Genomic DNA, 52,554 nt, shown 5'->3' on the forward strand with positions numbered 1-52,554 from the left:
CGGCGAGCAGGTGATCATCGGCAACACCTGCCTGTATGGCGCCACCGGAGGTGAGGTGTTCGTGCATGGTCGCGCCGGGGAGCGCTTCGCTGTGCGCAACAGCGGCGCCCACACTGTGGTGGAGGGCGCTGGAGATCACTGCTGCGAATACATGACCGGTGGCATTGTGGTGGTGCTCGGCAGCACCGGTCGGAACGTCGCCGCGGGCATGACCGGTGGGGTGGCTTTCCTGCTGGATGAGAACGGTGGAGTCGCTGACCGGGTGAATCCCGAGATCGTCGAGATCTGCAGCCTCGAGACCGCAGAGCAGGAGGCCGTGCTCAAACCTCTGCTCGAAGCCCATCAAGCCGCAACCGGCAGCGAGATGGCCGCGGCGATCCTGTCGGACTGGACGCGGTGGAGGTCACGCTTCAAGGTGCTGGTTCCCCCCAGCGAGAGAGCGGCCATGGGTCTGGTGGATCGCGCTGCCGTCACGGCCTGATCGGCCAGGCCCCAGGCGTGCCCCTCTTCATCAAGCACGAGACGTTCACGCCTGCCACGGCCGCCTTATCCGTGGCTCAGCGTCGTCGTCATCTGGAGGCCCATCGCGATTGGGTGGAGCAGCAGCGGACCTCAGGATCGATTCTCTCCAGTGGCTTCCTTGTTGATGGCGAGGGCCAACCCGGCGGCGGCGGGCTGCTGGTGCTGGAGGCCGAAAGTTATGCCCAGGCCCTGGCGCTGGTGCAACAGGATCCGATGGTGGCTCGCGGCCTGGTGGACTGGACGTTGCAACAGTGGCGGCCGGTGGCGGGGCTGCCGCTCATTGACGCCCCGTCTCCAGCTCCAGGCCGGCCCGACTGAGATTCCATTGCTGGATCGCCGTGGCTTCAGCGCTGCGGGCCGCTTGCAGATCGCGTTGGGCCAGCAGCAGTTCGGTGACCGGCGCAATGCCGGCGCGATAGCGCAGCTGGGCATCCCGCACCGCTTCTTCGGTGGCGATCACGGCCTCCCGGCTTGAGACCATGGCGGCCTTGGCGCTGCGGTGGGTGTGCCAGAAGGTCTCCACCGCCTGGATGATCGTCTGTTTGCGTTGTTCCAGCAGCAGGCGTTGTTGGTCGACCTGACTGCGCGCCAGGGCTGCACTCTGGGCTGACAGCCCGCCGTCGAACAGGGGTTGGCGCAGGGTGAGCAGCACGCCGTAGTCGTAAAAGCTGCCGCTGGCACTGCCGCTGCTGGTCAACGTTGGCAACTCCAGTTCACCGGCGACGGGCACATTGCTGACGCGACCACTGCTGTTGAGCACCGGCACATTCAGGTTGTCGCCACTGATGCCGCCGCCGAGCAGGAGCCCCACCCGCGGCAGCATCGTGCCCCTGGCGGCCCTCACTTTCGCTTCCGCAGCGGCCTGTGCCTGCGCGATCACCTCCAGCGCCGGGCGATTGCGGGTGGCGGCCTCGATCGAGGTCTGCAGCTCCAGCGGCCATGGCGACTGGGCCAAGAGGGGATCGGTGGCTTCCACGCTTTGATCAGCAGGAAGGTTGAGCAATCGGGCCAGGGCGCTGGCGGCGATCGCCCGGGCCGAGCGGGCGGCGCTGAGTCCGCGCTGGTCGGTGGCGAGCAGGGCACGAGCACGGAACACATCGATGCGTGCGCCCAGCCCGCCATCCCGCAGCGCTTCCGCATCCTTGAGCAGCTCGCTGGAGAGGGCGATCGATCGCTGCCATACGGGGATCAGCGCATCGCTGAGCTGCAGGTTCAGGTAGGCATTGGTGATGGCGAACCGGCTCTGTCGCCGCTGCTCGGCGATCCGTGCCGCGGCGGCCTGATCGAGGGCCTTGGCCGCCGACAGCAGCGGTCCACGTTCGAAGTCGATCAGGGGATAGGTGAGTGCGAGCCCGATGTTGCCGAAGGTGTTCTGGATCACGGCGTAGCCATCACCGCCGAGATCGAGATCGAGATCGCCGATGGTGGGCAGATTGGAAATGAAACCGATCGAGCTGCCCACCTGGGCCCAGCTGCCGAGGCCCACCACATCGAGCTTCGGCAGAAACAGGCTGCGGCTGACGCCGACACCCGCTGCCGTGGTTGCTTTTTCGGCCTCGCTCTGTTGGAGCATGAGCGAGGCTTCCATGCCCTGCGCCAGGGCCTGGTCCAGGCTCAGGCCGAGAGGATCGCTCAGCCTTTCGGGTGCGGCGTTGGCCGGCAGCCAGGATGCGGCGGCCATCAGCAGGGAAACCAGGAGCCGTCGTCGGAGCATGCCGGTGAATCCTTCAGCGGTGGCTCGGAGCCATCCAAAAACGGCGCTACCCTACGCGCGTTTTAAAAGCGCATAGGTGAAGCGCGGATGGGTGCTCTGTTGCAACGGTGCTGGCCGATCGCCCTTGTCACCGGCGCGACAGCGGTGTGGGCGGTTGTACCGGCGATCAATGTGCAAGTGTTCGGATCCGCCGTGTTGCTGTCCCCTGGCGACCGCCGGGGGCTGTACAGCCGCTCCCCCGGCCAGGTGCTCAACCTGAACGTCCCAGTCGGAACGCGTGTGGCCAAGGATCAGGTGCTCGTCCGGCTCGATCGCATCGATCAGGCCGCCCGCGGTGGTCCCGCCCCCACCGGTCAGCCCCAGGCCCTGGATCGTCAGCTCGAGGCCAACGCAGATCAACAGCGGGGATTGGTGGAGCAGTTGCGCGCCAACTCCTCTGAGGTAGAGGCCCTGCGCCAGCAGATCACCACACTGCAGGTGAGCAATCAACCGGTGGGGCAGCAGCTCACGGCGCTGGAAGACTTGCGTCAGAAGCAGGTGATCCCCACCTACAGCCCCCTCTGGGTGGCCGCCCAGGATCTTTATCTCGGCAACAAGGCGGCCATCCGTTCGCTCGAGGCGAAGATCGCTCAGCTGGAGGCCAATCGTGGTCTCCTCCAGGCCCAGCAGGCCGAGTTACGGGCGGTCCGGGCCGAGCTTGAGGCCCTGAGTCAGTCGCTGGAGCTGCGCGCTCCCGAGTCCGGCCGGTTGGTGAGCTGGGCCGTGGAGGAGGGCCAGCCCGTGCTGCCTGGCGAGCGCCTGGGCACGTTGGCTCTGGAGCGTCCCCGTGCGGCATCCAGGCAGGCGATGGCTCTGTTCACCGAGGCGGATGCCACGCGGCTTCGCGTCGGCGCACCGATCGAAATTGAGCCGATCCTGCAGAGCCGCAATCAATACGGCGGCACGGCTCAGCGCTACGGCGGCGTCGAAGGAACAATCAAGGCGATTTCGCCCACACCGCTGGATGCGGCCGCCCTCGCCAGTGTGGTGGGCGAAGCGGATCTGGCGGTGTCGCTGGTGGCGCGGGCCCGGCAGGAAGCCTTTGGGGAAGGAGGCGATCCGCTGGCGATTCTTCCTGGCAAGGCCACGGCGCCACTGATGCTCGTGCGGGTGGAGTTGGAGTCGGCGCCAACCCCCTCCGGATTGCGCTGGAGTGGGGGCCGCGGGCCTGATCTGCGTTTTGACGATGGTCAGCCCGCTGAAGCCAAGGCCTCCGTGGAACGACGGTCTCTAGTGAGTTACGCCCTGCCGTTTCTGCGCTGGATTGCCGGCTTCAATCGCTGAATCTTTGATCTCCCAGCCACCCCATGTCCCGTCATCCCCTCGCCCCATCCAGTTGGTTGAATGCCCTGCGTCAGCCGGCGCCGTGGATCGCCCTCGTGTTGCTCGCGATCACGGTGTTCAGCACGGCACCAAGGCTCTGGTTCTGGTTGGCGCTGCTGATGATTGTGCTGCTGGTGGGCTGGGTGCAGGCGCTCAAGCATGACCCGGCCGATCCCCATGGCGACTGAGGCCCAGTGGCTCGGCTTGCGGGCGGCGCTGGCGATCGGTCTCGCTGCGAGCATCACGCGGCTGATCTGCCTCACGCTCGGTCTGGGCGATATCCCCGCCGCCTATGGCGTGGTGGTGGGCGTGTTGGTAGTGCGTCCAGATTTCTGTCGCTGGCCTCCGCTCATCTACCCGGTGTTGATGCTGATCGCCGCTGTTGCGATGGGCCTGGGGCTCAGTGTGCGCATGATGTTTCCCGATGCCCCCCAGGTGTGGTGGTTCGGCATTGTTGGCGTGGTGATGCAGCTCCTGGCGGTGGCACTACCGGCCAAGCTGGCGTTGCTCACCAATGTGGTGGCCGCCGCCGGGGTGCTCCCCCTGCTGGATCCGTCGGCCGCCTGGGCTGACTGGGGACATCAGCTGGAGGCCATCGCCATCGGCTTGGCCGTTGGCACCGCCCTGCAGTGGGGATTGACGCCATCGGGCTATGGCGCCCCGGCACCGCCCAGTGGGCCGGAGGGGGAGGATCTGCCTCTGCCGGAGCGCTATCGCTTGGCCTTCGCCAGCTGGAGCTTCTGGCGCAAACTTGTGCTGGCGGCGTTCGCCCTGGCGATCGGCGTTGGCCTGGGAGCGCAGACCCCCAAATACCTCTATTTCGGTGTGGTGCTGCTGCTTAACGACAGCATTGGCGCCACCATGGCCCGCGTGCGCGACCGGATGGTGGGGGTGAGCCTGGGGGTGTTGATGCCCCTGCTGGTGTTCAACACCATCGGTCTCAACAGCGTCGGTGTGGGGTTGGCCATGGGTGGCACGGCGGCCCTGGTGGCTGCCCTGAATCTCGGCCCCTACCTGCGCACGGCCCTGATCTCCAGCGGTGTGGCGTTCGCCGGCTATGGGCCGCTCGTGGCCTGGTACATCCCGAATCGCTGGATCGACTACCTGCTGGGAAGCGGCCTGGCGCTGTTATCCGGGGTGCTCCTCTTTCCCCAGTCCTCGTTGCGCCGCTACCGACGTCTATTGGATCGGGGTGATCCGGAAAGCCTGGAGCAGCTGCGCCGGCTCTACCCGGCGGCCCGTGAAGAAGCCGCCTGGCTGGGGCAGGGGCTTGTCAGTCCAGACGCTCAGCGTGGGTGAGTGGCCATCAACCGTTGAACCTCCGCCGCGTGATAGCTGCTGCGCGTCAGCGGGCTGCTCACCACCTGCAGGAAGCCGAGCTGGTCTTCACCATGCCGGCGGAAGCTCTCGAATTGGTCCGGGGTCACGAACCGCTGCACCGGCAGATGCTTGGGCCCAGGCGAGAGGTACTGGCCGATGGTGACGATGTCGACCGCATGGCGCCGCAGGTCGGCCAGCGTCTCGTGCACCTCGGCATCGGTTTCCCCCAGCCCCACCATCAGGCCTGATTTGCTGTAAACCTTCGGCCAGCCCTCCCGAACGCGTTGCAGCAGCTCCAGGGAGCGGCTGTACACCCCCTGCGGTCGCGCCCGTTTGTAGAGGGTGGGAACGGTTTCGATGTTGTGGTTCAGCACATCGGGCCCGGCGTCCATCACGGTGGCCAGGGCGTTCCAGTCGCCACAGAAATCAGGAATCAGCAGTTCGATCGTGGTGAGGGGAGAGCGCTGCCGCACCTGTTGGATGCAGGCGACGAACTGGGAGGCGCCGCCATCGGCGAGATCGTCGCGGTTCACCGAAGTGATCACGACATGGCGCAAGCCCAGACGGGCCACCGCCTCGCCGAGTCGCTCCGGTTCGGTGGGGTCGAGCTCCCGCACGCTCTTGTCGAAATCAATGTCGCAGTAGGGGCAGGCGCGGGTGCAGCCCGGCCCCATGATCAGAAAAGTGGCGGTGCCGCCGGCGAAGCATTCGCCGATGTTGGGGCAGCTCGCTTCCTGGCAAACCGTGTTGAGCCTGAGATCGAGCAACAGATCGGCCACGGCGCCGATCCGTTCCCGCTGCGGCGCTTTGACGCGCAGCCACTCAGGTTTCAAGGCGGAGGTCATCTTCTACAGTCGGGCCATCGGGATGTAGCGCAGCTTGGTAGCGCACTTCGTTCGGGACGAAGGGGCCGCAGGTTCGAATCCTGTCATCCCGACTGCATGACGATCAGCTCAGGGCAGCGCCGGGGTACCCCCTCGGCGTCACCATCTGATCCGAGGCGACGTAGGTGCTGCTGTTGCCCACCAGTAACACCGTCAGCATGTCGACGTCGTCTGGATTGAGCGCGCCCAGGGTGGTGTGGTGCAGGCTCTCCTCCTTGCGGCCGAGCTGGCGGGCCAGCAGCACGGGCGTGGTGGCGCTCCGTTCCGCCAGCAGCAGGTCCCGGGCCCGGGCCAGTTGCCAGTCTCGATCTCGGGAGCGGGGGTTGTAGAGCGCCACGACGAAATCGCCCTTGGCGGCAGCCTCCAGCCGTCGTTCGATCACGGGCCACGGGGTGAGGCGATCACTGAGGCTGATCGTGCAGAAGTCGTGCATCAGGGGGGCTCCCACCCGGGCTGCCGCCAGCTGCAGCGCGGAGATGCCGGGGTGCACGGCAAAGGCGGGGCGCTCGCATTCCGGCAGGGCCAGCCAGAGCTCCAGGGCCAGTCCTGCCATGCCGTAGATGCCGCTGTCGCCCGAGGACACCAACGCCACCCGCACGCCCTGCCGGGCCAGGTCCAGCGCCTGGGCGCAGCGTTCCCGTTCCCGGGTGAGCTGACCATCCAGGCGCACCTGATCGCAGCGCCGCAAGGGTTCCAGCAGGTCGAGGTAGAGGCCATAGCCCACCCAGACGCTGCACTGGGCCAGGGCGCGCCGGGCCTCGGGAGTGAGAAGGTTCAGATCTCCAGGACCGCTGCCGATCAGATGGAGCTGCCCCCGCTGGGGAGCCTGGGGCAGGGCCGCCTGGGCGATCGCCACCGTGGCGGCACCCCGTTCCTCGCTGCTCTGCGGTTTTTCGATTGTTTTCGTCTGCCGTAGATGGCCCTGTTCCCCTGCAGCGAGAAGGGCTGCGGCTTCCGCCACCGATGCCGTGCCCATTTCCGCTTTCACCACGTCGGACGGGGTGGGCACCGCCACGGCCGCCAGTGCTTCAGCGCTATGCAGGCGCATGGGCCAGCCGCGTTGCTGCGCCAGGGCGATCAGGGCTGGTTCATCGCCTTTGCGATCGATGCTGCTCAGGCCGGCCACCGCTTCGATCGCCAGGCCGGCGTCTTCGAGCGACCGTTCGATCGCCCGGGAGATGAGGCTCAGGCTGGTGTCTCTTTCGCAGCCCACCCCAAGCCAGAGGCAGGCGGGATGCCAGGCACAGCCGTCGTCGCGGCGGTGCTCCGGGCCGATGGTCAGATCCGCCTCGAGCGCATCGTCCGTAGCGCAACAGTTGTGTTGAGCCCCTGGCGCCTGACGCCAGAGCGGGCTGCCGGCGGTCTGCAGGACACGGCTGCTGCGGTTCTGCGCTCGTTCAATCATCAGCGCGCTCCATCGGCTGCCACTGCCGCTGCGCTGCCAGCCCCAGCCCTCGCCGAAACCATCCAGGGCCAGGCGGTCGTGGCGGGCGCTGTCGCCCGTGATCACCGCCTGCCCGTTCAGCGCAGCGGCCAGACCATGGGCCCACAGTTCAGCGCCGGCGCGATGGCTGCCGAGGAGGGGAATCACCTGGCCACCTTCAGCATCCAGAACGAGCACGGCCGGATCTGTCTCTTTGTCGGATAACAGTGGCGCCACGAGGCGGGTGGCTGCTCCCACGGCCCCAATCAGGATCAGTCCGCCGCACCGATCCCAGTGGTTCGCAAGCAGATCAGCGGCAGCACCGATCAGCAGGTCGGCCGGTGGGCTGGGCAGGGAGGCTGACGCCTGCGGCGTGAGGGCGATCCAGTGGACTTCGCCGGCTTGTTGAAGACGCTGCAGCAGGGGAAGGGCACGGCTGGATAGCCCCAGAGCCAGGCAGGGCTTTGGGGCTCGGGTCGGTGACGGGGAAGCGGCGTTCAGAACAACACGGTCGAGGGTCAACGCTGGGTGCCGTCTGGATTCAACAGCTCCCGCGCTGATCCTCCCAGGCTGGTGGTCGGCAGCCGCGGTGGTGGCTCGGCGCGCTGGGGAGGAGGGGCGTCCTCAGGGGCCATCTTCGGCTCGAGATCCGGTTCGATCTTTGGGGGTGCTGCCGTCTCGCCATCGGTTGATGGCTCGGGTTCCATGGCCAGCGTCGGCGCCGTTTCAACGTCCGGTTCCGGTTCCGGTTCCTGTTCGGGGTCTGGCTCTGGGTCTGTGGGTGCCGGGGTCTCGCCCAGAAGGCGAGCGAGTTGGTTGTCGCTCAGGTGGTCTTGCAACCAGATGGGTGGCTGCTCTGATCCCTGCGGTGTGGCGCGCAATTGGTTGTTGAACACGGGCGTGATCGGTTCTCCGAGGCCATCCAGCAGCTCCATCTGCACGGCCTGGGTGCCGCGTCCCTTGGTCTGCAACCACAGGGCCTGCTGCTGGTCCAACAGAACGCTGTCGCCGTTGAGGGTGAGTCGCAGGCGCCAGCGCCCATCCCCCTCGCGCAGGTTCTGCAAAGGGGCATTCCACACCAGCCAGTCGAGAAGCAGGGGTTGGCCTTGGCTCAGTTCAGAGGGACTGACCAGCACCAGCCAGGGATCCTCAGGACCGGGCTGGGTGTTGGGCAGGGCCTGAATCTGGTGCAGCCGCCACTGCAGGCTGGCGCCGGGGAGCTTGACTGCCTCGCCCCATGGAGTGGCGGCGTAGGCCGTGAGCCGATGGCTGCCCGGGCTGAGCGCCGGCAACGTGACCTGGATCCGCCCATCGTTGAGATGGCTGAAGCGTTGGGGGGGGGCTCCGTCGATCTGCAGGGCGATGTGGGCGCCGGGGCCCAGGTCCGGATCGGCTGTGACCGGCCAGTCCTCGACCTGCAGGGTCAGGGTCCAGGAGGCCTCACGGAGCACTGTTCCGTCCTGCGGACTCACCAGAGAGAGTCGGGGCCGCCGGCCATCAAGGCGACGCTGCAGCTGCTGGACGCCGCCGGGTGCGGCGACCTCCTGCAGTGTGCCGCTGGCGGCCGGGATCACCGGGCTCGCCCCATCGCCGCCGGTCGTTGTGGACCAGGGGAGGGACAGGGCGGAAACCGGGCTGGTCCAGCTCAGCGTGATGCAGGCGCAGAGCAGAACCGTCATCAGGCGGCGCAGAGCCGGAGGCCCCATGGACGATGCGGCGGATAAAGGGCATTCTGAAGCTCACCGGTAGCGCCGCCCACCCGCCGCTGTTTGTGTTAGTCAGGACGAAAAGATTCTCGTCAGCACGTGCGGAAAGAGCTCAAAGTTTCCCGGGTTCGTTGTTAATCACTTGCCGTCAGACCCCCTGTCACGACTGGTTCGCGGCGGGATTGAACCTTTGTAACTCCTGGGTCGGGAGATGGATCTTCGCCTCTATGCTTCCGCCAGCGGTCCCCTCTTTGGGGCCCAATGCTCCAGTGAGAGTCAGGGATTTCTGTTCCTGGCAACCACTGGCGCCCGGGTGCGGTGACGCTCTGCTGAGCTGTGCCCGGGGCCCCGGCGAGCCATTTGGTTTGCCGGAGGGGTGGCCCACCACCTCGATCCCGTCCCTCGAGGAACGACTCGATGACCATCAGCCCACCAGAGCGTGGGAGCACCGCGAAGAGCCAGGTCGAAAAGGTCAACAATCCGGCGACCTTTGAACTGTTCGGTAAGCCCGGACATTTCGACCGAGCCCTCGCGAAAGGTCCCAAAACCACCACCTGGGTTTGGAACCTCCACGCCAACGCTCACGATTTCGACAGCCACACGAGTGACCTTGAGGAGGTCTCTCGGAAGATCTTCAGTGCTCATTTCGGCCATCTGGCCGTGATTTTCATCTGGCTGAGCGGCGCTTTCTTCCATGGCGCCCGCTTCTCCAACTTCTCCGGCTGGCTCGCCGATCCCACCCACGTGAAGCCCAGTGCTCAGGTGGTGTGGCCGGTGTTCGGCCAGGAAATCCTCAATGGCGACATGGGTGCCGGTTTCCAGGGCATCCAGATCACCTCCGGTCTCTTCCATGTCTGGCGTGCCTGGGGCATCACCAACGAGACCCAGCTGATGTCTCTGGCCATCGGCGCTCTGGTGATGGCCGGCCTGATGCTGAACGCCGGTGTCTTCCACTACCACAAAGCAGCGCCAAAGCTGGAGTGGTTCCAGAACGTTGAGTCGATGCTCAACCACCACCTGGCTGGCCTGCTGGGTCTGGGCTCCCTCTCCTGGACCGGGCACCTGCTGCACGTGTCTCTGCCCACCACCAAGTTGATGGATGCCATCGACGCCGGCCAACCGCTGGTGCTCAACGGCAAGACGATCGCTTCAGTGGCAGACATCCCCCTGCCGCACGAATTCTTCAACCAGGATCTGCTGGCGCAGCTCTATCCCGGATTCAGCGCCGGTATCGGTGCTTTCTTCCGCGGCGATTGGGCTGCCTACAGCGACTTCCTCACCTTCAAGGGTGGCGTGAACCCCGTCACCGGCAGCATGTGGATGAGCGACATCGCCCATCACCACCTGGCCATCGCGGTGTTGTTCATCGTGGCCGGTCACATGTACCGCACCAACTGGGGGATCGGTCACTCCATTAAGGAGATCCTCGAGGGTCAGAAGGGCGACCCCCTGCTGTTCCCCGCCACCAAGGGCCATGACGGCCTGTTTGAGTTCATGACCACCAGCTGGCACGCTCAGCTGGCTGTGAACCTGGCGATGCTCGGCTCCCTGAGCATCATCGTGGCCCAGCACATGTACGCGATGCCTCCCTATCCGTACATGGCGATCGATTACCCGACCCAGATCGGTCTGTTCACCCACCACATGTGGATCGGTGGCTTCCTGATTGTGGGTGCGGCCGCCCATGGCGCGATCGCGATGATCCGCGACTACGACCCCGCCAAGCACGTGGATAACGTGCTCGACCGAGTGCTCAAGGCCCGCGATGCCCTGATCAGCCACCTCAACTGGGTGTGCATCTGGCTGGGCTTCCACAGCTTCGGTCTCTATATCCACAACGACACCATGCGTGCCCTGGGTCGTCCCCAGGACATGTTCAGCGACTCGGCGATCCAGCTGAAGCCCGTCTTCGCGCAGTGGATCCAGGGTCTGCACGCTGCCGCCGCCGGCAGCACCGCACCCAACGCGCTCTCCAGCGTCAGTGAAGTCTTCAACGGCACCGTCGTCGCCGTTGGCGGCAAGGTCGCCGCTGCCCCGATTCCTCTGGGCACCGCTGATTTCATGGTGCACCACATCCACGCCTTCACGATTCACGTGACGGTGCTGATCCTGCTGAAGGGTGTGCTCTACGCCCGCAGCTCCCGCCTCATCCCCGACAAGGCCAACCTGGGCTTCCGCTTCCCCTGTGATGGCCCCGGTCGTGGTGGCACCTGTCAGGTGTCCGCCTGGGACCACGTGTTCCTGGGTCTGTTCTGGATGTACAACTCCCTCTCCATCGTGATCTTCCACTTCAGCTGGAAGATGCAGAGCGATGTGTGGGGCACGGTGAATGCCGACGGTTCCGTTCAGCACATCACCAACGGCAACTTCGCCAACAGCGCTATCACCATCAACGGTTGGTTGCGTGACTTCCTGTGGGCTCAGGCCGCACAGGTGATCAATAGCTATGGCTCCAACACCAGCGCCTATGGCCTGATGTTCCTGGGTGCCCACTTCGTCTGGGCCTTCAGCCTGATGTTCCTGTTCAGCGGCCGCGGCTACTGGCAGGAGCTGATCGAGTCCATCGTTTGGGCTCACAACAAGCTGAAAGTGGCTCCGGCCATCCAGCCCCGTGCGCTCTCCATCACCCAGGGCCGTGCCGTGGGTGTTGCCCACTACCTCCTGGGCGGTATTGCGACCACCTGGGCCTTCTTCCACGCCCACATCCTTGTGGTCGGCTGATCTCCACCTGTCTTTTCCCTAATGGCAACGAAATTCCCTTCGTTCAGCCAGGGTCTGGCACAGGACCCGACAACCCGCCGTATCTGGTACGGCATCGCCACGGCTCACGACTTCGAGAGCCATGACGGAATGACGGAGGAGAAGCTTTACCAGAAGCTCTTCTCCACCCATTTCGGTCACCTGGCCATCATCGGCCTCTGGGTTTCGGGCAACCTGTTCCACATCGCCTGGCAGGGCAACTTCGAGCAGTGGGTCGCCGACCCCCTGCACGTGCGCCCCATCGCTCACGCAATCTGGGATCCCCACTTCGGTCAGGGCGCGATTGACGCCTTCACTCAGGCGGGTGCGTCCTCCCCGGTGAACATCGCCTACTCAGGCCTGTATCACTGGTTCTACACAATCGGCATGAAGACCAACGCCGAGCTGTATCAGGGTTCCATCTTCATGATGATCCTGTCGGCCTGGGCTCTCTTCGCCGGCTGGTTGCATCTGCAGCCCAAGTTCCGTCCCTCCCTGGCCTGGTTCAAGAACGCTGAATCACGCCTCAACCACCACCTGGCCGTTCTCTTCGGCTTCAGCTCCATCGCCTGGACCGGTCACCTGGTTCACGTGGCGATTCCTGAGTCCCGCGGTCAGCACGTGGGTTGGGACAACTTCCTCAACGTGATGCCCCACCCCGCCGGTCTGGGCCCCTTCTTCACCGGCAACTGGGGTGTGTATGCCCAGAACCCCGACACCATGGGTCAGGTGTTCGGCACCGCCGAGGGTTCGGGCACGGCGATCCTGACCTTCCTGGGTGGATTCCACCCCCAGACGGAAGCCCTTTGGCTCACCGACATCGCCCATCACCATCTGGCCATCGGCGTGATCTTCGTGATCGCCGGCCACATGTACCGGACCAACTTCGGGATTGGTCACTCCATCCGCGAGATCCTCGAAGCCCACAATCCCCCTAAGGGAACCCCTGGTGACCTCGGCGCCGGCCACAAGGGTCTCTACGACACCATCAACAACAGCCTGCACTTCCAGCTCGGCCTGGCCCTCGCTTCCCTAGGCGTGGTCACCAGCCTGGTGGCGCAGCACATGTATGCGATGCCTTCGTATGCCTTCATCGCGAAGGACTACACCACCCAGGCAGCGCTTTACACCCACCACCAGTACATCGCCATCTTCCTGATGTGCGGTGCCTTCGCCCACGGTGCGATCTTCTTCATCCGTGACTACGACCCCGAGGCCAACAAGAACAACGTTCTGGCCCGGATGCTCGAGCACAAGGAAGCGATCATCAGTCACCTGAGCTGGGTCTCTCTCTTCCTCGGTTTCCACACCCTCGGCCTCTACGTCCACAACGATGTGGTCGTGGCCTTCGGGACTCCCGAGAAGCAGATCCTGGTGGAGCCCGTCTTTGCCCAGTTCGTCCAGGCCGCTTCCGGCAAGGCGATGTATGGCTTCGACGTGCTGCTCTCCAACGCCGGCGGTGTGGCCGCCAATGCCAATGCGGCCTACATGGGCGGCTGGATGGATGCCATCAACAGCGGTGGCAACGATCTGTTCCTGCCGATCGGCCCTGGTGACTTCCTGGTGCACCACGCCATCGCCCTGGGCCTGCACACCACGACCCTGATCCTGGTGAAAGGCGCACTGGATGCCCGTGGCTCCAAGCTGATGCCCGACAAAAAGGACTTCGGCTACTCCTTCCCCTGCGACGGCCCCGGCCGTGGCGGCACCTGCGACATCTCGGCCTGGGACGCCTTCTATCTGGCCGTCTTCTGGGCTCTGAACACTGTGGGTTGGGTCACCTTCTACTGGCACTGGAAGCACCTCGCCATCTGGCAGGGCAACGTGGCTCAGTTCAACGAGTCCAGCACCTATCTGATGGGTTGGTTCCGCGATTATCTGTGGCTCAACAGCTCCCAGCTGATCAACGGCTACAACCCCTTCGGCAGCAACAACCTCGCCGTCTGGGCCTGGATGTTCCTGTTCGGCCACCTGGTGTGGGCGACAGGCTTCATGTTCCTGATCTCCTGGCGTGGTTATTGGCAGGAGCTGATCGAGACCATCGTCTGGGCTCATCAGCGCACGCCTCTGGCCAACCTGGTGGGCTGGCGCGACAAGCCTGTGGCTCTGTCGATCGTTCAGGCGCGTGTGGTGGGTCTTGCCCACTTCACGATCGGCTACATCCTCACGTACGCCGCCTTCCTGATCGCTTCCACCTCTGGCAAGTTCGGCTGATTGTCAGTCGCTTGACTCGCCAACCAGTGAGTCGTTCATCCACCCCGTCCGGTTTACCGGGCGGGGTTTTTTGATGGCGGCTGTGGCTCTGGTGTGGCCATAGGATCCGGCCTCTGCTGCCGCGATCGGATGACCAGTCAGTGGGACAACTTCCTGCGCAACCTCGGCGAGTGGCACGGCACGTTTGCGTCGCTGGATTCCCAGCAGCGGGAGCAGTCACGCACCTCCTCGATTCTCACCTTGGAGCAGGGAGACGATGCCCGTCTGGTGCGCTTCGGGTTGCAGCGCTGGGAGGACGCGGCGCTTTCAGGCCCGGCGGCTGAGCGTGGCGCTCCCAGCAGCGCCATGCAGCAGGACTACCGCACCCTTGGCAAGCAGGTGGTGTTCTTTCCTTCCGGTACGTTCTGCAAGGGGTCGCAGCAGTTGGCGCCCGGAACGGCCTTTGGTGGTGAATTCGGCTTCATCGCCGGCGACCGGCGTCATCGTCTGGTGATTCTCTACAGCGAGGCCGGCCGCTTTGAGCGCTCGGTGCTGATTCGCGAGTTCCGTGCCGGCACGGCGACTGAGGAGCAGCCTTCCCTTGCGGCCGAGCAGTTGTTCGGCTCCTGGCAGGGAGAGGAGGCCACGATCAGCGCGGATTGGCCCGAGCCCAGTGTTCAGGCCATCACGATCACGATCGAACCGGCTGATCTTGCTGGCGTCCGCTGGCTGCCCGACGCCGGTGGTTTTCGCGTGCCGGAGCAGGTGAGCCATCGCCAGGCCTTCCTGGTGGAGGCCTGGTGGAAACCGGGCCCCGACCAGTTGGAGCACCTGATTCGCCGCTACGACGGCACCGGCGCCTGGCAGTCGGCCAGTCTGCAGCGCCTGCGGCGCTGAGTCAGGCGCTGAAGGTGATGTCGAGGGTGCGCAGGTAGGTGTGCAGGCCGGCATCCTGAATCGGCAGCACATAGGCATCGGCGCCCGAGTTGTTGTGGTGCGAATGCCAGTAGCCCGGAGGTGTCACAAAGGCGGCGCCCTCCACCCAGTCTTCCCGGTGGGGATTGCGGATGGTTCCATTCGTATTCAGTTCTGTGCCGATCAGGGTGTAACAGCCCGGTTGGCAGGCCACCGCGAAATCGAGGGCGATCGATTGGTGCCGGTGCGGTTTCTGCATCTGACCCGCCGGCAGAATGCCGAGCATGGCCCAGAGGGTGTGGCTCACGGTGCGCGACTGGGGAAAGGCGCTGTTGCCCATGAGGATGCTCACCCGATTGGCTTTTGCACCGCTCGGACTTGCGGCAATCTCGGCGAGGTGCCTCTGGCTGTCGTGATGGCTGTAGAAGGTGGCGGCGAAGCGGGCTTCGCTGGGGATCACGCCGAGATGGCGCAGCAGGGGGGCGTCATGCACCCAGTAGAGACCAGCGTGGCCGTCACTTGCATGCACGGCGTCACCTCCCGCCGGCAGCACGAGCATGTCGCCCTTGCTCCAGCGGAACTGGGCGCCGCAGGCTTCGGTCTCGCCCTCGCCTTCGGCCACGAAGAACAGCTGACTCGTGGCGGTCGCGCTTGTGCGCAGATCACCGTGATCGAGGCGCACGAAATTGGCACAGAGGGACGGGCCCGTAGCCGGCCCCTCGCAGCCCAACTCCTGGCTGAGGTCCAGGGGCAGGATGGCGTTGCCCGCCTCCTGGAAAAAGGCCGGCGAAAAACTGCGATAGGGAATCGCAGCGGTCAGTCCGTTGCGGATCGGGTTGGCGGCTTCGGCGTAGGAGAAGAACTGCGCCTGCTGCGATGACGGGCTGGGTCTGGTTGCGCTCCTCACCATGGCGTCGGCACTCCGTCACGAAACATTGCAGAAAGCCTAAGGATCAGGCCGTCAGCATTCGGTCGTCATGGTGGCCGTTTTGTTCAGCCATCCAGCTGCGGCGTGGGCTCGGGTCGCACACCGCGCCAGCGCTTGAGCAGCAGATACATCGCCGGCACCACAAACAGCGACAGCAGCGTCGACACCAGCAGGCCACTGAACACCACTGTGCCGATACTGATTCGGCTGGCGGAGCCGGTGCCGCTGGCCATCAACAGGGGCAGGAATCCCGCCAGGGAGGTGACGGCGGTGAGCAGGATCGGGCGCATCCGGTTGATTGCCGCCCCTTCGATCGCGTCCAGCAAGGCCATCCCCTGCTCCAGGCGCTGGTTGGCGAATTCCACGATCAGGATGCCGTTTTTGGCGGCCAGGCTCACCAGCACCAACATGCCCATCTGGCCATACACGTCGAGCGGCAGGCCCCGCAGCTTCAATCCGATCAGGGCGCCGAGCAGGGCCATGGGCACCGTGAGCAGGATGATCAGCGGGTCGAGGAAACTTTCATAGAGCCCTGCCAGCAACAGATACACCACCAGAATTCCCAGGCTGAACAGAATCCACGACACGTCTTCCGCCTTGGTTTCCTCGTTGGCCAGGCCGGTGAAGGCCAGGCCGAGGCTGCTGCCGCCGGTGCGGTCGCTGATCGCTTCCAGCAGGTCGATCGCTTGGCCGCTGCTCACGCCATCGGCCGGAATCGCCGTGATGCTGATCGAGCGGCTCTGGTTGTAATGGGTGATGCTGTTGGCTCCCTCCGCCCGTTCCAGCCGCGCCACATTGGCGACGGAGACCAGCTCCCCCTTGCGGTTGCGCACCATCAAGCCGGTGAGGTCGCCTGGATTGGCGCGTTTCTCGCCATCGAGCTGCAGGTAGATCGAGCGGATCTGGCCGCCTTCGAAGGTGTCGTCGATGTAGCGCCCCCCGATCGCCGTGCCGATGTCCCGCAGGGTCTGCCCCACCGGGAGATCCAGGGCCGCCATCTGACTGCGATCGATCTGCAGCCGCCAGCGCGGTGAGCTGGCATCAAAGCGGGTGCTCACCCGCTCGAACTGACCAGTTGCTTCGGCGGCGCGGATGAAGCGCTGAGCTTGCTCTTCAAAGTCCTTCAGGCTGAGCTGACCGGCGCTGCGATCGAGCAGTTCCAGCTGCAGACCTGCCTCGCTGCTGAAGCCGCGCACGGTGGGGGGGGTGGTCACGATTACACGGGCATCGCTGATGCGTTGGCGCAGAGCCTGATTCAGGCGGTCTTTCACCGCTTCACTGCTCTGATCCTGTCCCGGACGTTCCTTGAGCGGCACCAGCCTGAGATAAAACGATCCCTTGTCTTCGCCGCTCTGGCCGAAGGAGCGACCGGCATAGAAGTTCCCGGTGCGGATCAGAGGTTCGTCGGCCACCACTTGCCGGATCTGGTCCATCACCGCCTCGGTGCGTTCCAGGCTGGCGCCATCGGGCAGGGTGAAATAGCCACGAACTTGACCCTGGTCTTCGTCGGGGATGAAGGCGGTGGGCATGGTCGTTAGTCCGAGGCCCGTGATCACCAGCCCGGCCAGCAGCAACCCGATCACCAGCCGGCCGCGGGGAAGCCAAGTGGCCAGCACGCGGCCATACGTCTCCTGGGTGCGGCTCATCCCGTTGCGGAGGGAGGCGCTCAAACGTTTCAACGGTCCAGGCAAGCGACCGCCCCCAGGCCCCAGCACCCGGGCACAGGCCATCGGTGTGAAGGTGAGGGCGTTGAAGGTGGAAAACAGAATGGCGCCGGTGATCGCCAACGCGATTGGCTGATAGAGGCGTCCGATCGAGCCTGGAATCAGCAGCACCGGCACGAACACCGCCGCCAGCACCAGGGAGGTGGCGATCACGGCACCGGCGAGTTCGGCCATGGCATCTTCGGCGGCCCCCTGAGGTTCGGCCCCCCGTTCGATGCGTCCGGCGATGTCTTCACTCACCACAATCGCGTCATCCACCACGATCCCGGTGGCGAGCACCAGGCCGAACAGGATCAGGCTGTTGAGGTTCGAGCCGCTGACTTTCACGATCACCAGGCTGCCGATCAGGGCCACCGGCACGGCGATACCGGGGATCATCGCCAGGCGCCAACGCCCCAGAAACAGCACCAGCACCACCAGCACCAACAGCACGGCATCGCGCAGGGTGTCGGTGGTGCGATCGAGGTTGGCCTGCACGGTTTCGGCCACATCCACGATCACCTGCATGGTCAGACCGGGCGGGAAGCTTTCCTGCAGCTTCGCCAGCTCCGCCTGCACCGCACGGCTCACCTCCAGCGCATTAGCGCCATCCCGCTGGAAAATGCCCACTGCCACAGCGCTCTCACCCTGGAGGTTCATGGCGCTGCTGCCGTAGTTCTCCTTGCCGAGTTCCACCCGGCCCACATCACGGAGGCGCACCAAACCGGCGTTGTCACTGCGCTTCACCACCATCGCCTCGAACTCGGCCTTGCTCAGTAGGCGCCCCTCCGCATCCACCGGCAGGCTGAACACCTGACCTTCCGGCGCAGGCGCTTCGCCGAGGCTGCCCAGGGCGGCCAGCACGTTCTGTTCGGCCAGGGCCGTGGTGATGTCGTTGCTGGTGAGGTCGTATTGCTCCAGTTGGTCGGCATTGAGCCAGAGCCGGAAGGCCAGCTCACTGCTGCCGAACACGCGTATGTCGCCGACCCCTGGCGTGCTGCGGAGCGATTCGCGCAGACTCTGGTCGAGCCAGCCACCGATGAAGGTGGGGGCATACAGACCCTTGGGGGCGCTGAAGCCCAGGATCAACAGGATGTCATCGGAGGAGCGGCGCACGCTCAGCCCCTGACGCGTGACGGGCTGAGGCAGGCGTCGGTTCGCCAGGTTCACCTCGTTCTGCACCTTGATCGCGTTCAGCTCGGGATCGCCGCTCTCAAAGCGCAGGCTGATGCTGGCGCCCCCCTGCCGGCTGCTGGAGCTCATGCTCTCCAGGCCCTCGAGGCCGTTCAGTTGTTTCTCAAGCACCGCGGTCACGCTCTGCTCCACCACCTCCGGCCCCGCGGCCGGGAAGGTGGCGCTCACGCTCACCCGCGTCGGGGCCAGTTGGGGAAGGTCCTCCAGCCCCAGGCCCACCAGGGCCACCAACCCTGCCAGCAGCACAAGCAGGCTGCACACGATCGTGAAGACCGGTCGGCGCAGAAACGGCTGGGAAATCGACCGCAATCCGGGTCCGTCTGAAGAAGCCGCCAGATCCTGGCAGCACAAAGCCCCGGATGGACGGCGTGCCGATCATCCGGGGCGATGAGGTTGTGACGGGTTCAGTCCCAGGGTTGGCCTGGAGAATCAGCCAACGCTCCAGACACCACCAGCAATGTTCACCAGCGGGGCCACGATGGCGGTGCCGGCCAGGAACCAGGCGAAGGCGGCGCCGCCGCAGCCACCCAGCCAGAATCCGCTGGCGAATTCAGCCCAGCCAGCCTTGGTGAACAGATCGGCGGGAGGATTGTCGATCGTGGCGTCAGCGGGCTGAACGTTCGGGCCATGACCGGCTGTGCCGTAGATCGACAGGCATACGGTCAAGATCGAGACCAGGCCGATGGCAGCGAGCAAGCCAGCGGTGGCGGCGTAGTCGGTGTTGCGCAGGGGGCCGCAGACCGCAAAGGGGCCGTAGAGGAAGAAGCCATGGGCCATGCCCACTTCCAGGCCGCGACGGTTGGGGGACAGGGCCGGCCGATAGGCCGGAAGAGCGTTGAGGAAGGCCTTGGCGAAGTAGCTGCTGTTCACCGGAGTGGCCAGGTTGCCGACGGTGGGATCGGCGACGGGGGTCACGGTCATGGGAGGAATCGGAAGGACGGAGCTGGACGCAGGGAGAGCGACTCAGTCGCTGGCTTCGATCACGTTGAAGAGCAGCGCCATGGCCACGGCCGGGCCCATGATTCCCACCAGGGGCACGAACACGGAGGGCATCCAGGCGGCGACGAAATCTCCAGTCATGGCGATGGCCAAAGCCAAAAAGGTCCGCCGTTACTGTAGGGATCGCTTTTCAGAGCGCTCGCCGTCGCCTTCCACGGCGACATAAAAGTTCAATCCCACGATGTCTCAGTTCTTCGCTGGTGGCGCTGCCCTCGTTCTGGCTCTCGTGCTCTGGGGCCTCGGGCGACGCCCGCGCAAACCGTTATTGCGCAGCACGGACGCCGGCGCTGTGGCCGCTCTCAATCGTGCTCAGGTGGAGTTGGTGCAATCCGAGCGGGCCCTGGCGGAGCCCAGCGCCGAGGATCCGCTCGATGGTTGGACGGCGCCGGTGACCCCGGCTGAGCGCCGCGCCCTTGAAGAGTGTCTGCGCCATGCCATCGCCGGCGATCCCGATCAACGGCTTCTGGCGGTGCGTCTCGCTGGTGTGTGGGGACACCGTTCTGGTTTGCCCGTGCTGAGGCGTGGCTTGCGTGATGCCGATCCCCGCGTTGTGGAAGCGGCTGCAGCGGCGATCGACACACACCGCTGCGCTGGGCCGATTCGCCCGAGCGAGCGATTTCAGCCGGCGCGTCCACCTCGCAACGTGGCCCGGATGCGATAAATCGGGCGGCCCTGGCTTTCGTGGTAAGTGCGGATCAGCAGTTCCGCCAGCAATCCGAAACAGAACAGCTGCACGCCTGCGAGGCCCAGCACCACTGCCAGTGTGAGCAAAGGGCGGTTGCCGATGTCTTCACCCATCAGCTTGATCGCCAGCAGATAGGCACTGGCCACCAAACTGCCGGCGATCGCCACCAGTCCGCCGAACCCGAAGACATACATCGGGCGGGTGAGGAAGCGCTTCATGAACCACACCGTCAGCAGGTCCATCAGCACGCGGAAGGTGCGATCGATGCCGTATTTGCTGCTGCCGTATTGGCGCGCCCGGTGGTTGACCTTCACCTCCGTGATCCGCGCCCCTTCGATGAAGGCCAGGGCGGGGAGGAAGCGATGCAATTCACCGTATAACCGCATGTCGGCCAGCACCTCGCGCCGATAGGCCTTCAGGGAACAGCCGTAGTCGTGGAGGCGTACACCGGTCACGCGCCCGATCAGGCGATTGGCGATGCGGGAGGGCAGCTTGCGTTGAATCGCCGCATCCTGGCGCTGGTGACGCCAGCCACTCACGAGGTCGTAGCCCTCGCGCAGGGTGGCCAGCAGCAGTGGGATGTCGGCGGGGTCGTTCTGGAGATCGCCATCGAGGCTCACGATCACCTCGCCGCGCGCCACATCGAAACCGGCGGCCATGGCGGCGGTTTGACCGTAGTTCTTGCGCAGCAGTACGGCCACCAGTTCGGGAATGTCCTGGCTCAGCCGCTCGAGCACCGCCGCGGTGCCGTCGCGGGAGCCATCGTTCACCAGCACCAGCTCGAAGCGCTCGCCGCTGGGCCGCAACGCCTGGAGTAGTTGCTGCACCAGCTCCGGAACGCTCTCCTCTTCGTTGTAGAGGGGCACCACCACGGAGAGATCGAGAGCGGCGCCGTCCTGATCTGGGGCGATGGCTGAAACGGCGGCGCTGAGGGGCATCCCGATGTGGAGGGGTGAGGGCAACCTAGATCGGGCTGTCGCGGCCGCAGCTGTTACGGCAGGGTGCTGCCGTCATGGCAGCGCTCCACGCGCCCGGCACCGCGCAGTTCCGCTCTGTAATGACAGGCCACCGGATGCTGATCGCTCGGGTGGAGGCTGTCGCAGCCGATGCCGTTGCGGCCGTGCTCCCGGCCGGAGCTGTGCCAGTACTGCCCGCGGCCCCGATGAATCGCCACATGGGTGCAACGTTGCGGGGTGCCGAAAAAGATCAGATCACCCGGGCGCAGCAGGCGGTCGTCACCGGGACGAACCGCGACCGGCGTGCAGAAACGCTCCTGCTGATAGGCGTCGCGTGGCAGCCAGATGCCAGTGCTCGCAAACGCCGTCTGCACCAGGCCAGAACAGTCAAGATCGGGCCCCAGGGTGCCGCCCCAGAGGTAGTGATTCGGCGTCGCGGCGACGGCGGCAATCCACTCCAGCACCGCCGGCAACCGCCGGCGGATGGTGTCGGCATCCAGCAGTCGGGGCTGCCAGGCCCCAGCCGACACCGCCTGTCCAGCCAGGTCGGCGAGACTCAGCCAGCAGGGGTAGCCGTCTTCGAGCAGGGTCACCCGCACGCGTCCCCGCTGGATCGCCGCGCCGCTCCCTTGCACCCGAAACCGACGGCCAGCCGCTGCCTGGGTGGCGAGGCCATCACCGCCGTCGCGGGCGTAGCCGTTCACAGGCCGCCGCAGTTGCCAGACACTGCCCGGCAGCAGCAGTTCCGGGGCAAGCGGCGTGCCTAAGGTCGGCATGATTCAACAGCCAGTGTGATGGCGTTCTACCGTCCCGACCCGGCGATGCAGGAGCAGCTGGTTGCGCTGCTGCGCCGGCTGGAGGCGGAGGACCGGCCCGGGCTCACCGAGCAGGTGGCGATCACCTGGGTGCGATACGACCAGCGGGAGCCTGCCGCCGGCAGTGGCCGGGGGGCGGGCTGGGCCGACCAACGGCTGCTGTATCCCGCCAGCGTGGTGAAGCTGATCTATGCGGTGGCGGTTGAGCACTGGTTGCAGCGTGATCTGTTGCTGGACCACGAGGAACTGCGCCGCGCCCTGCGCGACATGATTGCCGACTCCTGCAATGACGCCACCGGTCTGATCGTGGACCTGCTGACCGGCACCACCAGCGGTCCGATGCTGCGCGGTGAGGCCTGGACCACCTGGCAGCGCCAGCGGCAGTTGGTGAATGACTGGTTGAAGACCCTGGGATGGCCGGAACTGGAGCGGATCAACTGTTGCCAGAAAACCTGGAATGAAGGGCCCTATGGCCGTGAACGTGACTTTTATGGGGCAGGGAACACCAACCGCAATGCCCTCAGTACCGCTGCTACTGCGCGCATGCTGGAAGCGGTGATGACCGATGCGGTGTTGTCGCCACCGGCCTGCCATCGCCTGCGGGATCTGCTGGATCGTTCGCTCGATTCGGCGCAGCGGGCGGCTGATCCGGAGAATCAGGTGGATGGCTTCCTCGGGGAAGGTCTGCCGGAGGGGAGTCGTCTATGGAGTAAGGCCGGCTGGATGAGCCAGGCGCGCCACGATGCGGCCTGGTGGGTCTCAGCAGAGAGGCCCCCCAGCCTGCTCGTCGTGTTCAGTGAGGGGGCGGATCGGGCACAGGATCCAAATCTGCTGCCGACCCTGGCACGGGAGCTCTCGATCGAACCAGCGATTTAATTCAACGGAGAGGGAGGGATTCGAACCCTCGACAGAAGTTGCCTCCTGTAACTCCTTAGCAGGGAGCCGCTTTCAACCACTCAGCCACCTCTCCAGCGGCGCCACCACCATATCAAGGAGTGGGCGCTGGCGGAATTCGGTTCAGATCACCAGCCGTGGTAGCCGGTGTTTGAAGCCGCAGAGCACCTCCCAGGGGATCGAATCGCACTGATCACTCCAGTCGCGGGGATGGATCGCCCGATCGCCATCCCGCCCCAGCAAGGTGACCACGGCGCCGGCCTCCAGGGTGGGGTGATCGGTGACATCCAGGATGAGCTGATCCATGGTGATCGCACCCACCTGGGGCAGGCGGTGGCCATGGTGAAGCGCGCAGATGCGGCCCGACAGGGCGCGGCTGACGCCATCGGCGTACCCGATCGCCACCACCGCCAACCGGCTGGGTCTTGAGGTGATGAAGCGATGGCCATAGCTGACACCCACTCCGGCGCCCACCTGCCGGATCAGGCTCACGCGCGCTTTCACGGTCATTGCCGGCTCCAGCTCCACGGCGTGATCGAGGTGCGGACTGGGGCTGTGGCCATACAGCGCCAGCCCCACCCTCACCAGATCGTGATGAAGCTCAGGATCGCGCAGGGTGCCGGCTGAATTGGCGAGATGGTGAACAGCGTTTCCTTTGGGCAGCAGACGCAGGGCTTCGCAGAAGCGTTGGTGCTGCTGGTGCGTCACCCGTTCGCCCTCGCCGTTTGGGTCGCCATCGGCGAGAGCGAGGTGGCTGTAGATCCCCTCGAGTCGAATCCGGTCGAGCTGCTGAATTGCTTCGACTAGCCGTGGCGCTTCCTGCCAGTCGCAGCCGAGACGGGTCATGCCCGTATCGAGTTTCAATTGCACGCCGAAGCGTCGCCCGCTGTCGCTGGCCAGGTTCTGACAGAGCAGGGCTTCGCGCATGCCACTCAGGGTGGGCATCAGCTGCCAGTGCAGGCAGCGGCGCAGATCGTCCGCCTGGGTGAGGTTGCCCAGCACCAGCACAGGCTCGCGTAGCCCGGCCTGACGCAGCTCGATGCCCTCTTGCAGGGTGGCCACGCCCAGCTGGGTGGCGCCGCCAGCGAGGGCGGCCCGTGCCACGGTGACCGCACCGTGGCCATAGCCGTCGGCCTTCACCACGGCCATCAAGGCACAGCCGGGCCGCAGCAGGTTGCGGATCGATCGAGCGTTGTGGGTGATGGCTGCCGGTGCCACCTCCAGCCAGGCCCGCTGGCGGGGGTCTGGCAGCTCAGCCCCCCGTTGTGGTGCCATCGGTTCGGTCGTGAAGGACACCTTGACGGGCGTGGAATGCCGATAGCATGCCGCTTAAACAGGCGGCTGGCATGGGCCAGGTACTCGTTCTCAATGCGTCCTACGAGCCGCTGAACATCACCACCTGGCGTCGCGCCATGGTGATGATGCTCAAGGGCAAGGCCGAGGGCCTGGAGCACGACCCCAACCACTGTGTGCGAGCCGATCTGCTGGTACCCACAGTGATCCGCTTGCGCCAGTTTGTGCGGGTGCCGTTCCGCCAGCTACCGCTCACCCGCCGCAACCTGTTTCAGCGCGACAATCACTGCTGCCAATACTGCGGCAGCCGCAGTGATCAGCTGTCGATCGACCATGTCATCCCCCGCAGTCGCGGCGGATCCGACACCTGGGAGAACGTGACGACGGCCTGTCTGCGTTGCAACGTTCGCAAAGGCAACCGCACCCCCCAGGAGGCGAACATGCCCCTGCGGCGAGTGCCGCGGCGTCCACTCAGCAGTCTCAGTTTCGAGGCCACCCGTCAGATCCATTCCGGCCGCCGGAGCGAGTGGGCCAAGTATGTGATCGGAGCCTGACGCTCAGGCGTCCGCCTCGTTGCTGAGTGCTTCCAGTTTGGCTCGTTGCTCTTCGGCGATGCAGGCGCCGATCACCTCGTCCAACTGCCCATCCAGCACGGGGTCAAGCCCGAAATTGCGACCGAGGCGGTGATCGGTGACGCGGTTGTCTTTGGCGTTGTAGGTGCGGATCTTCTCGCTGCGGTCGCCGGTTCCCACCTGGGCACGGCGGGCCGAGCTCTCGCGGGCATTGGCTTCGGCCAGCTGACGCTCGTAGAGCTTGGCGCGCAGAATCTCTAGCGCCCGCTCCCGGTTCTGCAGCTGGGAGCGCTCCTGGGTGCAGAACACCCGGATGCCGGTGGGTTTGTGGAGCAGGTCCACGGCCGTTTCCACCTTGTTGACGTTCTGGCCGCCGGCACCACCGGAGCGCGCCGTGCTGATTTCCAGCTCCGTGGGGTCGATCTGCACCTCCACCGGATCCGCTTCCGGCATTACCGCCACCGTCGCCGTGGACGTGTGCACCCGTCCCTGGGATTCGGTGGCCGGCACGCGCTGCACCCGATGCACGCCGGCCTCGAATTTCAGTTTGCTGAAGACGGCCTCACCCTTCACCGAGAGGATCAGTTCCCGATACCCCCCGAGATCAGCGGCATTGGCACTCACCGGTTGCACCGTCCAGTGTTGGCGTGTGCCGTAGCGCTCATACATGCGAGCCAGATCGCCGGCCCAGAGGCAGGCCTCATCGCCGCCGGCACCGGCTCGGATCTCGAGCATCACACTGCGCTCATCGCGGGGATCCGTGGGGAGCAGCGCCAGGGTGAGTTGCTCGAGCAGTGCGCTGCGACGCGTCTCGAGCTGGTCCAGTTCCTGCTGTGCCAGCTCCTGCATGGCGGGATCCTCCCGGCTCTCACGCAGCAGCGCTTTCGCCTGGTCTCGTTCTGATTCCACCTGTTGCAGGCTGGCGAAATCCTGAACCAGCGGTTCGAGCCGGGAGCGTTCCCGGGCGATGGTTTCCAGCCGCTTCGGATCAGCGGCCACATCGGGATCGGCCAGTTGCCGCTCGAGGTTGCGGAAGCTGGTGCTGGCCGCCTCAAGGCGGCTGATCAGGGTTGAGGTGTCCATCCCTTCCGATGGGTGGGTGGTGAAAGAAAACCCCCAACCTCAGACAGCAGTCCGGGGCCGGGGGGAAGAGTCGCGCTCAGGAGCGACGTTGGTTTGCGATGTGCTGAACGCTCAGGATTCAGCTGCAGCTTTCTTTTCGTCAGCGGCTTTGCCAGCACCACCCATGCCGTACTTGCGCATGAAGCGATCGACACGACCTTCCGTGTCGAGGATCTTCTGCGTACCAGTGAAGAACGGGTGATTGCCGCTCCACACATCGACATGAATTTCGGGCTGGGTGGAACCAGTGGTCATCACCACTTCGCCATTGCAGATCACCTTGGCGTCGGGATACCAGGTGGGATGGATGTCGGGCTTGGGCATGACAGAAATCAGCGCTTGGAGAACTGAGGAGCTTTGCGGGCTTTCTTGAGGCCGTATTTACGCCGTTCCTTGGCGCGGGGATCGCGGCTGAGATGGCCTTCCACCTTGAGGGGCTTGCGATTGTCGGCGGAGAGCTCGCAGAGGGCCCGAGCCGCACCCTGCTTGATCGCATCAGCCTGGCCGGTCAAGCCGCCGCCACGTACGTTCACCAGCACGTCGTACTCAGTGGCGAGACCCAGGGTCTGCAGGGGAGCCTTGACGGCAGCCAGGTATGCCGGGTTGTAGTTGAGGTAGTTGTCGCCAGGACGACCGTTAATGGTGATTGTGCCGTTGCCGGGCACCAGACGGACACGGGCCACAGAGGTTTTGCGGCGACCGGTGCCCCAGTAAACGACGGAGTTGGACATGCTCATTGGGCAGTGGCGGCGGGATCGAGCGCGAGGGGCTTGGGCTGCTGGGCGGCGTGCGGATGTTCGGCACCGCGGTACACCTTCAACTTGCGGAACAGCTGACGACCCAAGGCATTGTGAGGAAGCATGCCCTTGATCGCTTTCTCCACGATGCGCTCGGGGAGACGTGCCTGCAGGTGGGCGAAGGTTTCCACCTTCATGCCACCGGGACGACCGGAATGGCGGCGATAGAGCTTGTCTTGCGCTTTATTGCCACTGACCCGAATCTTGTCAGCGTTCACCACGATCACGAAATCGCCGGTGTCCAGATGGGGGGTGTAACTCGCTTTGTTCTTGCCCCGCAGCACGGAGGCAACCTCAGTGGCCAGTCGACCGAGAGTCTGATTCTCAGCATCCACCAGATACCACTGGCGGTCGATCGAATCGATGGAGGGAACGGATGTCTTGTTCATCGCGCCGGCATGCCGGTTCGGGTATGCCCCACCTGAGCGGGCGGAGCTGGTCAGATGGAATCGATCCACGTTGGTGTGAACCGATTCGAGCTCAAACAACGAGCTTACCTTGTGGTGGGTGTCCTCTTGAAGAGAGCCGAGCCTGCAAGGGGCGGAGTTAATCGATTCCTGGCAGCGGTTGTGGATCCGGAGGTGGATCTTGGCTTGCCAGAAAAAACCGCGGCTGACAATCGTACCATCCGCCTTGTGTGAATAGAGGGTCCGGATAGCCAGCGCGCAGTAGGCAGAGGCCTTGCGGCGGGGCTGCCTCCTTCACCTCCTGGCGCCGCCGCTGCCGCCAGCGTTGTTCGAAGACCTGCGGGTGGAGCCGATGCTCACCCACCGCCACCAGTTGGCCCGTCAGCAGACGCACCATGCCGTAGAGAAAGCCACTGGCCTGGATCTCCAGGATCACGACATCGCCCTGACGCTCGAGGCTCACGTCCTGAACAGTGGTGCGGGCATGGGCCCGGCGGCTGCCGGCTCGCATGAAGGCGCTGAAGTCGTGGCTGCCGATCAAGCCGTTCAGGCTTCGGCGCATGGCGTCCTCGTCGAGACGGCAGTGGTACCGGTGCCAGCTCCAGGGGGCGAGAAAGAGGTTGGGCCGACGTCCGTTGTAGATCGTGTAGCGGTAACGCCGATAGCTGGCGGAATGGCAGGCATGCCAGTGGAGCGGGCGTTCCACCGCTTCACGCACGCGGATCGTGCCGGGCAGGCGGCCATTGAGGGCTGGGGCCCAGCGTTGGGCCGGAATCGGTCCACAACAGTCGAAATGCACCACCTGCCCTGCGGCATGAACACCGGCATCGGTGCGACCAGCGGCGACAGCCTGCACCGGTCGGTGTGGATCGAGCGCGGCGATCGCCTTCTCCAGCTCACCCTGAACGCTGGAGCCCTGGTGCTGGCGTTGCCAGCCGCAAAACGACGAACCCTCGTACTGCATGCTGATGGCAATCCGTCGAATGCGGATGCCCTCAGCAGCAGACGAGGGTGGAGATGCAGTGGACTCCGTAATCTTCAGACCAATTCGATGATGGCCATCTCTGCGTTGTCACCGCGGCGGCGCACGGTGCGGGTGATGCGTGTGTAACCGCCCTGGCGATCGCCATAGCGATCCTGCGCTTTGGAGAAGAGGGCATGCACGAGCTGCTTGTCGTACATGTAGCCGATGGCCCGGCGGCGGGAGGCGAGGCTTCCTTCTTTGGCCAGGGTGATCATCCGTTCGGCTTCGTCACGCAGGGCCTTGGCACGGGCCTTGGTGGTGGTGACGCGGCCTTCGCGGATCAGCTGGGTGGTGAGGCCACGGAGCATGGCCTTGCGTTGGTCAGCCGGACGACCCAGCTGGGGAACTCGACATTGGTGACGCATGGTTCAGGCGCTGGGAGGGGAGAAAACAGGATGGGGTCAGGCGCTGGTGCGGCTCTGAGGGATGGAGATGCCGATGCGCTCCAGCGCTTCGATCACCTCATCGGCCGACTTGGAGCCGAAGTTCTTGATCTCCAGAAGGTCTTCATAACTGAAGCCCATCAAATCGTAGACGGAATTCACCTGAGCACGCTTCAGGCAGTTGTAAGCCCGAACGGAGAGGTTGAGTTCTTCAAGAGGAATCTGCGCCTCAGCCGAAGGTTCCGGCTCCAGGCCCGGCTCCTCCACCATGGTGACGGTGGCCAGGGGTTGGAACAGCTCAATCAAGAGATTGGCCGCCTGGGCGATCGCATCGTCGGGAGTGATCGACCCATCGGTGACCACTTCCATGCGGAGACGTTCCCGAGCGGAGCCTCCCTCGGCGACAGCCGTTTCGTCAATTGAGAAGTTGACCCGCTGCACCGGCATGAACACGGCGTCGATCTGAAGCAGATCGATCGCGCTGGTGTCTTCGTTGTGACGATCCACCGGGCGGTAACCGATGCCGCGCTCGACATGCACCTCTAGTTCGAGGCTGTGCCCATCGCTGACCGTGGCAATCGGCCGGTCTGGGTCTACCACCTGCACCTGGGAGGAAAACTGCAGATCGCGAGCTTTCACTTCAGCAGGGCCGGCCACCACCAGGCGGCCGATCTCCAGCTCGCTGGTGCGGCTGTTGACACTCAACTGCTTGCAATTGAGCAGAATGTCGAGGACGTCTTCACGCACACCGGGCACGGTGGCGTACTCGTGGTTGACCCCAGCAATGCGCACCGCGGTCACCGCACTGCCCTCCAGGCCACCCATCAACACACGACGCAGGGCGTTGCCCAGGGTGGTGGCCTGACCGCGTTCCAGCGGACCGATCAGGAACACACCCGTCTGAGCGCGATCATCTGAGATCTGATGCTCGATACGGTCAATCTGGTATTGCAGCACGGTCTGTAGCGGTGAAGAGCGAGAAAAGCCTGGTGGTGAAACGTCGATCAGACGCGGCGACGCTTGGGACGACGGCAGCCGTTGTGGGGCAAGGGAGTGACATCACGGATCAGCGTGATTTCCAGACCTGCCACCTGCAGGGCCCGGATGGCGGTTTCCCGACCTGAGCCAGGGCCACGCACCAGCACTTCGATCTGTCGCATGCCCTGCTCGAGAGCACGACGGGCCGCGGCTTCAGCAGCGGTCTGGGCTGCAAAAGGGGTGCCTTTACGGGCGCCTTTGAAGCCGCTGGCTCCGGCGGAGGACCAGGAGATCACCTCACCGGTGGTGTCGGTGATCGACACGATCGTGTTGTTGAAGGTGCTCTGGATGTGGGCAACACCGTTGGGGACGTTGCGCTTGGCCTTCTTGGGGCCTGATTTTTTGGCGGGTTTGGCCATGGGCTTGGGCCTGGAGACAGGTGGGAGGGGATGACAGACAGCAGAACCGAGTCGCAGGAAGACTCAGCCTTCGCGAATTACTTCTTCTTACCGGCGACGGTTTTGCGGGCACCACGGCGTGTGCGGGCGTTGGTGCGAGTGCGTTGACCGCGAACCGGAAGGCTCATGCGGTGACGACGACCGCGCAGACAGCCGATGTCCTGAAGGCGCTTCAGCGCCATGCCCTCCTGTCGTCTCAGGTCACCCTCGATGGTGTAGGCCTCGGTGGCACCGCGCAGTTTCTGCACATCTCCATCGTCGAGATCCTTGACGCGGATGTCGGGATTGACACCGGTCTTGGAGAGGATGGTGCGGGCCCGGGTGGGTCCGATTCCGTAGATGTAGGTGAGGGCGACTTCGATCCGCTTGTCGCGGGGAATGTCGACACCAGCAATCCTTGCCACTGAGCGATCAAACGAGGGGGACAGAAAGGTCCGCCCTGGGGGCGGATCCGTTGGGGCTGGGGTGGGATCTGCTGCTAATAAATAATTAGCCGGCAGACCCGCAGCTGGGCTTCAGCCCTGACGCTGCTTGTGCTTGGGGTTGGTGCAGATCACCATGACCCGGCCGTGGCGGCGAATCACACGGCACTTCTCACACATTTTCTTGACCGAGGCGCGCACCTTCATGGGGTGTGGCTCTCCAAAATTCCAAACAGCTAACCTATCACAACGACCCCATCAACCCCCTTGAAGGGTGGCTTCAATCCGCTCGGTAATCGCCTCGATGCTGCCCTGCGCTTCCACCGAGCAGAGCAGACCCTGCTGACGGTAGAAGTCGATCAGGGGTGCTGTTTTCTCCCGGTACACCTCCAGCCGATGGCGGATCACGGCTTCGGTGTCATCGGCCCGGCCGCGCGCCAGCATGCGCTCGATCAGCACCGCATCATCGAGCTCGAGGAGCACCACCGCTTCGAGGGGTTGTTGGAGCTCCGCCAGCAGCGGGGTGAGGGCTTCCGCCTGGGCCACTGTGCGAGGAAATCCGTCGAGCAGCCACCCACCTGTGCTGAGGCGGCCCAGCTGGCCTTTCACGATCGCCAAAACCAGGGCATCACTCACCAGTTCGCCACGGTTCATCACCGCTTCAGCTTCCTGCCCCAGGGCGGTTCCGGCGGCGACTTCCGACCGCAGCAGGTCGCCGGTGGAGAGATGCTGCATGCCATGGGCGGCACACAGTCGGGCCGCCTGGGTGCCCTTGCCGGCGCCGGGAGGGCCGAGGAAGAGGAGCCGTTGCTTCATGGTCGAGAACGAAAATTCTGTAAATGGATGCGGCTGCCTGGTGGCCAGGCGAGGGTTACTGGCGCACGAGGCCTTCGTAACGCTGTGAGATCACATAGGTCTGCACCTGCTTGGCGGTGTCGATCGCCACGCCCACCAAGATCAGCAAGGAGGTGGCCCCCAGGCCCTGGAAGGTGGTGACGCCCGTGGCCCTTTCGACGGCCGACGGGATGATGGCCACCGCCCCAAGAAAGAGGCCACCCAGCAGGGTGAGTCGGTTTTGCACGCCAGAGAGGTAAGCCGCCGTTGCGCTGCCGGGGCGCACGCCAGGAATGGCGACGCCTCCTTTCTTGAGGTTGCTGGCGATGTCGGTGGGATTGACGGTGAGTGAGGCGTAGAAATAGGCGAAGCCGAGGATCAGGGCGAAAAAGAGCAGGGCATAGGGCCAGGGATTGGCCGCGCTCGGATTGAGGGCACTGGCGGCTCGGATCAGGAGCGGGTTTTTGGTGACGTTGGCGATCGTGAGTGGCAGGAAGATCAGCGCGGAGGCAAAGATGATCGGCATCACGCCACCGGCATTGAGCTTCAGGGGCAGATAGCTCTGCCGACTGGGCAACAGGGCTGTACCACCCACCTGGCGTTTGGCGCTCACAATCGGCAGGCGTCGGGCTCCTTCTTGCACAAAGATGATCCCCACGATCGTGACCAGGAACACGAGCACCAGCACGATGATGCCCACCACATCGTTGCGGTCACCGGTCTGCGCTTTCTCGATCGTGGCCCCGAGGGCCTGGGGCAGGGTGGCCACAATGTTGAGGAAGATCACCAGGGAGGCGCCCTGACCGATGCCCCGTTCGGTGATCACTTCACTGAGCCACATCACCACCATCGACCCGGTCACGAGCGCCAGGGCTGTCTGCACCACGAACACGGTGTCGCTGAGACCCTCCACCGCGTATTGCCGCAGGATCATCGCGAACACGATGCTCTGGATCAGGCCCCAGCCCAGGGCCACATACCGGGTGATCTGAGCGATCTTGCGTCGGCCCGCCTCCCCTTCATTCTTCTGGAGATCCTCGAGCTGGGGCAGGGCTGCGGTGAGCAGCTGCAGGATGATCGAGGCATTGATGAAGGGCAGGATGCCCAGGGCGAAGACCCCCAGGGTCGAGATGCCGCCTCCCGTGAAGATGTCGAGGAAGCCGATCAGCTGCCCTCCCTGCTGCAGAAACTGCTGGAAGGCGACCCGGTCGATGCCCGGCATGGGGATGTAGATCCCGAGGCGCACCAGCATGAGCAGGCCAAGCGTGGTGAGTACCCGGCTGCGCAATTCCTTGTTCTGCACCAGCTGGGTGATCACCTCTCCGGCGCTGGGATTGCGTCCCCGACTGATGAACATGGATGAATGGTTGTGGAGTGGGCTGGATGCCAAAAAGCCGTCCGCAGACCGTAGTTCCGCGGACGGCTCAGACCTTAGATCTGCACTGGCGACTGCGGTGCGGCCTCAGTCGAGCAGTTCGCAGCTGCCACCGGCGGCTTCGATCTTGGCGCGGGCGGAGGCGGTGAAGGCTGCAGCCTGCACGGTGAGTTTGGCCTTGAGTTCACCGTTGCCGAGGATCTTGAGGGGATGCTTCGGGCTGGTGACGATGCCGTCTTTGACGAGGGAGTCGAGGTTGACGGTGCTGCCGGCTTTGAGCTCGTTGAGTGCGGAGACGTTCACCACCGTGAAGAACTTGGGGTTCACCAAGGGGAAGTGCTTCAGCTTCGGTACCCGGCGGTAGAGGGGCATCTGGCCACCCTCAAAACCGGGGCGGGTGGGACGACCGGAGCGGGATTTCTGGCCACGCATGCCGAAGCCGCAGCTGGCGCCCTGGCCAGCGGCAATGCCACGGCCTTTGCGCAATTTGCGGCGTCGCGCGCCTTTGTTGGCCTGGAGAGAGTCGAGTCGGAGGGTCATCGGGAATCAGGAATAGATCTGCTCGAGGGAGATCCCCCGTTCCTTGGCGGTCTCCTTATGGGTGCGGAGCGCTTCGAGGGCCACCATGGCAGCCCGGGCGTTGTTGAGGGGGGTTTTGCTGCCGAGCCGTTTGGCCAGCACGTTCTTGATGCCAGCCAGTTCCAGCACCGTGCGGATCGAGCCGCCCGCAATCACACCGGTACCGGGAGCGGCGGGACGGATCAGCACACTGGCGGCACCGTCGCGACCATTGGACAGGGTTGGGATGGAGTTGTGACGGGTGAGAGGCACCTTGACCAGATGCTTCTTGCCGTCGGCCACGCCCTTGCGCACGGCACCGATCACATCACCGGCCTTGCCGACACCGACGCCCACCTGACCGCGCTCGTTGCCGACCACGACGATGGCGCGGAAACTCATTTTCTTGCCGCCTTTCACGGTCTTGGAGACGCGGCGGATCTGCACAACGCGTTCTTGCCATTCGGAGTCACGCTCCTGGTTCCGGCGATCGCCGCGACGGCCGCCACCGCGTCGGTCGCGGTCGCCCCGGCCACCACCACGGCGCTGCTCCTGCTGGCCTTCTGCAGCTGCAGGAACATCGGACGCCGCCGGGATGTCGTTGGGGTTGGTCTGGGGGGTTGATTCGGTCATGGTGAGAGCAGGGTCAGAAGTGCAGGCCCGCTTCCCGGGCGGCGTCGGCCAGGGCTTTCACCCGACCGTGATACAGGTTGCCGCCGCGATCGAAGACCACCTGTTGGATTCCTTTGGCAAGGGCGCGCTTGGCCACCAGCTCACCGACGGCAATGGAAGCATCGCAGCTGCTGCCATCGGCCTTCAGGCTGGTGCGCAGATCCTTGTCGAGCGTTGAGGCGGAGCAGAGGGTGCTCTGGGCCTCGTCGTCGATGACCTGGGCGTAGATGTGATTGTTGGAGCGGAACACCGCCAGCCGGGGACGATCGGCGGAGCCGCTGAGGTGACGACGCAGGCGCCGGTGGCGCTTTTGCGTCTGCTGTTTGCGAGAGGAGGTTGACATGGTGAGGGTTGCGGAAGGTGATCTGGCAGGGGCTTATTTCTTGCCCGACTTGCCGGCCTTGCGCAGGATGCGCTCGCCCGCATATTTGATGCCCTTGCCCTTGTAGGGCTCAGGTGGACGGATGGCGCGAATCTTGGCGGCCTCATTGCCCACCAGCTCCTTGTCGGTGCCGGACACGGTGACGTTGGTGTTGTTCTCCACCGCAAACGTGATGCCTTCGGGCGGAACCATTTCAATGGGATGGCTGTAGCCGGCGCTGACCACGAGGGTTTTGCCTTTCACCTGGGCGCGGTTACCGACGCCGACGATTTCCAGCTTTTTTGTGAAGCCGGTGCTGACGCCCTCGACCATGTTGGCCACCAGGGTGCGACAGAGGCCATGACGTTCCCGTGACTTGCGCTTCTCGCTGCTGGGAGCCACGACCAGAGTGTTCTCCACCTGGCTGATGGTGACACCATCGGGCAGGGTGCGCTGGAGTTCGCCCTTCGGACCCTTCACGGTGACGGCGAGCCCATCGAGGCTGACGCTCACCTTGTCGGGGATGGGGATGGGAGATTTACCGATACGAGACATAGTTCTGGCTCCGGATCAATAGACGTAGCAGAGCACTTCACCGCCCACACCCTGTTTACGGGCATCGCGGTCGCTCATCACACCTTTAGAGGTGGAGATGATCGCCACCCCAAGGCCACCGAGCACCTTGGGCAGGCCTCGGGTGTTCTTGTAGATGCGCAGACCAGGTTTGCTGACCCGCTGCATGGAGCGAATCGTGGGCTGGCGGTGCTTGCCGCTGTACTTCAGTTCAAGGACGAGATGGGTTTGAACACCCTCGCCTTCCTCACTGATTTCAGCAATGAAGCCTTCCTGTTGCAGCACCTTGGCGATGCTGCGGGACATCCGGGAGGCCGGAACTTTGGTGGATTGGTGACGCTTCTCACTCGCATTGCGAATGCGAGTGAGCATGTCGGAAATAGGGTCGTGGTTGGCCATGGTGGGTCCGAGGGGGGCTCAGTTGCTGCGGAATGGCATTCCCATCTCGCGGAGGAGGGCCCGGCCCTCTTCATCCGTGCGGGCAGTGGTCACGATGGTGATGTCCATGCCCCTGATGGCGTCGATCTTGTCGAAGGAGATCTCCGGGAAAATGATCTGTTCCCTCACCCCCAGGGTGTAATTGCCACGTCCGTCGAAACTCTTGGGGCTGACGCCGCGGAAGTCGCGGATCCGGGGCAGCGCCAGGTTGATCAGACGCTCCAGGAAGGCATACATCCGTTCACCGCGCAGGGTCACAGCACAGCCGATTGGCATGCCCTGGCGGATCTTGAAACCGGCGATCGCTTTCTTGGCACGGGTAACGACCACTTTCTGGCCGGTGATCTGTGCCAATTCGCTCACCGAGGCTTCGAGAGCCTTGGCGTTCTGGGCGGCTTCGCCGAGTCCCCGGTTGACGGTGACTTTCACCACCTTGGGAACTTCATGGATGTTGGAGAGACTCAGATCTTTCAGCAATTTGGGCTGAATGGTCTCCCGGTAGCGCTGTTTGAGTGACATGGCTGGGGATAAGGGACTTCTGGGCTTGGTCAGAAGACGGGACGGGTGATCAATCGATCACTTCGCCGGTTTTCTTGAGACGACGTTTTTTGGTGCCGTCTTTCTCGGTCACCATCTCGACACGGCTGGCGACCTTCTGGCTGGTGGAATACAGCATCACGTTGGAGGCGTGCAGAGACGCTTCTTCCGTGACGATCCGGCCAGTCTCACCCTCTTGGGTGGGTTTGACGTGACGGGTGCGCAGGTTGATGCCCTGAACCACGACGCGGTTCTCGTAGGGCAGGGTGCGGAGCACCTCACCTGTTTTGCCCTTGTCCTTGCCGGAGATCACCTGAACGGTGTCGCCTTTGCGCAGCCGCATCTTGATGCGCTGGCTGGTGCTGGATTTGGGAGTTGCTGTTGCCATGTCAGATCACCTCCGGGGCGAGGGAGACGATTTTGGTGAAGTTGCGCTCGCGCAGCTCACGCGCCACAGGACCGAAAACGCGGGTTCCGCGAGGATTGTTGTCGGCATTGATGATCACCGCTGCGTTGTCATCGAAACGGATCGAGTTGCCCGTATCGCGACGCAGGGTGGCCTTGGTGCGCACCACCACAGCCTTGACCACATCCGACTTTTTCACGCCCATGTTGGGCATGGCGTCTTTGACGGCGGCCACAATCACATCGCCCACGTGGGCGTAGCGACGGTTGCTGCCCAGAACGCGGATGCACTGGATGCGCTTGGCGCCACTGTTGTCAGCGACGGTGAGGAATGTTTCCTGCTGAATCACTTCGACACCTCCTCTTGGGCGGCTTCGGCCTTGGCGGCACTGGCTTCGGCCTTGGCGGCTTCTGTTTCTGCCTTGGCACTGTGGCTGAGCACTTCTGCAATGGCCCAGCGCTTGTGGCGACTGAGCGGGCGGGTCTCGGTGATCCGAACCCGGTCGCCGACGCGGCAGCTGTTGTCTTCGTCGTGAGCCTTGTAACGGGTGGTGCGGCTCACCGTCTTCTTGTAGATGGGGTGGGGGAAGCGGTTCTCCACCGCCACCACCACCGTTTTGTCCATCTTGTCGCTGACGACGGTGCCGACCCTTTCCTTGGTTGCCATGTCTGGTTCTCCTTAGGGGATCAGGAAGCGGCGGAGCGCTGGCGCTCCGCTTGCACCGTCAACAGTTGGGCCAGCTTGATGCGGCTTTCCTTGAAACGGTGCGTGTTGGTTAGCTGGCGCGTGGCTTGCTGAAAGCGCAGGTCGAACAGCTCGCGGCGCAGGCCGTTGATCTGTTCGGTGATGTCTGCGTCGGTGAGCTGGCGCAGCTCGGATGCATTAGGGCGTGCCATCGTCAGGCCTCCACGGTTGCGGTGGATGCAGCCTTGGCATCACTGCCTGAGGCGGCGCTCTCCTGGTCGTCCAGGGAGATGAACTTGGTTTTCACGGGCAGCTTGTATTGCGCCAGGCGCATGGCTTCCCGGGCGATGGATTCGGTGATTTCTGCACCACCCATTTCGAACAACACCCGCCCCGGCTTGATCACAGCCACCCAGAATTCCGGGTTGCCCTTACCGGAACCCATGCGGGTTTCGGCGGGGCGCATGGTGATCGGCTTGTCGGGGAAGATTCGGATCCAGATCTTGCCGCCACGCTTGACGTGGCGTGTCATGGCGCGACGACTGGCCTCGATCTGGCGCGAGGTGATCCAGCCACACTCCTGGGCCTGCAGAGCGAACTGACCGAAGGCAATCGTGTTGCCTCGGGTCGCGACGCCGCGCATGCGGCCGCGCTGCTGCTTGCGGAATTTGACGCGTTTTGGACTCAGCATGGTTCAGGCCTCCTGTTCAACCCTCGTTGGAGCGGTCTTCGAACTGTTGGGGCCTGCGACCGGCCCGCCGCCGTGGGGTTGCGCCCACCGGCAGTTGCTGACGGGCTTCATCCCCCAGCACTTCTCCTTTGAAGACCCACACCTTGATGCCCAACACCCCATAGGTGGTGCTGGCCACTTTGGTGGCGTAGTCGATGTCGGCACGCAGGGTGTGCAGCGGCACGCGCCCTTCACGCGTCCACTCGGTCCGGGCGATCTCGGCGCCATTCAGGCGACCGCTCACCTGAATTTTCAGGCCGAGCACGCCAGCCCGTTGCGCCCGCTGCACCGCCATGCGGATGGTGCGGCGGAAGGCCACGCGCTTCTCCAGTTGCTGGGCGATGTATTCGGCCAAGAGGAAGGCGTCGGCGTCAACGCGCTCCACTTCCACCACGTTGATCCGCACCTGACGGCTCAGATCACCCACGGTTTTCTGGATGCCGCTGCGCAGCTCCTCGATGCCGCTGCCCTGGCGGCCCACCAGCACGCCTGGGCGTGCGGTTTTCAGTTCCACTTCGAGCTGGTCGGCTTTGCGGGCGATCAGCACATCGCTGATGCCGGCGGCGCCGTACTTCTTGTGGATGAACTTGCGAATCCGATCATCCTCTTGAAGAAGGGTCGGATAGTTGCGGCTGGAGGCGTACCAGCGGGACCGGTGCTCCTGGGTGATCCCCAGGCGTAAGCCGGTTGGATGGATTTTGTGTCCCATCAGTCGGTGTGCTCGGGGGTCAGGAGTCGGTCGGAGCTGCCACAGCGATGCTGATGTGGCAGGTCTGCTTCTTGATCGCGTAGGCGCGACCCTGGGCGCGGGGCCGATACCGCTTCATGGACGGGCCCATGTCGGCGCTCGCCTGGGCGATCACCAGCGTGGAGGGGTCCAGGCCCAGGTTGTGCTCGGCGTTGGCGACCGCCGACCGCAGCACCTTGGTGATCGGGCCGGTGGAGCGGTAGGGCATGAACTCGAGCATGATCAGCGCGTCGCGATAGCTGCGACCGCGGATCTGATCGAGGACACGGCGCACCTTGGACACTGAACCGCGGATGAAGCGGCCATGGGCCCGGGCGGTGGGAGCCGTTGGGGATGACGTTGTCATGGTCTCAGCGGCCTCCTTTCTTGTCTTTGATGTGGCCCTTGAAGGTGCGGGTGGGGGCAAATTCCCCCAGCTTGTGACCCACCATCTGCTCGGTCACGAAAACCGGCACGTGGGTTTTGCCGTTGTGAACGGCAATGGTGTGGCCGATCATCATCGGCAGGATCGTGGAGGCCCGAGACCACGTTTTGATCACCGACTTGTCGTCGGCGGCATTTTGCTTTTCAACCTTGCGAAGCAGGCTGTCGGCGATGAAAGGGCCTTTTTTAAGTGAACGTCCCATGGCGGGTTAGGCGAACGGCAAAACGGTGATGTGCATCAGGAGTCGCGTCCGCCACGGCTCCGCTTGGACGTCTTGCGACGCTTCCGGAGGACGAACTTGTTACTCGGCTTGTTCCGCTTGCGGGTCTTGAGACCGAGAGCGGGTTTGCCCCAGGGGGTCACCGGGCCGGAACGGCCGATCGGGGCCCGGCCTTCACCACCACCGTGGGGGTGGTCGCAAGGGTTCATCACACTGCCGCGCACCTGGGGACGACGACCCAGCCAGCGACGACGACCGGCCTTGCCCAGACTGGTGTTGCGGATCTCCGAGTTGCCCACTTCGCCGAGGGTGGCGTAGCACTCACGGCGCACCAGTCGAACCTCGGTGGATGGCAGTTTGAGAGCGACGTAGTCGCCTTCCTTGGCCATCACCTGGGCACTGGCGCCAGCGGTACGCACCATCTGGCCACCGCGACCTGCATAGAGCTCGACGCAGTGCACGCTCGAACCGAGGGGAACCGCCGAGAGCGGCATGGCGTTGCCGTTCTCGATCGGTGCTTCCGGACCGGAGACCACGGTCTGGCCCACAGTCACACCCGCCGGAGCGAGGATGTAGCGCTTCTCGCCGTCGGCATAGAAGAGCAGAGCCAACCGGGCATTCCGGTGTGGGTCGTAATGGATGGCGGCCACCTTGGCGGGCACGCCGTGCTTGTTGCGCCGGAAATCGACGGTGCGATAAAGGCGCTTGTGACCGCCGCCGCGATGACGGCAGGTGATCACACCGCGGTTGTTGCGACCCTTGCGGCGGTGCTTGGACACCACCAGGGAGCGTTCCGGCTTGCGGCCGGTGACTTCACTGAAGTCGGTGACGACCCGGGTGCGGGTTCCGGGCGTGTAGGGGCGGAAAGTACGAATTGCCATGACGTTTCAGACCCCTCAGGACTCAGGGAAGAGTTGGATGGAGTTGCCCTCGGCCAGGCGCACCACCGCCTTCTTCACCTGGGCGCGTTTGCCGGCGAAGCGACCGACGCGGCGGCTGCGGCGAGGCGGATTCATGGTGCTGATGCCGGTGACCTTCACATCGAAGAGCTGCTCAATCGCAGCTTTGATGTCGGGCTTGGCCGCACGGTGATCCACCTCAAAGGTGTACTGGTTCAGTTCCAGGGCGCGGGTGGCTTTTTCAGTGATCAGCGGACGGCGAATCACATCGGCCAGACGTTCGGAGAAGCGCTCAGTCATCGCCGTAGACCTCCTGAATCGTTGTGAGAGCGTCTTCACCCACCACCAACGCCTGGGCGTTGAGAAGATCGAAGACGTTGAGTTGGTCGGCGGCGATCAGCTTCACCTTGTCGAGGTTGCGCACCGAGCGGCGCACGACCTCGGAGGGGCTTGAAAGGATGATCAACACCTTGCTGTCTGCGGCAACGCCGAGACGACCCAGGGCATCGGTGATCTCTCGTGTCTTCGGCACGTCGAGGGTCGTGCCGAAATCCTTCACCACGGTGATGGCCTCAAGGCGCGCCATCAGGGCTGTACGCAGGGCCAGTCGCCGCTCCTTGCGATTCATCGCCAGGTTGTAGCTGCGAGGCTTCGGTCCGAAGACGATGCCACCACCGGGACGCAGGGGGGTACGAATCGAACCCTGGCGAGCGCGACCGGTGCCTTTTTGCTTGTAAGGCTTGCGACCACCACCACGAACTTCCGCTCGCGTGAGGGTGCTGGCGGTGCCCTGACGCATGTGGGCCTGCTGGCGCAGGACGGCGCGGTGCATCAAATCGGTGGCGGTGGATTCCTTCGCCACTTTCAGGTCGAGGCTCGCCTTGCCGGCGTCCTTGCCCTGCCAGTCACGGACAACACATGTGGCCATCACTTACCTCCAGTTGCGGGCTTGGCGCCCACACGGTTGGCGGGCCGGATGTTCAGGAGCGAACCGGGTTTGCCCGGCACCGACCCTTTCACCACCAGCAGATTGCGCTCGCTGTCGATCTTCAGGATCGTGAGCCCACGGGTGGTGATTTTTTTGCCGCCGTAGCGGCCGGCCATGCGCTTGCCGGGATAGATGCGGCCCGGTGTTGTACCGGCGCCGGTCGAACCCGGTTCGCGATGGTTCTTGGAACCGTGCGTCATCGGTCCACGACTGAAGCCGTGACGTTTCTGATAGCCCGCGAAACCGCGGCCCATGGAGTCGCCACTCACGTCCACCTTCTGACCGGCTTCGAAATCACCAACGGTGATCGCCCCACCGAGTTCGAGACCGGCGACGTCGTCAACGCGGTACTCGCTCAAGTGGCGCAGCAGTTCCTCGCCAGATTTGGCGAGATGACCCTTGGCAGGCTTATTAACCAGCTTCTCGCGGGTGTCGCCGAAGCCGATCTGGACGGCCACGTAGCCGTCCGTTTCAGTTGTTTTCAGTTGGGTGATGCGGCAAGGTCCCGCCTCGATCAAGGTGACCGGGACGGCTTTGCCTTGCTCGTCGAAGAGCTGGGACATACCCAGCTTCTTCCCAAGGATGCCGATGGACATGGGGGTAGAAACGCCAGCGTGGACAACCTCCATCCGGGTGGATGGTGGCCAGGGGGCGCTGATCGAAGTGACGCAGTCATGGCCGGAGTGGTGGTCGCCTTGAGTCAGGCGCACATCCGGAATGGGGCTAGCGAGCAAATCAGCTGGCTGGGACTTGGCCGGTGGATCCGGTCAGTTTCCCGGCAATGCTTCTGACGTGATGGTCTGAACCATTGCTCTGGCCTGGGGATCCGGCGCAATCGCCGGACCTGCGACACGTTCTGGAGGCCCGGCTAGCGGACGGGCACAGAAGCGCGAAGCAAACAAAAACACTACACCACAGCTTGACTCCACTTCAGAAGTCTCATCTCTGCTGCCACACTGGCCGCAGTTGGTTCGGTTCCATGCCGCTGCTGCTCTCCGGTCGTGGCTTCCGGCGCGAGCTTGAGTCGGAAGGGTGCATGGCCGTGCATGCGCCGCTTGAGGGTGGGGCGGAAACCCGCTTGCTGCGCCGTCTTCGCGCTGCTGGATACCGCACACTTCTCACGTCGGCGCGGGGCCTCGGTGATCCTGAGGTCTATCTCTTTCAAAAGCATGGTGTGCGACCTCCCCACCTGGGCCATCAGAGCGTCGGCCGCGGTGCCGCGGTTGGTGAAGTGCACGATGTGATGCCCTGGCTCGGTGAGCGTCTGCTCGGAGATCAACCCGTTGTGCTCTGGCTTCTGGAGGGCCAGGTGCTGTCACGTTCGGAACTGTTGTCGCTGTGCGCTCTGACGCGACGGGAGCCCCGCCTCAAGGTGGTGGTGGAGATGGGCGGTGCCAGGAGCTTGCGTTGGGAGCCTCTGGCCACCCTGCTCGGAGCCTGAGCCCCTGTGACCGCTCCGGCGTTGTCGGCGGATTCCGCCGAACGCGCTCTGACCCAGGGGCGTTGGGTCAAGTTGATCTGCGGGGCCAGCAATCAGGATCTGCCTGCGATCGCCGATCTTTGTGCTGTGTATGCCATGGCGGGGGTGCACTGTGTGGATGTGGCTGCTGATCCCGCCGTGGTCCATGCCGCCAGGGAAGGGTTGGCCTGGGCGCAAGAGCGCCAGGCCCATCGTCCCTGGTTGATGGTGAGCATCAGCGATGGTCAGGATCCCCACTTCCGCAAGGCGTTCTTTGTGCCGGAGCGCTGCCCGTCCGATTGCTCCAGGCCCTGCGAGCGGGTCTGCCCGGCGATGGCGATCAGTCCAGGTGCAGGGGTGTCACCCAGCCTCTGTTACGGCTGCGGTCGTTGTTTGCCCGCTTGTCCTCTGGGGCTGATCGAGACCCGGGAGCACCGAATCGGCAGGGATGGGTTGACCGACCTGCTGCGAGAGCTCAGGCCGGATGCTCTGGAGATTCACACCGCGCCCGGCCGGGCCGAGGCCTTCGACGCGACGCTCGCCGCCATCGGCGCTGCGACGGTTCCCCTCAGGCGTCTGGCGGTCAGCTGCGGTCTTGAGGGGCATCACTGCACGGCTGCCGACCTGTCGCGGGAGCTCTGGAGTCGTCATGCAGCCTTGCGGGCCAGGGCTCAGCGCCCTCTCTGGCAGCTCGACGGCCGCCCGATGCGTGGTGATGTTGGTGCGGGAACGGCCCGTGCCGCCGTGCGCCTGTGGCGTCAGTTGCGTCCCCTGGCGCCCCCCGGGCCGCTCCAGTTGGCCGGTGGCACGAACGCGGCCACGATCGATCTACTGCCCACCAGCTCCGATGGCGGGCCGGCAGGGGTGGCCTTCGGGGGCATGGCCCGTGCCCTGTTGCAACCGCTGCTGCAGGAGGCCGAACGGCGCGGTCAACGGCTGCGGGACTGGCCGGAGGGATGGTCCATCGCGCTGCAGCGGGCCGAGGCACTGATCCGCCCTTGGTTGCAGCGGCCTTTGGGCGCGAAAGCCTGCTAGAAGGCTGATAAGGCCGGGGACTGGCCGGAGAGGGGCATGAGCACCGAGCGGATCACCGACGACCTGGACCGTCTGCTGGCGCTGCTGCCGGCGGATGTGGGTGAAGCGTTGCAACCCGAGGCTCGCCGCGACCAGCTGCTCGAAGTGGTGCTCGATCTGGGTCGGGTCCCGGAAGCCCGTTATCCAGGCCGCTCCCTCGCGCTGGGGGAACGCTGCCTGACTAGGGAGGATCTTCAGAGCACCGTGGAACGCCTGGGGCAGTTCGGTGCTGACAATCGGGCCGGCATTGAGCGCACGCTGCATCGGATCAGTGCGATCCGGAATCGTCGCGGTGATGTGGTCGGCTTGACCTGCCGGGTCGGACGTGCCGTGTTTGGCACGGTGGCCCTGGTGCGCGACCTGCTCGACAGTGGACAGTCGCTGCTGTTGATGGGCCGTCCCGGGGTTGGCAAAACCACCGCCCTTCGGGAAATCGCCCGTGTCCTCGCTGATGAGCTGGAACAACGGGTGGTGGTGATCGACACCAGCAACGAGATCGCAGGCGATGGCGACATTCCCCATCCGGCGATCGGTCGGGCCAGGCGCATGCAGGTTGCGCGCCCGGAATTGCAGCATCAGGTGATGATCGAGGCCGTGGAGAACCACATGCCCGAGGTCATCGTGATCGATGAAATCGGCACGGAACTCGAAGCTCAGGCTGCCCGCACGATCGCGGAGCGTGGCGTGATGCTGGTGGCCACCGCCCATGGCAATGCCCTCGCCAATCTGATCAAGAACCCCACCCTCTGCGATCTGGTGGGTGGCATCGAATCGGTCACGCTCGGCGATGAGGAGGCCCGCCGTCGACGCAGTCAGAAAACCGTGCTGGAGCGCGCCGCTGAACCCACCTTTCCCCTGGCGGTGGAGATGCACAGCCGCCATCGCTGGGCCGTGCATGCCGATGTGGGTCGCACGGTGGATCTGCTCCTGCGCGGTCAGACGCCCCGGCCCCAGGAGCGCTCGCTTGCGGCCGACGGCTCTGTTCAGCTGGTGGAGTCGCCTGACCCGGTGATCGGGGCCAGCCGCCCCCGCGCGAGGCCAACGCGGCAGCTGCGCCAGGCCCACGCTGCGGCGCCTCAACTCGCCGCTGTGCCCACACCGGATCCTGTTGCGACACCCCTCCGGGATGCTGTCGATTCCGCCTCGCCCGCGGAGGATGGTCTGCAGGTGCTCTGTTGCGGCTTGACCCCTCGGCTCGTGGAGGAAGCGAGCCGTCGCCATCGCTGGCCGGTGCGTCTGGTTGACGACCTGGCTGAGGCCGATGTGGTGTTGAGCGTGCGCCAGGGCCTGGGCCGTCAACCGGGGCTGCGCCGTCAGGCCCGGGAGGCTCGGGTGCCGATCCTGGTGATCAAAGCCGACACGCTGCCTCAGGTGGAGCGGGCCTTGGAGCGGTTGCTGTCGCGGCGGGCGGCTGCCGAACCCCCAACCGTTTCTGCGGATCAGGCCGATGCCCTGGCGGCTCTGGAGGAGTGTCGCCTGGCGGTTGAGCGGGTGGTGGTGCCTCAGGGGCGGCCGGTGGAGCTACTGCCTCGCACGGAGGATGTCCGACGCATGCAGGCGGATCTGGTGGCCCGCTACCGGCTGCGCAGCGATGTGTTCGGCCGGGCTGATCAGCAGCGTCTGCGGGTGTTTCCGCCCTGAATTCGTGCCGGGGAGCTCACCAATGGATTGACGAAGGTCACTCCGCTGTGGGTAACTATCTGAACGCCAGTCAGCTCGCCAGCAGGCATCAGTTGACTTGGAACGTTGGGCCGTCGCCAAGTGGTAAGGCAGCGGGTTTTGGTCCCGCCATTCCTAGGTTCGAATCCTAGCGGCCCAGTTTTTTCGATGATCATCTCCAGGCCCTCCCTCCTGGTCTTCGATTTTGACGGTGTCATCGTCGATGGCATGGAGGAATATTGGTGGGCGGCCCGCAGCGCTTGCCTGCAGCTCACTCAGGCGTCAGCAGGGGTGCTTCCCTTGGCCGTGCCATCGCTCTTTCGCCAGTTGCGTCCCTGGGTTCACCATGGCTGGGAGATGGTCCTGATCGCCGCCCAGTTACTCGAGGCGGCAAGCCCTCTGCGCCAGCGGGGCGCTGAGGCTTACGCGGCCGACTACGACCGGCAGACAGCCCTGGCGCTTGAGGAGCGGGGTTGGAGTTCGCTCCGGTTGCAGGAGGCGCTTGAAGCAGTACGCCGTGAGGCGATCACCAACGATCGTGCCGCCTGGCTGGGGCGCCATCGCCCCTTCCCCGGTGTGGTGGATCGGCTGCGCCATCTGGCGGAGGAGGGGGTGGATTGGGCCGTGCTCACCACCAAGGGGGCGGCATTCACGGCCGAGTTGTTGCAGGCCTTTGCCCTGCAACCGGCGCGCCTTCTCGGCCATGAGGCCGGCCCGAAGCCGCAGGTGCTGTTGCAGTTGCAGGAGGCCTGGCGCTTGCGAGGCTTTGTGGAGGATCGACGGGCGACGCTCGAAACCGTGCGCGGCACCGCCGGCCTGGAGGCCCTGCCCTGTTTTCTGGCCAGTTGGGGCTATCTGCGGCCATCCGACCGGCAGGGGCTGCCGCTCGGCATTGACCTGCTCGAACCGGAACGCTTTGCGGCCCCCTTGGCGACCTGGACCTGATTCGTTAACGTACGTTTGTACTACATGAGACGGATGGCGCTCGGCGGGGCACTGGATGGTCTGTCCGGCGCTTCCAGTGCTGTCACGGCACCTGGTCTCAGCGTCTGTCAGCCCCTTACCGTTTGCATCCATGCCACTCGACGTGAAAGCTTCTCCCACCTCCGGCTCCGACCCCCGTCCAGGTGAGCGCGACAAAGCGCTGAATCTTGTGCTCGGCCAGATCGAGCGCAATTTCGGCAAAGGGTCGATCATGCGCCTCGGGGATGCGTCCCGGATGCGGGTCGAGACCATTCCCACCGGTGCTCTCACCCTGGATCTCGCCCTCGGTGGCGGCTATCCGAAGGGGCGTGTGGTGGAGGTGTATGGACCGGAAAGCTCCGGTAAGACCACGCTGACGCTCCATGCGATCGCCGAGGTGCAGCGTCGTGGTGGTGTGGCCGCCTTCGTGGATGCGGAGCATGCTCTAGATCCGGTGTACGCCGCCTCCCTGGGCGTCGACATCGAGAACCTGCTCGTCTCCCAGCCCGACACCGGCGAGATGGCCCTGGAGATTGTCGATCAGTTGGTGCGATCCGCGGCTGTCGATATCGTCGTGGTCGACTCGGTGGCGGCCCTCACGCCGCGGGCCGAGATTGAGGGTGAGATGGGCGATCTGGCCGTGGGCAGCCAGGCCCGCCTGATGAGCCAGGCGATGCGCAAGATCACCGGCAACATCGGCAAATCCGGTTGCACGGTGATTTTCCTCAACCAGCTGCGACTCAAGATCGGTGTCACCTATGGCAATCCGGAAACGACCACCGGCGGCAATGCCCTCAAGTTCTATGCATCGGTGCGTTTGGATATCCGTCGCATTCAGACGCTCAAGCGCGGCACTGAGGAATACGGGATCCGCGCGAAGGTGAAAGTGGCGAAGAACAAGGTGGCGCCACCCTTCCGAATCGCCGAATTCGACATCCTTTTCGGCCGGGGGATCAGCACCCTTGGTTGCCTGCTCGATCTGGCGGAAGAAACCGGTGTGGTGATTCGCAAGGGGGCTTGGTACAGCTACGAGGGCGACAACATCGGGCAGGGCCGCGACAACACCATCGGCTGGCTGGAGCAGAACCCCGACGCGAAGGACGCGATCGAAGCGCTGGTGCGTCAGAAACTCACGGAGGGGTCCGAGGTGACCGCCAATTCGATGCGTCCCCTCGCTGCGGCAGCACGCAGTGCCGCCAGCCAAGCGTCTTCGGCAGCTGCGACGTCTGCACCGTCTGCGGCTAGCAACGACAAACCGGCTGCCGCAAACAAACCGGGCGCCGCCTCGTCAGCTGCCTGAGCTGGCGGCGGCAGCCGTTGCCTCGGCGACGGGAGCCTGCAGGAACTGGGTGACACGCTGCAGTTCCTGAATGGCTTCCGCGCCTTCCAATTTCACCAGTTCGCGGCCGTTGCGGGATTCCACCCAGCTGATGCCGAAGTCCGACACGAGAAAGCGCACCATGTGCCCGTCGCCGAGATCGGCGACAAACGAGGCGCCATGGTCGTCGCGGCCGTCATCGCAGACGTAGCAGGTTGCGGTGATGCCGCGTTTCTTCAGGCTGGATGCCAGAGCCTGAAGGCTCATCACCAAGTCTTGAACCACGGAGCGGTATTGCTGGGCGAGCCGAGGAAACATGGCGACCACCGAAGAGTCCCATGAATCTTAAATGTTTTCTTCAGAATTCGCGGTTCCGGTCGATCAGGGCATGTCAGCCAGGGTCCACCAGCCCGCGGCTGGGCCGATGAAGCGCACCACCACCCAGAACAGCACCAGCGCACCGATGCCGATCCAGGCGCCGCGGGTGGTCACCGCCATGAACTGGCGGGTCTGCGCTTTGCTGAGGGGGAGCCACGAGACAACCCGTTCCGCCTCTGCAGGGTCAGGGCGCGGACGACGGGGCGGAAGTCCTTGGCTGGCGCGGCGGCGTGCTTCTCCCATGCGGTCGCGAAGGGCGGAACAGTCGGAGCCTAGAAGCGACTCAGTCGGGAAGCAGTCGGTGCAGCGGAGTCCAGGGCTGCAGGGCGGTCAACACGTGTTCGCCCCAGCTGCGCCCCCGCAGTCGACCATCCAGCACCGCCAGCCGGCCTCCACTCCGGCGCAGGGGGGCGACCGCAGGAGCCAGCAGGCTGAGGGCCTCAGGTAGCAGAAGATCACGGAACCAGTCGCGCCCCTGACGTTTCAGTGCTTCGACCCGAGCGGCCGTCAGTGGCGCCTCCAGGCTGGCGATCGGCAGCAGGGCGATGATCAGCTGCTCCGGCGGTGGCAGTTGGGCCTGATGTTGCAGCCACCAGCTCCAACGGCAGCAGATCACGCCATTGGCTTCGGGGGCGGTGGCGGCTTCGATCACCCGACTGCCGAATTCAGAGGCCAGTTCGCTGGTGAGGCGTTGGCGCAGGCGGTTGTCGTCGAGAAGGATCACGGTGAGACCGGCGCGACCGAGAATCAGCCGGCGTGATTGCTCCAGCAGGTGCTGGGCGAACACTTCGGTGTTCGGGAGGGGTTGCCGGCGGGGGGCGAAGAGAGGGAGGGGGTCGCGCAGCGTCGGTTCCCGCAGTCGCACCACCACATCAGCGTCGAAGCCGGCATCGTTGAGTTCCGTCTGCAGCGGAGCGGACTCGCCGGCGCTGCTGATCAGGATCGCTGCACGCTGGTTGAGCAGGCCTTGGAGCTGACGCAGCGGTTCGAGCAGCTGTAGATGCCAGCGCCATTGCAGCAGGCGATGGTCGAGGTCGGCCCAGTAGGCCCAGTGGCTCGGATCCGCCTTCAGCACGTGATCCCATGGAGCGGGCAGGGGATGGAGCAGGGTCAGAAGATCGCGCAGCGCCTGCAGCTGTCCGCTCTCCAGTCGCACGGTCGCATCCCTGCGCGTGGCCTGGCGAAACACTTGCCTGCTCAGGCGGTCATGGAGATCCAGCAGGCTGGCATCGGCGTTCGGGTGGGCTTGCCGCAGCCGTTCCCAGTCTTGGCTCTGGAGGGTCAGGGCTAGCGCCTGGCGCAGTCGGTGGCTGAGTTGATCCGCTTCAGGGATGATCAGCAGGTGATCGTCATGGAGCTGCTCCTGGCGATGGGCCTGCACCAGCTCCTGCGTGGTGAGCAGCCACAATTGCTCGCCATCCGGTGGTTCCAGACCTTGCCAGCAAGGGAGATGCAGCCCGGCCTCCCGCAACCTGGGACGCTCCACCTGCAGCAGCCGACGGCGCTGGTCGGCTTCCAGCACCAACACGCAGCGTTGGCGCTGCAGGCAGAGGGGCACCAGCAGACCCAGCCACCAATGCTCTTCACTGCCGGGTGTCAGCTGGATCAGGGCGCGATCGCCACGCCGCACGCTGCGGGCGATCAGGCGACTCAGGGTGAGGTGATGCGGCCAGGCGACCCGGTCGTGTTGCAGCAGGGTTTTCAGCTGCTGATGGGCGCGGGCTTCCAGCATCCAAGGAGCCTAGGCATCCTCCTGGGGCCGAACGGTTCAGGCTGATCCGTCAACGAACATGGAACCACCTTGTGGCACAGCGATGCAGCAGCAGGTGGCCGATGTCCCGAAGCTCCCCGCAGCAGTCGGCATCGTGGGCTTGGGCCTGATCGGGGGCTCTCTCGGGCTGGATCTGCAGGGCCTGGGCTGTCGGGTTGTCGGTCTGGTGCATCGTTCCTCCACGGCTGAACGGGCCTTGGAGCGAGGTCTGGTGCACGAAGTGAGCACCGATCCGGCGATCCTGCGCGACTGCGAGCTGATCATTCTGGCGTTGCCGATCGAGTCTCTTCTCGATCCCGATCCCGGGCTCGTGGCGGCCTTGCCGCCGCATGCGGTGGTCACGGATGTGGCCTCAGTCAAGGCACCGGTGCTGGAGGTCTGGCGTCATCGGCATCGCCGTTTCGTGGCCAGCCATCCGATGGCGGGCACCGCCGAGTCCGGTGTGGATGCGGGTCTGTCTGGGCTGTTCCGTGGTCGCCCTTGGGTCGCCACGCCAGAGCTGGCCACCGACGCAGAGTCGCTTGCGCTGGTGGCGCAACTGGCGCGTTCCCTGGGCAGTCACTGGCTCACGGCCACGGCCCCCAGCCATGACCAGGCCGTGGCGCTGATCTCCCATGTGCCTGTGCTGGTGAGTGCGGCGCTTCTGCGCGCAGTCGGTTCGGAGCGGGATCCGTCCGTGCGGGAGCTGGCTTGCCAGCTCGCGTCGAGTGGCTTTGCCGACACCACCCGGGTGGGAGCGGGCAATCCCGCGCTCGGGACCGCGATGGCCGCCCGCAACACCGACGCTGTGCTGCGGGGGCTGGCGGCCTATCGCTGGAGCCTGGAGCAGCTGGAGGGGGCCATCCTCGCGGGGAACTGGGCGCAGCTGGAGCAGGAACTGGAGCAGACCCGCGCCCTCAGGCCCGCCTTTCTCGAAGCTGCCGGGGCTGGCCTCAGTGCTTCAGCTCCAGCGGCAGGCCGCGCTGGGCCGTGAGCTGCCGACAGGCCATTAGGGCCGAAAGGCTCACGCCCGCCGTGCCCTCGCCTGGGTGGATCGCGTCACCGCAGAGCCAGAGATTGGCCATCGGGGTGCGACTCGCCAGGCCGAAGGGACCGAAGCGTGCCGGGCTCTGACCAAGACCGCCCACGATGCCTCGGGGGCGACCGGTCCAGAAGGCGAAGGAGCGGGGCGTGGCCAGCTCCTGATGCCGCCACTGCTCCGGGGTGATACCCAGCCAGTCCTGGAGGGTGGCCACGATCCTGTGTTGCACGTCCTGCTTGCGTTGCCGGTACTCGGGATCGGGCAGGTCGCACCAGTCGTCGGGATCGGTGAACACGCTGGCAATCAGGGTGGCTTCGCCCTGGGGAGCGCGTCCGTCGCCCTCTCGGCTCACCGACACAAAGAGCGATCCCGGCGTGCTGCCATCGCGCTGGAGATGGGCGGGGCAGTCGGCCGGGAGCGCCGAACGGGAGACGGCTGCATACAGCACCAGAGCGCCGCTGGGGGCGTTCAAGTGCTCAAGATGGCGCCGATAGGAGGGGGGCATCGGGTCGCGGCTGTTGCCAGCGGAGACCGCTGGGATCAGGGTGGGCAGGCACTGGGGCGGCAGGCTGCACACCACATCGGCGGCCTCCAGATGCAGGGTGTCGCCATTGGCGCGTTGCGCTCGCACGTGCCAGGCACCCCGCGCCGGATTGCGCTCCAGGGCCACCACCCGATGACGCAGCAGCAGGCTGCCGCCATCGCGCTTGATGGCAGCAGCCAACTGATCGCTCAGGGTCTGCATGGAGCCCTGAAGATGCCAGAGCCCCTGGGGCTCCTGGGCCATCTGCAGCACCGTGGCGCCATACAGAGCCGCCGTGCGCGCCGCCGGCTCCTGGGAGTAGAGACGCAATTGCAGATCGAGAAAGCGACGCAGCCGCTCGTGGTGCTGGCAGCCACTGAGTCGCAGCAGATCCGCCACGCTGAGAAGGCTTAGGGGTGCACTGGCGAGGTTGCCGGGCCCGATCGCTCCCAGGGTTTGGAGCAGATCCCAGCCGGAGCGGATTGGCAGCACCGGATCTTGGCTGGCGAAGGCCCAGTTGCTGCGATGCAGCCGTTCGCAGAGCGCCCAGAAGGGTGCGCTGCCTGGAAAGTGCCACTCCCGCTCCTGCTTCCAGCGCTCGGGCTGCCGCCAGAGCCGGATCGGTTCCGTCCCATCGGCCAGGTCCACCACGCAGCCGGGATCGAGCGGTTCGGCGGCGGGCAAGGCCAGCCCCAGGTGGGCCAGGATTCGCGCATGGCTGCCCCCCGGCTCCAGGCCGGCCACCTGGGTGGCACCCACATCAAAGGTGTAGGGGCCACGCCGGAAGGTTCCGGCACAGCCGCCGAGTTGGTGATGGGCCTCCAGCAGGGTGACCCGCAGGCCATGGCGAGCCAAGAGCGCTGTGGCGGTAAGACCGGCGATTCCGCCGCCGATCACAAGGACGTCTTGCGCTGGCTCCATGGGGGGCATGCTGGCAGCAGTGGCGGCGGGTTCGGGTGCAGGCGGAGTTGGAGCAACTGCTGGATCGCCAGCCCCAGCTGGCTGCGGGCGCCCGGTTGCAGCGTTGTCAGCCGGTGGGTGGCGGCTGCAGTCAGCAGGCCTATCAGCTGCAGCTCAGCGATGGGCGCCTGCTGTTCGCCAAAGCCGGTGACCCTTCGATGCTCAAGGCGGAGCAGCGTGGTCTGCAGGCCTTGCATCGTCATCTCGATCCCACCGACCTGTGGGTGCCGGAGCCTCTGGTGTTCAACGCTGGCGCGTCCGCTCGTGGTTGGTTGCTGCTGTCCTGGCATGGGTTCACCCAGGGCGACCAGGCGAGGCTCGGTCGCGGTCTGGCTCGCCTGCATCGGCGATCGGCGCAGCAGGGCTCGCTTGAGAAAGGGGCCGGTTGGTTCGGCTGGGCCTGGGATGGCTACATCGGCCTGGGCCATCAACCCGGCGGTTGGTGCCAGAGCTGGGGTGAGGCGTTCGTGGAGTTAAGGCTCAGGCCCCAGTTGGAGCAGGCCCAGTCGTGGGGGCTGGCGCTGGCTGATCTCGACCCGTGGCTCCACGAGCTGCGGGATCGGTTCGATCGGC

At 64.9% G+C, this 52,554-nt stretch carries 63 protein-coding genes and 3 tRNA genes (2 of these 66 cut by a window edge); 20 read left to right on the forward strand and 46 right to left on the reverse strand.

All coding sequences use genetic code 11. From position 1 onward, the window contains the following. Positions 1–481, forward strand: the end of a protein-coding gene (gene gltB, locus SynWH8101_RS02055) for a glutamate synthase large subunit (protein ID WP_130128372.1). 4,127 nt of this gene lie to the left of the window's left edge; the window shows 481 of its 4,608 coding nt (coding positions 4,128–4,608); its start codon lies beyond the left edge, outside the window; the stop codon is at positions 479–481. A 17-nt stretch (positions 482–498) separates the two neighbouring features. Beyond that, positions 499–840, forward strand: coding sequence for a YciI family protein (locus tag SynWH8101_RS02060; RefSeq protein WP_130128373.1), 342 nt, complete (start codon positions 499–501; stop codon positions 838–840). On the opposite strand, the gene SynWH8101_RS02065 is transcribed toward SynWH8101_RS02060, so the two are convergent. Next, positions 800–2,236, reverse strand: a complete 1,437-nt coding sequence (locus tag SynWH8101_RS02065; RefSeq protein WP_130128374.1) for a TolC family protein — start codon at positions 2,234–2,236, stop codon at positions 800–802. The genes SynWH8101_RS02060 and SynWH8101_RS02065 overlap by 41 nt on opposite strands. Before the next feature lie 87 nt (positions 2,237–2,323). Here SynWH8101_RS02065 and SynWH8101_RS02070 point away from each other — a divergent pair, with 87 nt between their 5' ends. Genes SynWH8101_RS02070 through SynWH8101_RS02080 form a run of 3 tightly spaced genes read left to right on the forward strand, consistent with a single transcriptional unit; the run spans position 2,324 to position 4,897 of the window. Next, the gene (locus SynWH8101_RS02070; protein WP_130128375.1) at positions 2,324–3,559 is read left to right on the forward strand and encodes a hypothetical protein; all 1,236 of its coding nucleotides are present in this window, start codon (positions 2,324–2,326) and stop codon (positions 3,557–3,559) included. 23 nt (positions 3,560–3,582) lie between these two features. Continuing rightward, entirely contained in the window at positions 3,583–3,786 is a 204-nt protein-coding gene (locus tag SynWH8101_RS02075) for a hypothetical protein (protein WP_130128376.1), read from the forward strand. Beyond that, on the forward strand, positions 3,776–4,897 hold the full coding sequence (locus SynWH8101_RS02080) for an FUSC family protein (RefSeq protein WP_130128377.1): 1,122 nt from the start codon (positions 3,776–3,778) through the stop codon (positions 4,895–4,897). The genes SynWH8101_RS02075 and SynWH8101_RS02080 overlap by 11 nt, the downstream gene beginning before the upstream one ends. Here the strand turns inward: SynWH8101_RS02080 and lipA are convergent. Next, on the reverse strand, positions 4,885–5,763 hold the full coding sequence (gene lipA, locus SynWH8101_RS02085; protein ID WP_130128378.1) for a lipoyl synthase: 879 nt from the start codon (positions 5,761–5,763) through the stop codon (positions 4,885–4,887). The genes SynWH8101_RS02080 and lipA overlap by 13 nt on opposite strands. Positions 5,764–5,781: 18 nt before the next feature. Here lipA and SynWH8101_RS02090 point away from each other — a divergent pair. Continuing rightward, a tRNA-Pro gene (locus SynWH8101_RS02090) sits at positions 5,782–5,855 on the forward strand. Between the two features lie 11 nt (positions 5,856–5,866). Here SynWH8101_RS02090 and cobJ read toward each other — a convergent pair. Then, the gene (gene cobJ, locus SynWH8101_RS02095; protein WP_130128379.1) at positions 5,867–7,747 is read right to left on the reverse strand and encodes a precorrin-3B C(17)-methyltransferase; all 1,881 of its coding nucleotides are present in this window, start codon (positions 7,745–7,747) and stop codon (positions 5,867–5,869) included. Next, complete coding sequence (locus SynWH8101_RS02100) at positions 7,744–8,931, reverse strand: hypothetical protein (RefSeq protein ID WP_130128380.1); 1,188 nt, start codon at positions 8,929–8,931, stop codon at positions 7,744–7,746. The genes cobJ and SynWH8101_RS02100 overlap by 4 nt, the downstream gene beginning before the upstream one ends. 417 nt (positions 8,932–9,348) lie before the next feature. On the opposite strand from SynWH8101_RS02100, the gene psaA reads away from it, so the two are divergent. From psaA to SynWH8101_RS02115, 3 genes are all read left to right on the forward strand, one after another. Continuing rightward, positions 9,349–11,652: a photosystem I core protein PsaA gene (gene psaA / locus SynWH8101_RS02105; protein ID WP_130128381.1), complete on the forward strand. Its 2,304-nt coding sequence runs from the start codon at positions 9,349–9,351 to the stop codon at positions 11,650–11,652. Between the two features lie 21 nt (positions 11,653–11,673). After that, positions 11,674–13,884, forward strand: coding sequence for a photosystem I core protein PsaB (psaB, locus tag SynWH8101_RS02110; RefSeq protein ID WP_007100658.1), 2,211 nt, complete (start codon positions 11,674–11,676; stop codon positions 13,882–13,884). Between the two features lie 129 nt (positions 13,885–14,013). Continuing rightward, entirely contained in the window at positions 14,014–14,760 is a 747-nt protein-coding gene (locus tag SynWH8101_RS02115) for a DUF3598 family protein (protein WP_130128382.1), read from the forward strand. 1 nt (position 14,761) lies between these two features. Here the strand turns inward: SynWH8101_RS02115 and SynWH8101_RS02120 are convergent, their stop codons facing one another. From SynWH8101_RS02120 to SynWH8101_RS02135, 4 genes are all read right to left on the reverse strand, one after another. After that, positions 14,762–15,688 (reverse strand): cupin, encoded by a 927-nt coding sequence (locus tag SynWH8101_RS02120; RefSeq protein WP_130128383.1) that lies wholly within the window; start codon positions 15,686–15,688, stop codon positions 14,762–14,764. An 83-nt stretch (positions 15,689–15,771) separates the two neighbouring features. After that, a complete protein-coding gene (locus SynWH8101_RS02125; protein ID WP_130128384.1) occupies positions 15,772–18,912 on the reverse strand; it encodes an efflux RND transporter permease subunit in 3,141 nt (1,046 codons plus the stop codon). 120 nt (positions 18,913–19,032) lie between these two features. Next, positions 19,033–19,524, reverse strand: a complete 492-nt coding sequence (locus tag SynWH8101_RS02130) for a photosystem I reaction center subunit XI (protein WP_130128385.1) — start codon at positions 19,522–19,524, stop codon at positions 19,033–19,035. 42 nt (positions 19,525–19,566) lie between these two features. Next, the gene (locus SynWH8101_RS02135) at positions 19,567–19,683 is read right to left on the reverse strand and encodes a photosystem I reaction center subunit VIII (RefSeq protein ID WP_007100652.1); all 117 of its coding nucleotides are present in this window, start codon (positions 19,681–19,683) and stop codon (positions 19,567–19,569) included. 100 nt (positions 19,684–19,783) lie between these two features. Here SynWH8101_RS02135 and SynWH8101_RS02140 point away from each other — a divergent pair, with 100 nt between their 5' ends. After that, positions 19,784–20,263 carry a HEAT repeat domain-containing protein gene (locus SynWH8101_RS02140; protein ID WP_130128386.1) on the forward strand — a complete coding sequence of 160 codons (480 nt, stop codon included), beginning with the start codon at positions 19,784–19,786 and terminating at the stop codon, positions 20,261–20,263. Here the strand turns inward: SynWH8101_RS02140 and SynWH8101_RS02145 are convergent. Together SynWH8101_RS02145 and SynWH8101_RS02150 are read right to left on the reverse strand one after the other, a co-directional pair. Further along, positions 20,221–21,225, reverse strand: a complete 1,005-nt coding sequence (locus SynWH8101_RS02145; RefSeq protein WP_130128387.1) for a glycosyltransferase family 2 protein — start codon at positions 21,223–21,225, stop codon at positions 20,221–20,223. The two genes, SynWH8101_RS02140 and SynWH8101_RS02145, sit on opposite strands and share 43 nt — an antisense overlap. Positions 21,226–21,278: 53 nt before the next feature. Continuing rightward, positions 21,279–22,019 (reverse strand): C40 family peptidase, encoded by a 741-nt coding sequence (locus SynWH8101_RS02150; protein ID WP_130128388.1) that lies wholly within the window; start codon positions 22,017–22,019, stop codon positions 21,279–21,281. A gap of 18 nt (positions 22,020–22,037) precedes the next feature. Here SynWH8101_RS02150 and SynWH8101_RS02155 point away from each other — a divergent pair, with 18 nt between their 5' ends. Then, on the forward strand, positions 22,038–22,934 hold the full coding sequence (locus tag SynWH8101_RS02155; RefSeq protein WP_130128389.1) for a serine hydrolase: 897 nt from the start codon (positions 22,038–22,040) through the stop codon (positions 22,932–22,934). A gap of 5 nt (positions 22,935–22,939) precedes the next feature. Here SynWH8101_RS02155 and SynWH8101_RS02160 read toward each other — a convergent pair. Both SynWH8101_RS02160 and alr read right to left on the reverse strand, forming a co-directional pair. Next, a tRNA-Ser gene (locus tag SynWH8101_RS02160) sits at positions 22,940–23,028 on the reverse strand. Positions 23,029–23,075: 47 nt separating this feature from the next. Further along, the gene (gene alr, locus SynWH8101_RS02165) at positions 23,076–24,227 is read right to left on the reverse strand and encodes an alanine racemase (RefSeq protein WP_130128390.1); all 1,152 of its coding nucleotides are present in this window, start codon (positions 24,225–24,227) and stop codon (positions 23,076–23,078) included. Positions 24,228–24,298: 71 nt separating this feature from the next. Between alr and SynWH8101_RS02170 the strand changes: the two genes are divergently transcribed. After that, positions 24,299–24,799 (forward strand): HNH endonuclease, encoded by a 501-nt coding sequence (locus SynWH8101_RS02170; RefSeq protein WP_130130300.1) that lies wholly within the window; start codon positions 24,299–24,301, stop codon positions 24,797–24,799. A gap of 3 nt (positions 24,800–24,802) precedes the next feature. On the opposite strand, the gene prfA is transcribed toward SynWH8101_RS02170, so the two are convergent. The 30 genes from prfA to rplC form a co-directional block, all read right to left on the reverse strand. Further along, entirely contained in the window at positions 24,803–25,900 is a 1,098-nt protein-coding gene (gene prfA / locus SynWH8101_RS02175) for a peptide chain release factor 1 (RefSeq protein ID WP_130128391.1), read from the reverse strand. A 111-nt stretch (positions 25,901–26,011) separates the two neighbouring features. Further along, positions 26,012–26,263, reverse strand: a complete 252-nt coding sequence (rpmE, locus tag SynWH8101_RS02180; protein ID WP_130128392.1) for a 50S ribosomal protein L31 — start codon at positions 26,261–26,263, stop codon at positions 26,012–26,014. A gap of 8 nt (positions 26,264–26,271) precedes the next feature. Then, positions 26,272–26,676, reverse strand: coding sequence for a 30S ribosomal protein S9 (gene rpsI / locus SynWH8101_RS02185; RefSeq protein ID WP_130128393.1), 405 nt, complete (start codon positions 26,674–26,676; stop codon positions 26,272–26,274). Then, on the reverse strand, positions 26,673–27,125 hold the full coding sequence (gene rplM, locus SynWH8101_RS02190) for a 50S ribosomal protein L13 (RefSeq protein ID WP_130128394.1): 453 nt from the start codon (positions 27,123–27,125) through the stop codon (positions 26,673–26,675). The genes rpsI and rplM overlap by 4 nt, the downstream gene beginning before the upstream one ends. A 157-nt stretch (positions 27,126–27,282) precedes the next feature. Continuing rightward, positions 27,283–28,134 (reverse strand): tRNA pseudouridine(38-40) synthase TruA, encoded by an 852-nt coding sequence (gene truA, locus SynWH8101_RS02195; protein ID WP_174719534.1) that lies wholly within the window; start codon positions 28,132–28,134, stop codon positions 27,283–27,285. A 47-nt stretch (positions 28,135–28,181) separates the two neighbouring features. Beyond that, the gene (gene rplQ, locus SynWH8101_RS02200; protein WP_007100640.1) at positions 28,182–28,532 is read right to left on the reverse strand and encodes a 50S ribosomal protein L17; all 351 of its coding nucleotides are present in this window, start codon (positions 28,530–28,532) and stop codon (positions 28,182–28,184) included. Between the two features lie 36 nt (positions 28,533–28,568). Next, positions 28,569–29,507: a DNA-directed RNA polymerase subunit alpha gene (locus tag SynWH8101_RS02205; protein WP_130128396.1), complete on the reverse strand. Its 939-nt coding sequence runs from the start codon at positions 29,505–29,507 to the stop codon at positions 28,569–28,571. Between the two features lie 47 nt (positions 29,508–29,554). Beyond that, positions 29,555–29,947 (reverse strand): 30S ribosomal protein S11, encoded by a 393-nt coding sequence (gene rpsK, locus SynWH8101_RS02210; protein WP_007100638.1) that lies wholly within the window; start codon positions 29,945–29,947, stop codon positions 29,555–29,557. A gap of 77 nt (positions 29,948–30,024) precedes the next feature. Then, positions 30,025–30,390, reverse strand: a complete 366-nt coding sequence (rpsM, locus tag SynWH8101_RS02215; RefSeq protein WP_007100637.1) for a 30S ribosomal protein S13 — start codon at positions 30,388–30,390, stop codon at positions 30,025–30,027. Between the two features lie 111 nt (positions 30,391–30,501). Next, a complete protein-coding gene (gene rpmJ / locus SynWH8101_RS02220; RefSeq protein WP_007100636.1) occupies positions 30,502–30,615 on the reverse strand; it encodes a 50S ribosomal protein L36 in 114 nt (37 codons plus the stop codon). Between the two features lie 51 nt (positions 30,616–30,666). Next, positions 30,667–31,224: an adenylate kinase gene (locus SynWH8101_RS02225; RefSeq protein ID WP_130128397.1), complete on the reverse strand. Its 558-nt coding sequence runs from the start codon at positions 31,222–31,224 to the stop codon at positions 30,667–30,669. Positions 31,225–31,279: 55 nt separating this feature from the next. Beyond that, entirely contained in the window at positions 31,280–32,599 is a 1,320-nt protein-coding gene (gene secY / locus SynWH8101_RS02230) for a preprotein translocase subunit SecY (RefSeq protein WP_130128398.1), read from the reverse strand. A gap of 105 nt (positions 32,600–32,704) precedes the next feature. Continuing rightward, positions 32,705–33,157, reverse strand: a complete 453-nt coding sequence (rplO, locus tag SynWH8101_RS02235) for a 50S ribosomal protein L15 (protein WP_007100633.1) — start codon at positions 33,155–33,157, stop codon at positions 32,705–32,707. A gap of 6 nt (positions 33,158–33,163) precedes the next feature. Beyond that, positions 33,164–33,808: a 30S ribosomal protein S5 gene (rpsE, locus tag SynWH8101_RS02240; protein WP_007100632.1), complete on the reverse strand. Its 645-nt coding sequence runs from the start codon at positions 33,806–33,808 to the stop codon at positions 33,164–33,166. 13 nt (positions 33,809–33,821) lie between these two features. After that, positions 33,822–34,190, reverse strand: coding sequence for a 50S ribosomal protein L18 (rplR, locus tag SynWH8101_RS02245; protein ID WP_007100631.1), 369 nt, complete (start codon positions 34,188–34,190; stop codon positions 33,822–33,824). Positions 34,191–34,223: 33 nt separating this feature from the next. Beyond that, complete coding sequence (rplF, locus tag SynWH8101_RS02250; protein ID WP_130128399.1) at positions 34,224–34,763, reverse strand: 50S ribosomal protein L6; 540 nt, start codon at positions 34,761–34,763, stop codon at positions 34,224–34,226. Between the two features lie 15 nt (positions 34,764–34,778). Then, a complete protein-coding gene (gene rpsH, locus SynWH8101_RS02255) occupies positions 34,779–35,180 on the reverse strand; it encodes a 30S ribosomal protein S8 (protein ID WP_007100629.1) in 402 nt (133 codons plus the stop codon). 18 nt (positions 35,181–35,198) lie between these two features. Next, positions 35,199–35,738: a 50S ribosomal protein L5 gene (gene rplE / locus SynWH8101_RS02260; protein WP_007100628.1), complete on the reverse strand. Its 540-nt coding sequence runs from the start codon at positions 35,736–35,738 to the stop codon at positions 35,199–35,201. Positions 35,739–35,787: 49 nt separating this feature from the next. Next, a complete protein-coding gene (gene rplX, locus SynWH8101_RS02265; RefSeq protein WP_130128400.1) occupies positions 35,788–36,144 on the reverse strand; it encodes a 50S ribosomal protein L24 in 357 nt (118 codons plus the stop codon). A gap of 1 nt (position 36,145) precedes the next feature. Then, entirely contained in the window at positions 36,146–36,511 is a 366-nt protein-coding gene (gene rplN, locus SynWH8101_RS02270; RefSeq protein WP_007100626.1) for a 50S ribosomal protein L14, read from the reverse strand. Continuing rightward, a complete protein-coding gene (rpsQ, locus tag SynWH8101_RS02275) occupies positions 36,508–36,828 on the reverse strand; it encodes a 30S ribosomal protein S17 (RefSeq protein ID WP_130128401.1) in 321 nt (106 codons plus the stop codon). Before rpsQ ends, rplN begins: the two co-directional genes overlap by 4 nt. A 20-nt stretch (positions 36,829–36,848) precedes the next feature. Further along, on the reverse strand, positions 36,849–37,058 hold the full coding sequence (gene rpmC, locus SynWH8101_RS02280; protein ID WP_007100624.1) for a 50S ribosomal protein L29: 210 nt from the start codon (positions 37,056–37,058) through the stop codon (positions 36,849–36,851). 2 nt (positions 37,059–37,060) lie between these two features. After that, entirely contained in the window at positions 37,061–37,537 is a 477-nt protein-coding gene (rplP, locus tag SynWH8101_RS02285) for a 50S ribosomal protein L16 (protein WP_130128402.1), read from the reverse strand. A 16-nt stretch (positions 37,538–37,553) separates the two neighbouring features. Continuing rightward, positions 37,554–38,285: a 30S ribosomal protein S3 gene (gene rpsC, locus SynWH8101_RS02290; protein ID WP_130128403.1), complete on the reverse strand. Its 732-nt coding sequence runs from the start codon at positions 38,283–38,285 to the stop codon at positions 37,554–37,556. A gap of 19 nt (positions 38,286–38,304) precedes the next feature. Then, positions 38,305–38,670, reverse strand: a complete 366-nt coding sequence (rplV, locus tag SynWH8101_RS02295; RefSeq protein WP_007100620.1) for a 50S ribosomal protein L22 — start codon at positions 38,668–38,670, stop codon at positions 38,305–38,307. Positions 38,671–38,674: 4 nt separating this feature from the next. Further along, positions 38,675–38,950, reverse strand: a complete 276-nt coding sequence (rpsS, locus tag SynWH8101_RS02300) for a 30S ribosomal protein S19 (RefSeq protein WP_006042208.1) — start codon at positions 38,948–38,950, stop codon at positions 38,675–38,677. Between the two features lie 35 nt (positions 38,951–38,985). Then, the gene (gene rplB, locus SynWH8101_RS02305; RefSeq protein WP_007100619.1) at positions 38,986–39,849 is read right to left on the reverse strand and encodes a 50S ribosomal protein L2; all 864 of its coding nucleotides are present in this window, start codon (positions 39,847–39,849) and stop codon (positions 38,986–38,988) included. 15 nt (positions 39,850–39,864) lie between these two features. After that, positions 39,865–40,167, reverse strand: a complete 303-nt coding sequence (locus tag SynWH8101_RS02310) for a 50S ribosomal protein L23 (RefSeq protein ID WP_130128404.1) — start codon at positions 40,165–40,167, stop codon at positions 39,865–39,867. Beyond that, positions 40,160–40,795 carry a 50S ribosomal protein L4 gene (gene rplD / locus SynWH8101_RS02315; protein WP_130128405.1) on the reverse strand — a complete coding sequence of 212 codons (636 nt, stop codon included), beginning with the start codon at positions 40,793–40,795 and terminating at the stop codon, positions 40,160–40,162. Before rplD ends, SynWH8101_RS02310 begins: the two co-directional genes overlap by 8 nt. Then, positions 40,795–41,451 (reverse strand): 50S ribosomal protein L3, encoded by a 657-nt coding sequence (gene rplC, locus SynWH8101_RS02320; protein WP_130128406.1) that lies wholly within the window; start codon positions 41,449–41,451, stop codon positions 40,795–40,797. The genes rplD and rplC overlap by 1 nt, the downstream gene beginning before the upstream one ends. A 383-nt stretch (positions 41,452–41,834) precedes the next feature. Between rplC and SynWH8101_RS02325 the strand changes: the two genes are divergently transcribed. The 6 genes from SynWH8101_RS02325 to recA all read left to right on the forward strand — a co-directional run bounded on the left by SynWH8101_RS02325 (position 41,835) and on the right by recA (position 47,310). Further along, positions 41,835–42,296, forward strand: coding sequence for an NAD(P)H-quinone oxidoreductase subunit N (locus SynWH8101_RS02325; protein WP_130128407.1), 462 nt, complete (start codon positions 41,835–41,837; stop codon positions 42,294–42,296). Between the two features lie 6 nt (positions 42,297–42,302). After that, positions 42,303–43,349: an LdpA C-terminal domain-containing domain gene (locus SynWH8101_RS02330; RefSeq protein WP_254428013.1), complete on the forward strand. Its 1,047-nt coding sequence runs from the start codon at positions 42,303–42,305 to the stop codon at positions 43,347–43,349. A 36-nt stretch (positions 43,350–43,385) separates the two neighbouring features. Continuing rightward, positions 43,386–45,029 carry an AAA family ATPase gene (locus tag SynWH8101_RS02335; protein ID WP_130128408.1) on the forward strand — a complete coding sequence of 548 codons (1,644 nt, stop codon included), beginning with the start codon at positions 43,386–43,388 and terminating at the stop codon, positions 45,027–45,029. A gap of 106 nt (positions 45,030–45,135) precedes the next feature. After that, positions 45,136–45,207: transfer RNA gene (locus SynWH8101_RS02340), tRNA-Gln, on the forward strand. 8 nt (positions 45,208–45,215) lie between these two features. After that, positions 45,216–45,992, forward strand: coding sequence for an HAD family hydrolase (locus SynWH8101_RS02345; RefSeq protein WP_174719488.1), 777 nt, complete (start codon positions 45,216–45,218; stop codon positions 45,990–45,992). Positions 45,993–46,122: 130 nt separating this feature from the next. Next, on the forward strand, positions 46,123–47,310 hold the full coding sequence (recA, locus tag SynWH8101_RS02350) for a recombinase RecA (protein WP_130128409.1): 1,188 nt from the start codon (positions 46,123–46,125) through the stop codon (positions 47,308–47,310). On the opposite strand, the gene SynWH8101_RS02355 is transcribed toward recA, so the two are convergent. The 3 genes from SynWH8101_RS02355 to SynWH8101_RS02365 form a co-directional block, all read right to left on the reverse strand. Then, positions 47,299–47,646, reverse strand: a complete 348-nt coding sequence (locus SynWH8101_RS02355; RefSeq protein WP_130128410.1) for a DUF1815 family protein — start codon at positions 47,644–47,646, stop codon at positions 47,299–47,301. The genes recA and SynWH8101_RS02355 overlap by 12 nt on opposite strands. Before the next feature lie 63 nt (positions 47,647–47,709). After that, positions 47,710–47,949 (reverse strand): DUF2839 domain-containing protein, encoded by a 240-nt coding sequence (locus SynWH8101_RS02360; protein WP_130128411.1) that lies wholly within the window; start codon positions 47,947–47,949, stop codon positions 47,710–47,712. 40 nt (positions 47,950–47,989) lie between these two features. Continuing rightward, positions 47,990–49,438, reverse strand: coding sequence for a helicase (locus tag SynWH8101_RS02365; RefSeq protein WP_130128412.1), 1,449 nt, complete (start codon positions 49,436–49,438; stop codon positions 47,990–47,992). 82 nt (positions 49,439–49,520) lie between these two features. On the opposite strand from SynWH8101_RS02365, the gene SynWH8101_RS02370 reads away from it, so the two are divergent. Continuing rightward, positions 49,521–50,450 carry a prephenate/arogenate dehydrogenase gene (locus SynWH8101_RS02370; RefSeq protein WP_130130303.1) on the forward strand — a complete coding sequence of 310 codons (930 nt, stop codon included), beginning with the start codon at positions 49,521–49,523 and terminating at the stop codon, positions 50,448–50,450. Here SynWH8101_RS02370 and crtD read toward each other — a convergent pair. After that, on the reverse strand, positions 50,410–51,942 hold the full coding sequence (gene crtD, locus SynWH8101_RS02375) for a C-3',4' desaturase CrtD (protein ID WP_130128413.1): 1,533 nt from the start codon (positions 51,940–51,942) through the stop codon (positions 50,410–50,412). The genes SynWH8101_RS02370 and crtD overlap by 41 nt on opposite strands. A 35-nt stretch (positions 51,943–51,977) precedes the next feature. Here crtD and SynWH8101_RS02380 point away from each other — a divergent pair, with 35 nt between their 5' ends. Continuing rightward, a protein-coding gene (locus SynWH8101_RS02380) for a fructosamine kinase family protein (protein ID WP_165380902.1) crosses the window boundary here: on the forward strand, positions 51,978–52,554 show its 5' portion. It continues 323 nt past the right edge of the window; only the first 577 of its 900 coding nucleotides appear in the window; it begins with the start codon at positions 51,978–51,980; the stop codon falls past the right edge of the window.

It is taken from the genome of Synechococcus sp. WH 8101, from assembly GCF_004209775.1.
In the GTDB taxonomy this organism is placed as follows: Bacteria; Cyanobacteriota; Cyanobacteriia; order PCC-6307; family Cyanobiaceae; genus Synechococcus_C.

What these genes read in the sequence shown, in the direction of transcription:
- rpmE (WP_130128392.1), bottom strand. Translation starts at nt 26,263, where the DNA reads ATGCCCAAGCCCGACATCCATCCCACCTGGTATCCCGACGCCAAGGTG.
- SynWH8101_RS02225 (WP_130128397.1), bottom strand. Translation starts at nt 31,224, where the DNA reads ATGAAGCAACGGCTCCTCTTCCTCGGCCCTCCCGGCGCCGGCAAGGGC.
- SynWH8101_RS02065 (WP_130128374.1), bottom strand. Translation starts at nt 2,236, where the DNA reads ATGCTCCGACGACGGCTCCTGGTTTCCCTGCTGATGGCCGCCGCATCC.
- prfA (WP_130128391.1), bottom strand. Translation starts at nt 25,900, where the DNA reads ATGGACACCTCAACCCTGATCAGCCGCCTTGAGGCGGCCAGCACCAGC.
- rpsH (WP_007100629.1), bottom strand. Translation starts at nt 35,180, where the DNA reads ATGGCCAACCACGACCCTATTTCCGACATGCTCACTCGCATTCGCAAT.
- psaB (WP_007100658.1), top strand. Translation starts at nt 11,674, where the DNA reads ATGGCAACGAAATTCCCTTCGTTCAGCCAGGGTCTGGCACAGGACCCG.
- SynWH8101_RS02150 (WP_130128388.1), bottom strand. Translation starts at nt 22,019, where the DNA reads ATGCCGACCTTAGGCACGCCGCTTGCCCCGGAACTGCTGCTGCCGGGC.
- crtD (WP_130128413.1), bottom strand. Translation starts at nt 51,942, where the DNA reads ATGGAGCCAGCGCAAGACGTCCTTGTGATCGGCGGCGGAATCGCCGGT.
- SynWH8101_RS02310 (WP_130128404.1), bottom strand. Translation starts at nt 40,167, where the DNA reads ATGACTGAGCGCTTCTCCGAACGTCTGGCCGATGTGATTCGCCGTCCG.
- SynWH8101_RS02370 (WP_130130303.1), top strand. Translation starts at nt 49,521, where the DNA reads ATGCAGCAGCAGGTGGCCGATGTCCCGAAGCTCCCCGCAGCAGTCGGC.
- rpsS (WP_006042208.1), bottom strand. Translation starts at nt 38,950, where the DNA reads ATGGGACGTTCACTTAAAAAAGGCCCTTTCATCGCCGACAGCCTGCTT.
- rpsC (WP_130128403.1), bottom strand. Translation starts at nt 38,285, where the DNA reads ATGGGACACAAAATCCATCCAACCGGCTTACGCCTGGGGATCACCCAG.
- SynWH8101_RS02365 (WP_130128412.1), bottom strand. Translation starts at nt 49,438, where the DNA reads ATGCTGGAAGCCCGCGCCCATCAGCAGCTGAAAACCCTGCTGCAACAC.
- rplF (WP_130128399.1), bottom strand. Translation starts at nt 34,763, where the DNA reads ATGTCTCGTATCGGTAAATCTCCCATCCCCATCCCCGACAAGGTGAGC.
- rpsE (WP_007100632.1), bottom strand. Translation starts at nt 33,808, where the DNA reads ATGACCGAATCAACCCCCCAGACCAACCCCAACGACATCCCGGCGGCG.
- rplE (WP_007100628.1), bottom strand. Translation starts at nt 35,738, where the DNA reads ATGTCACTCAAACAGCGCTACCGGGAGACCATTCAGCCCAAATTGCTG.
- SynWH8101_RS02145 (WP_130128387.1), bottom strand. Translation starts at nt 21,225, where the DNA reads ATGCCCCTCAGCGCCGCCGTTTCAGCCATCGCCCCAGATCAGGACGGC.
- SynWH8101_RS02325 (WP_130128407.1), top strand. Translation starts at nt 41,835, where the DNA reads ATGCCGCTGCTGCTCTCCGGTCGTGGCTTCCGGCGCGAGCTTGAGTCG.
- SynWH8101_RS02135 (WP_007100652.1), bottom strand. Translation starts at nt 19,683, where the DNA reads ATGACTGGAGATTTCGTCGCCGCCTGGATGCCCTCCGTGTTCGTGCCC.
- rpmC (WP_007100624.1), bottom strand. Translation starts at nt 37,058, where the DNA reads ATGGCACGCCCTAATGCATCCGAGCTGCGCCAGCTCACCGACGCAGAC.
- rplX (WP_130128400.1), bottom strand. Translation starts at nt 36,144, where the DNA reads ATGGCAACAGCAACTCCCAAATCCAGCACCAGCCAGCGCATCAAGATG.
- SynWH8101_RS02070 (WP_130128375.1), top strand. Translation starts at nt 2,324, where the DNA reads ATGGGTGCTCTGTTGCAACGGTGCTGGCCGATCGCCCTTGTCACCGGC.
- SynWH8101_RS02115 (WP_130128382.1), top strand. Translation starts at nt 14,014, where the DNA reads ATGACCAGTCAGTGGGACAACTTCCTGCGCAACCTCGGCGAGTGGCAC.
- SynWH8101_RS02100 (WP_130128380.1), bottom strand. Translation starts at nt 8,931, where the DNA reads ATGGGGCCTCCGGCTCTGCGCCGCCTGATGACGGTTCTGCTCTGCGCC.
- rpsI (WP_130128393.1), bottom strand. Translation starts at nt 26,676, where the DNA reads ATGAGCATGTCCAACTCCGTCGTTTACTGGGGCACCGGTCGCCGCAAA.
- SynWH8101_RS02335 (WP_130128408.1), top strand. Translation starts at nt 43,386, where the DNA reads ATGAGCACCGAGCGGATCACCGACGACCTGGACCGTCTGCTGGCGCTG.
- rplC (WP_130128406.1), bottom strand. Translation starts at nt 41,451, where the DNA reads ATGTCCATCGGCATCCTTGGGAAGAAGCTGGGTATGTCCCAGCTCTTC.
- lipA (WP_130128378.1), bottom strand. Translation starts at nt 5,763, where the DNA reads ATGACCTCCGCCTTGAAACCTGAGTGGCTGCGCGTCAAAGCGCCGCAG.
- secY (WP_130128398.1), bottom strand. Translation starts at nt 32,599, where the DNA reads ATGTTCATCAGTCGGGGACGCAATCCCAGCGCCGGAGAGGTGATCACC.
- recA (WP_130128409.1), top strand. Translation starts at nt 46,123, where the DNA reads ATGCCACTCGACGTGAAAGCTTCTCCCACCTCCGGCTCCGACCCCCGT.
- rplB (WP_007100619.1), bottom strand. Translation starts at nt 39,849, where the DNA reads ATGGCAATTCGTACTTTCCGCCCCTACACGCCCGGAACCCGCACCCGG.
- SynWH8101_RS02120 (WP_130128383.1), bottom strand. Translation starts at nt 15,688, where the DNA reads ATGGTGAGGAGCGCAACCAGACCCAGCCCGTCATCGCAGCAGGCGCAG.
- psaA (WP_130128381.1), top strand. Translation starts at nt 9,349, where the DNA reads ATGACCATCAGCCCACCAGAGCGTGGGAGCACCGCGAAGAGCCAGGTC.
- rplD (WP_130128405.1), bottom strand. Translation starts at nt 40,795, where the DNA reads ATGGCCACATGTGTTGTCCGTGACTGGCAGGGCAAGGACGCCGGCAAG.
- SynWH8101_RS02360 (WP_130128411.1), bottom strand. Translation starts at nt 47,949, where the DNA reads ATGGGAGAAGCACGCCGCCGCGCCAGCCAAGGACTTCCGCCCCGTCGT.
- rpsK (WP_007100638.1), bottom strand. Translation starts at nt 29,947, where the DNA reads ATGGCCAAACCCGCCAAAAAATCAGGCCCCAAGAAGGCCAAGCGCAAC.
- rpmJ (WP_007100636.1), bottom strand. Translation starts at nt 30,615, where the DNA reads ATGAAGGTGCGCGCCTCGGTCAAGAAAATGTGTGAGAAGTGCCGTGTG.
- rplR (WP_007100631.1), bottom strand. Translation starts at nt 34,190, where the DNA reads ATGTCAACCTCCTCTCGCAAACAGCAGACGCAAAAGCGCCACCGGCGC.
- rplP (WP_130128402.1), bottom strand. Translation starts at nt 37,537, where the DNA reads ATGCTGAGTCCAAAACGCGTCAAATTCCGCAAGCAGCAGCGCGGCCGC.
- SynWH8101_RS02080 (WP_130128377.1), top strand. Translation starts at nt 3,776, where the DNA reads ATGGCGACTGAGGCCCAGTGGCTCGGCTTGCGGGCGGCGCTGGCGATC.
- SynWH8101_RS02155 (WP_130128389.1), top strand. Translation starts at nt 22,038, where the DNA reads ATGGCGTTCTACCGTCCCGACCCGGCGATGCAGGAGCAGCTGGTTGCG.
- SynWH8101_RS02140 (WP_130128386.1), top strand. Translation starts at nt 19,784, where the DNA reads ATGTCTCAGTTCTTCGCTGGTGGCGCTGCCCTCGTTCTGGCTCTCGTG.
- rplO (WP_007100633.1), bottom strand. Translation starts at nt 33,157, where the DNA reads ATGACCCTCCGACTCGACTCTCTCCAGGCCAACAAAGGCGCGCGACGC.
- SynWH8101_RS02170 (WP_130130300.1), top strand. Translation starts at nt 24,299, where the DNA reads ATGGGCCAGGTACTCGTTCTCAATGCGTCCTACGAGCCGCTGAACATC.
- rplQ (WP_007100640.1), bottom strand. Translation starts at nt 28,532, where the DNA reads ATGCGTCACCAATGTCGAGTTCCCCAGCTGGGTCGTCCGGCTGACCAA.
- SynWH8101_RS02345 (WP_174719488.1), top strand. Translation starts at nt 45,216, where the DNA reads ATGATCATCTCCAGGCCCTCCCTCCTGGTCTTCGATTTTGACGGTGTC.
- alr (WP_130128390.1), bottom strand. Translation starts at nt 24,227, where the DNA reads ATGGCACCACAACGGGGGGCTGAGCTGCCAGACCCCCGCCAGCGGGCC.
- rplM (WP_130128394.1), bottom strand. Translation starts at nt 27,125, where the DNA reads ATGAACAAGACATCCGTTCCCTCCATCGATTCGATCGACCGCCAGTGG.
- rpsQ (WP_130128401.1), bottom strand. Translation starts at nt 36,828, where the DNA reads ATGGCAACCAAGGAAAGGGTCGGCACCGTCGTCAGCGACAAGATGGAC.
- SynWH8101_RS02130 (WP_130128385.1), bottom strand. Translation starts at nt 19,524, where the DNA reads ATGACCGTGACCCCCGTCGCCGATCCCACCGTCGGCAACCTGGCCACT.
- rplV (WP_007100620.1), bottom strand. Translation starts at nt 38,670, where the DNA reads ATGACAACGTCATCCCCAACGGCTCCCACCGCCCGGGCCCATGGCCGC.
- SynWH8101_RS02355 (WP_130128410.1), bottom strand. Translation starts at nt 47,646, where the DNA reads ATGTTTCCTCGGCTCGCCCAGCAATACCGCTCCGTGGTTCAAGACTTG.
- SynWH8101_RS02075 (WP_130128376.1), top strand. Translation starts at nt 3,583, where the DNA reads ATGTCCCGTCATCCCCTCGCCCCATCCAGTTGGTTGAATGCCCTGCGT.